This window comes from Ectopseudomonas chengduensis, from assembly GCF_900102635.1.
Classification (GTDB): domain Bacteria; phylum Pseudomonadota; class Gammaproteobacteria; order Pseudomonadales; family Pseudomonadaceae; genus Aquipseudomonas; species Aquipseudomonas chengduensis.
This window is the reverse complement of the sequence record NZ_FMZQ01000011.1, coordinates 1-56,820: the sequence shown is the minus strand read 5'-3', so window position 1 is coordinate 56,820 and position 56,820 is coordinate 1. Positions and strand designations below refer to the sequence as shown.

53 protein-coding genes are annotated in these 56,820 nt (G+C 64.2%); 34 read left to right on the top strand and 19 right to left on the bottom strand.

The features are described from left to right. Positions 1-18: 18 nt before the first annotated feature. The 14 genes from dusB (at position 19) to urtE (ending at position 20,458) form a co-directional block, all read left to right on the top strand. The gene (gene dusB / locus BLS08_RS17195) at positions 19-1,017 is read left to right on the top strand and encodes a tRNA dihydrouridine synthase DusB (RefSeq protein WP_026088754.1); all 999 of its coding nucleotides are present in this window, start codon (positions 19-21) and stop codon (positions 1,015-1,017) included. Continuing rightward, positions 1,014-1,334, top strand: a complete 321-nt coding sequence (gene fis, locus BLS08_RS17190; protein WP_026088753.1) for a DNA-binding transcriptional regulator Fis — start codon at positions 1,014-1,016, stop codon at positions 1,332-1,334. Before dusB ends, fis begins: the two co-directional genes overlap by 4 nt. A gap of 74 nt (positions 1,335-1,408) precedes the next feature. Beyond that, positions 1,409-3,016, top strand: a complete 1,608-nt coding sequence (gene purH / locus BLS08_RS17185) for a bifunctional phosphoribosylaminoimidazolecarboxamide formyltransferase/IMP cyclohydrolase (protein ID WP_017678753.1) — start codon at positions 1,409-1,411, stop codon at positions 3,014-3,016. 178 nt (positions 3,017-3,194) lie between these two features. Continuing rightward, on the top strand, positions 3,195-4,484 hold the full coding sequence (purD, locus tag BLS08_RS17180) for a phosphoribosylamine--glycine ligase (protein WP_017678752.1): 1,290 nt from the start codon (positions 3,195-3,197) through the stop codon (positions 4,482-4,484). 129 nt (positions 4,485-4,613) lie between these two features. Then, positions 4,614-7,394, top strand: a complete 2,781-nt coding sequence (locus tag BLS08_RS17175) for a hybrid sensor histidine kinase/response regulator (protein ID WP_026088752.1) — start codon at positions 4,614-4,616, stop codon at positions 7,392-7,394. A gap of 130 nt (positions 7,395-7,524) precedes the next feature. Continuing rightward, the gene (locus tag BLS08_RS17170; protein WP_017678750.1) at positions 7,525-8,118 is read left to right on the top strand and encodes a MarC family protein; all 594 of its coding nucleotides are present in this window, start codon (positions 7,525-7,527) and stop codon (positions 8,116-8,118) included. Positions 8,119-8,342: 224 nt separating this feature from the next. Further along, complete coding sequence (atzF, locus tag BLS08_RS17165) at positions 8,343-10,151, top strand: allophanate hydrolase (RefSeq protein ID WP_017678749.1); 1,809 nt, start codon at positions 8,343-8,345, stop codon at positions 10,149-10,151. A 15-nt stretch (positions 10,152-10,166) separates the two neighbouring features. Further along, positions 10,167-13,796, top strand: a complete 3,630-nt coding sequence (gene uca / locus BLS08_RS17160) for an urea carboxylase (protein ID WP_017678748.1) — start codon at positions 10,167-10,169, stop codon at positions 13,794-13,796. Position 13,797: 1 nt separating this feature from the next. Next, complete coding sequence (locus tag BLS08_RS17155) at positions 13,798-14,520, top strand: GntR family transcriptional regulator (RefSeq protein ID WP_017678747.1); 723 nt, start codon at positions 13,798-13,800, stop codon at positions 14,518-14,520. Positions 14,521-14,595: 75 nt separating this feature from the next. Then, positions 14,596-15,861, top strand: a complete 1,266-nt coding sequence (urtA, locus tag BLS08_RS17150; protein WP_017678746.1) for an urea ABC transporter substrate-binding protein — start codon at positions 14,596-14,598, stop codon at positions 15,859-15,861. Between the two features lie 175 nt (positions 15,862-16,036). Continuing rightward, complete coding sequence (urtB, locus tag BLS08_RS17145; RefSeq protein ID WP_017678745.1) at positions 16,037-17,605, top strand: urea ABC transporter permease subunit UrtB; 1,569 nt, start codon at positions 16,037-16,039, stop codon at positions 17,603-17,605. A gap of 125 nt (positions 17,606-17,730) precedes the next feature. Continuing rightward, the gene (gene urtC, locus BLS08_RS17140; RefSeq protein WP_017678744.1) at positions 17,731-18,819 is read left to right on the top strand and encodes an urea ABC transporter permease subunit UrtC; all 1,089 of its coding nucleotides are present in this window, start codon (positions 17,731-17,733) and stop codon (positions 18,817-18,819) included. After that, positions 18,816-19,658, top strand: a complete 843-nt coding sequence (gene urtD, locus BLS08_RS17135) for an urea ABC transporter ATP-binding protein UrtD (protein WP_017678743.1) — start codon at positions 18,816-18,818, stop codon at positions 19,656-19,658. The genes urtC and urtD overlap by 4 nt, the downstream gene beginning before the upstream one ends. 101 nt (positions 19,659-19,759) lie before the next feature. Beyond that, the gene (gene urtE / locus BLS08_RS17130; protein WP_017678742.1) at positions 19,760-20,458 is read left to right on the top strand and encodes an urea ABC transporter ATP-binding subunit UrtE; all 699 of its coding nucleotides are present in this window, start codon (positions 19,760-19,762) and stop codon (positions 20,456-20,458) included. Between the two features lie 126 nt (positions 20,459-20,584). Here the strand turns inward: urtE and BLS08_RS17125 are convergent, their stop codons facing one another. Continuing rightward, positions 20,585-21,370, bottom strand: a complete 786-nt coding sequence (locus BLS08_RS17125) for an aldolase (RefSeq protein WP_017678741.1) — start codon at positions 21,368-21,370, stop codon at positions 20,585-20,587. Between the two features lie 182 nt (positions 21,371-21,552). On the opposite strand from BLS08_RS17125, the gene BLS08_RS17120 reads away from it, so the two are divergent. Beyond that, entirely contained in the window at positions 21,553-22,872 is a 1,320-nt protein-coding gene (locus BLS08_RS17120; protein WP_017678740.1) for an aspartate aminotransferase family protein, read from the top strand. A gap of 74 nt (positions 22,873-22,946) precedes the next feature. Here BLS08_RS17120 and pdxR read toward each other — a convergent pair whose 3' ends face one another. Then, on the bottom strand, positions 22,947-24,440 hold the full coding sequence (gene pdxR / locus BLS08_RS17115) for a MocR-like pyridoxine biosynthesis transcription factor PdxR (protein WP_017678739.1): 1,494 nt from the start codon (positions 24,438-24,440) through the stop codon (positions 22,947-22,949). Positions 24,441-24,616: 176 nt separating this feature from the next. Between pdxR and BLS08_RS17110 the strand changes: the two genes are divergently transcribed. From BLS08_RS17110 to BLS08_RS17090, 5 genes are all read left to right on the top strand, one after another. Beyond that, a complete protein-coding gene (locus tag BLS08_RS17110) occupies positions 24,617-25,498 on the top strand; it encodes a transporter substrate-binding domain-containing protein (RefSeq protein WP_017678738.1) in 882 nt (293 codons plus the stop codon). A gap of 187 nt (positions 25,499-25,685) precedes the next feature. Beyond that, the gene (locus BLS08_RS17105) at positions 25,686-26,327 is read left to right on the top strand and encodes an amino acid ABC transporter permease (RefSeq protein WP_017678737.1); all 642 of its coding nucleotides are present in this window, start codon (positions 25,686-25,688) and stop codon (positions 26,325-26,327) included. 10 nt (positions 26,328-26,337) lie between these two features. Then, the gene (locus BLS08_RS17100) at positions 26,338-27,000 is read left to right on the top strand and encodes an amino acid ABC transporter permease (RefSeq protein WP_017678736.1); all 663 of its coding nucleotides are present in this window, start codon (positions 26,338-26,340) and stop codon (positions 26,998-27,000) included. Further along, positions 26,993-27,751: an amino acid ABC transporter ATP-binding protein gene (locus BLS08_RS17095; RefSeq protein WP_017678735.1), complete on the top strand. Its 759-nt coding sequence runs from the start codon at positions 26,993-26,995 to the stop codon at positions 27,749-27,751. The genes BLS08_RS17100 and BLS08_RS17095 overlap by 8 nt, the downstream gene beginning before the upstream one ends. 138 nt (positions 27,752-27,889) lie before the next feature. Then, complete coding sequence (locus BLS08_RS17090) at positions 27,890-28,648, top strand: SDR family NAD(P)-dependent oxidoreductase (RefSeq protein WP_017678734.1); 759 nt, start codon at positions 27,890-27,892, stop codon at positions 28,646-28,648. 74 nt (positions 28,649-28,722) lie between these two features. Here the strand turns inward: BLS08_RS17090 and BLS08_RS17085 are convergent, their stop codons facing one another. Then, positions 28,723-29,436, bottom strand: coding sequence for a sulfite exporter TauE/SafE family protein (locus tag BLS08_RS17085; RefSeq protein ID WP_017678733.1), 714 nt, complete (start codon positions 29,434-29,436; stop codon positions 28,723-28,725). A 180-nt stretch (positions 29,437-29,616) separates the two neighbouring features. Here BLS08_RS17085 and BLS08_RS17080 point away from each other — a divergent pair, with 180 nt between their 5' ends. From BLS08_RS17080 to ureC, 6 genes are all read left to right on the top strand, one after another. Beyond that, positions 29,617-30,453, top strand: coding sequence for an urease accessory protein UreD (locus BLS08_RS17080; RefSeq protein ID WP_017678732.1), 837 nt, complete (start codon positions 29,617-29,619; stop codon positions 30,451-30,453). A gap of 82 nt (positions 30,454-30,535) precedes the next feature. After that, positions 30,536-30,838 carry an urease subunit gamma gene (ureA, locus tag BLS08_RS17075; RefSeq protein ID WP_017678731.1) on the top strand — a complete coding sequence of 101 codons (303 nt, stop codon included), beginning with the start codon at positions 30,536-30,538 and terminating at the stop codon, positions 30,836-30,838. 3 nt (positions 30,839-30,841) lie between these two features. Further along, positions 30,842-31,351 carry a GNAT family N-acetyltransferase gene (locus tag BLS08_RS17070; RefSeq protein WP_017678730.1) on the top strand — a complete coding sequence of 170 codons (510 nt, stop codon included), beginning with the start codon at positions 30,842-30,844 and terminating at the stop codon, positions 31,349-31,351. Positions 31,352-31,355: 4 nt separating this feature from the next. After that, the gene (locus BLS08_RS17065) at positions 31,356-31,889 is read left to right on the top strand and encodes a GNAT family N-acetyltransferase (protein WP_017678729.1); all 534 of its coding nucleotides are present in this window, start codon (positions 31,356-31,358) and stop codon (positions 31,887-31,889) included. After that, positions 31,886-32,191 carry an urease subunit beta gene (locus tag BLS08_RS17060; RefSeq protein WP_017678728.1) on the top strand — a complete coding sequence of 102 codons (306 nt, stop codon included), beginning with the start codon at positions 31,886-31,888 and terminating at the stop codon, positions 32,189-32,191. The genes BLS08_RS17065 and BLS08_RS17060 overlap by 4 nt, the downstream gene beginning before the upstream one ends. Positions 32,192-32,268: 77 nt before the next feature. Further along, positions 32,269-33,969, top strand: a complete 1,701-nt coding sequence (gene ureC / locus BLS08_RS17055; protein ID WP_055984174.1) for an urease subunit alpha — start codon at positions 32,269-32,271, stop codon at positions 33,967-33,969. Positions 33,970-34,008: 39 nt separating this feature from the next. Here ureC and BLS08_RS17050 read toward each other — a convergent pair whose 3' ends face one another. The 7 genes from BLS08_RS17050 to BLS08_RS17020 form a co-directional block, all read right to left on the bottom strand. After that, on the bottom strand, positions 34,009-34,452 hold the full coding sequence (locus tag BLS08_RS17050) for a hemerythrin domain-containing protein (protein WP_017678727.1): 444 nt from the start codon (positions 34,450-34,452) through the stop codon (positions 34,009-34,011). Positions 34,453-34,527: 75 nt separating this feature from the next. Next, the gene (locus tag BLS08_RS17045) at positions 34,528-34,794 is read right to left on the bottom strand and encodes a DksA/TraR family C4-type zinc finger protein (protein ID WP_017678726.1); all 267 of its coding nucleotides are present in this window, start codon (positions 34,792-34,794) and stop codon (positions 34,528-34,530) included. 76 nt (positions 34,795-34,870) lie between these two features. Then, the gene (locus tag BLS08_RS17040) at positions 34,871-35,734 is read right to left on the bottom strand and encodes an isocitrate lyase/PEP mutase family protein (RefSeq protein ID WP_026088748.1); all 864 of its coding nucleotides are present in this window, start codon (positions 35,732-35,734) and stop codon (positions 34,871-34,873) included. Positions 35,735-35,871: 137 nt separating this feature from the next. After that, the gene (locus BLS08_RS17035; RefSeq protein WP_017678724.1) at positions 35,872-36,873 is read right to left on the bottom strand and encodes a type II secretion system F family protein; all 1,002 of its coding nucleotides are present in this window, start codon (positions 36,871-36,873) and stop codon (positions 35,872-35,874) included. 53 nt (positions 36,874-36,926) lie between these two features. Then, entirely contained in the window at positions 36,927-37,682 is a 756-nt protein-coding gene (locus tag BLS08_RS17030; protein ID WP_017678723.1) for a substrate-binding periplasmic protein, read from the bottom strand. A 53-nt stretch (positions 37,683-37,735) separates the two neighbouring features. After that, complete coding sequence (locus BLS08_RS17025; RefSeq protein WP_017678722.1) at positions 37,736-38,506, bottom strand: substrate-binding periplasmic protein; 771 nt, start codon at positions 38,504-38,506, stop codon at positions 37,736-37,738. Positions 38,507-38,585: 79 nt separating this feature from the next. Then, entirely contained in the window at positions 38,586-39,509 is a 924-nt protein-coding gene (locus BLS08_RS17020) for a substrate-binding domain-containing protein (protein WP_017678721.1), read from the bottom strand. A 165-nt stretch (positions 39,510-39,674) separates the two neighbouring features. Here BLS08_RS17020 and BLS08_RS17015 point away from each other — a divergent pair, with 165 nt between their 5' ends. The 7 genes from BLS08_RS17015 (at position 39,675) to BLS08_RS16985 (ending at position 44,917) form a co-directional block, all read left to right on the top strand. Next, complete coding sequence (locus tag BLS08_RS17015) at positions 39,675-40,403, top strand: VC0807 family protein (protein ID WP_017678720.1); 729 nt, start codon at positions 39,675-39,677, stop codon at positions 40,401-40,403. A gap of 34 nt (positions 40,404-40,437) precedes the next feature. Beyond that, on the top strand, positions 40,438-40,875 hold the full coding sequence (locus tag BLS08_RS17010; protein WP_017678719.1) for a YqaA family protein: 438 nt from the start codon (positions 40,438-40,440) through the stop codon (positions 40,873-40,875). A gap of 212 nt (positions 40,876-41,087) precedes the next feature. Further along, complete coding sequence (locus BLS08_RS17005; RefSeq protein ID WP_017678718.1) at positions 41,088-42,065, top strand: lysylphosphatidylglycerol synthase transmembrane domain-containing protein; 978 nt, start codon at positions 41,088-41,090, stop codon at positions 42,063-42,065. A 62-nt stretch (positions 42,066-42,127) separates the two neighbouring features. Then, positions 42,128-43,393 carry an Hsp70 family protein gene (locus BLS08_RS17000; protein ID WP_017678717.1) on the top strand — a complete coding sequence of 422 codons (1,266 nt, stop codon included), beginning with the start codon at positions 42,128-42,130 and terminating at the stop codon, positions 43,391-43,393. A gap of 94 nt (positions 43,394-43,487) precedes the next feature. Continuing rightward, complete coding sequence (locus BLS08_RS16995; RefSeq protein WP_017678716.1) at positions 43,488-43,844, top strand: DUF6152 family protein; 357 nt, start codon at positions 43,488-43,490, stop codon at positions 43,842-43,844. Beyond that, on the top strand, positions 43,845-44,327 hold the full coding sequence (locus tag BLS08_RS16990; protein WP_017678715.1) for a hypothetical protein: 483 nt from the start codon (positions 43,845-43,847) through the stop codon (positions 44,325-44,327). A gap of 56 nt (positions 44,328-44,383) precedes the next feature. Further along, positions 44,384-44,917, top strand: a complete 534-nt coding sequence (locus BLS08_RS16985; RefSeq protein ID WP_017678714.1) for a hypothetical protein — start codon at positions 44,384-44,386, stop codon at positions 44,915-44,917. A gap of 113 nt (positions 44,918-45,030) precedes the next feature. On the opposite strand, the gene BLS08_RS16980 is transcribed toward BLS08_RS16985, so the two are convergent. The 8 genes from BLS08_RS16980 to BLS08_RS16945 form a co-directional block, all read right to left on the bottom strand. Continuing rightward, a complete protein-coding gene (locus tag BLS08_RS16980; RefSeq protein ID WP_017678713.1) occupies positions 45,031-46,200 on the bottom strand; it encodes an iron-containing alcohol dehydrogenase in 1,170 nt (389 codons plus the stop codon). Positions 46,201-46,210: 10 nt separating this feature from the next. Further along, entirely contained in the window at positions 46,211-47,599 is a 1,389-nt protein-coding gene (locus BLS08_RS16975; RefSeq protein ID WP_017678712.1) for an aldehyde dehydrogenase family protein, read from the bottom strand. Between the two features lie 95 nt (positions 47,600-47,694). Beyond that, positions 47,695-49,068 carry a glutamine synthetase family protein gene (locus BLS08_RS16970; protein ID WP_017678711.1) on the bottom strand — a complete coding sequence of 458 codons (1,374 nt, stop codon included), beginning with the start codon at positions 49,066-49,068 and terminating at the stop codon, positions 47,695-47,697. A 257-nt stretch (positions 49,069-49,325) separates the two neighbouring features. Next, complete coding sequence (locus tag BLS08_RS16965; protein WP_017678710.1) at positions 49,326-50,375, bottom strand: twin-arginine translocation signal domain-containing protein; 1,050 nt, start codon at positions 50,373-50,375, stop codon at positions 49,326-49,328. 135 nt (positions 50,376-50,510) lie between these two features. Continuing rightward, positions 50,511-51,836, bottom strand: a complete 1,326-nt coding sequence (locus tag BLS08_RS16960) for a TRAP transporter large permease (protein ID WP_017678709.1) — start codon at positions 51,834-51,836, stop codon at positions 50,511-50,513. Next, positions 51,836-52,342, bottom strand: coding sequence for a TRAP transporter small permease subunit (locus tag BLS08_RS16955; RefSeq protein ID WP_021487901.1), 507 nt, complete (start codon positions 52,340-52,342; stop codon positions 51,836-51,838). Before BLS08_RS16955 ends, BLS08_RS16960 begins: the two co-directional genes overlap by 1 nt. A 157-nt stretch (positions 52,343-52,499) precedes the next feature. Beyond that, complete coding sequence (locus BLS08_RS16950) at positions 52,500-53,447, bottom strand: alpha/beta fold hydrolase (RefSeq protein WP_017678707.1); 948 nt, start codon at positions 53,445-53,447, stop codon at positions 52,500-52,502. Positions 53,448-53,539: 92 nt separating this feature from the next. Beyond that, on the bottom strand, positions 53,540-54,439 hold the full coding sequence (locus BLS08_RS16945; protein ID WP_017678706.1) for an AEC family transporter: 900 nt from the start codon (positions 54,437-54,439) through the stop codon (positions 53,540-53,542). A 273-nt stretch (positions 54,440-54,712) separates the two neighbouring features. Between BLS08_RS16945 and BLS08_RS16940 the strand changes: the two genes are divergently transcribed. Beyond that, on the top strand, positions 54,713-55,192 hold the full coding sequence (locus tag BLS08_RS16940) for a hypothetical protein (RefSeq protein WP_017678705.1): 480 nt from the start codon (positions 54,713-54,715) through the stop codon (positions 55,190-55,192). 128 nt (positions 55,193-55,320) lie between these two features. Here BLS08_RS16940 and BLS08_RS16935 read toward each other — a convergent pair whose 3' ends face one another. Then, the gene (locus BLS08_RS16935) at positions 55,321-56,742 is read right to left on the bottom strand and encodes an IS1182 family transposase (protein ID WP_055987201.1); all 1,422 of its coding nucleotides are present in this window, start codon (positions 56,740-56,742) and stop codon (positions 55,321-55,323) included. Positions 56,743-56,820 lie beyond the last annotated feature (78 nt).

The following is a 56,820-nucleotide window of genomic DNA, read 5'->3' as shown; positions in this document are numbered from 1 at the left end:
AACAAGCAGGGACGCCCCATGTCGGCCCCACGTATTGGCCCTTACACATTGCCCAATCGGTTGATCCTGGCTCCCATGGCCGGCGTCACCGATCGCCCGTTCCGCCAGCTGTGCCGCCGTCTCGGTGCCGGCCTGGTGGTCTCGGAGATGGTCACCAGCGATGTGCGCCTGTGGAATAGCCGCAAGTCCAGCCTGCGTTTGCTGCACGCCGGTGATCCCGAGCCACGCTCGGTACAGATCGCCGGTGGCGACCCGCAGATGATGGCTGACGCAGCACGCAAGAACGTCGAGTTGGGCGCGCAGATCATCGACATCAACATGGGCTGCCCAGCCAAGAAGGTCTGCAACAAGGCCGCCGGCTCCGCCCTGCTGCGTGACGAGCCGCTGGTACGGGAAATCCTCGACGCCGTGGTCGGTGCGGTGGACGTGCCGGTGACCCTGAAGATTCGTACCGGCTGGGACCGCCAGAACAAGAACGGCATTACCGTGGCGAAAATCGCCGAAGATGCCGGCATTGCCGCACTGTCCGTACACGGCCGCACCCGCGCCGACCTCTATACCGGCGAAGCCGAGTACGACACCATCGCCGCCATCAAGCAGGCGATATCGATTCCGGTGTTCGCCAACGGCGACATCGACTCTCCACAGAAGGCCAAGGCCGTGCTCGACGCCACTGGCGCCGACGCCCTGCTCATTGGTCGTGCCGCCCAAGGGCGGCCGTGGATCTTCCGTGAAATCGAGCACTACCTGCGTACCGGCGAAACCCTGCCGGCACCGAGCCTGCTCGAAGTGGAACGCATTCTGCTAGAGCACCTGGCTGCACTGCACGCCTTCTATGGCGAATTGATGGGCACGCGTATCGCCCGCAAGCATGTCGGCTGGTATCTGGCAACCCTGCCGGGCGCCAGGGAGTTTCGCGCCCAATTCAACCGTCTGGACAGTACGGACGCACAGTGCGCCCACGTTCGCGCGTTCTTCCGCGAACGGCACAACGATGGAAACGAGGTGGCCGCATGACGTTGATGACAGAGACCCTAGTGAGTGGAATTGCACCCGTGAGTGACAACACCAGCCTTAAACAGCACCTGAACACGCCGAGCGAAGAGGGCCAGACCCTGCGCGGCGCCGTGGAGAAGGCGCTGCACAATTACTTCGCCCATCTCGAGGGCGCGGACGTCACCGACGTGTACAACCTGGTGCTCACCGAAGTCGAAGCGCCGCTGCTGGAAACCGTCATGAATTACGTGAAAGGTAACCAGACCAAGGCCTCCGAACTGCTCGGTCTGAACCGCGGTACGCTGCGCAAGAAGCTCAAGCAGTACGACCTGCTGTAACCCTGAACTCCCGAAAAGGGCGGCCCGCATGAGCCGCCTTTTTTGCTGATATCCCCGCTCTGATGGATAGTGAAATGACCGACCAGACCACCCTTCTGCCCGTCCGCCGCGCGCTGATCAGCGTTTCCGACAAGACCGGTGTCCTCGAATTCGCTCGCGAACTGGCCGCCCTCGGTGTCGAGATTCTCTCCACCGGCGGTACCTACAAGCTGCTCAAGGACAACGGCGTAGCCGCAGTGGAAGTGGCTGACTACACCGGCTTCCCGGAAATGATGGACGGTCGCGTGAAGACCCTGCACCCGAAGATCCACGGCGGCATTCTCGGCCGTCGCGCCATCGACGGCGCAGTGATGGACGAGCACGGCATCAAGCCGATCGACCTGGTCGCGGTCAACCTCTATCCCTTCGAAGCCACCGTGGCCAAGCCTGATTGCGACCTGGCCGACGCCATCGAGAACATCGACATCGGCGGCCCGACCATGGTCCGCAGCGCGGCGAAGAACCACAAGGACGTCGCCATCGTGGTCAACACCGGCGACTACGCCGGCATCGTCGCCTCCCTCAAGGCCGGCGGCCTGAGCTACGCCCAGCGTTTCGACCTGGCGCTGAAGGCCTTCGAACACACCGCTGCCTACGACGGCATGATCGCCAACTACCTGGGCACCATCGACCAGGCGGCGGACACCCTGTCCACCGAAGGCCGTGGCGCCTTCCCGCGCACCTTCAACAGCCAGTTCGTCAAGGCACAGGAAATGCGCTACGGCGAGAACCCGCACCAGAGTGCGGCGTTCTATGTCGAAGCGAAGAAGGGCGAAGCCAGCGTTTCCACCGCCGTGCAGCTGCAAGGCAAGGAACTGTCGTTCAACAATGTCGCCGACACCGACGCCGCGCTGGAATGCGTGAAGAGCTTCGTCAAGCCGGCCTGCGTCATCGTCAAGCACGCCAACCCCTGCGGCGTGGCCGTGGTACCGGAAAACGAAGGCGGTATCCGCAAGGCCTACGACCTGGCCTACGCCACCGACACCGAGTCGGCATTCGGCGGCATCATCGCCTTCAACCGCGAGCTGGATGGCGAGACCGCCAAGGCCATCGTCGAGCGTCAGTTCGTCGAAGTGATCATCGCCCCGAAAATCAGCACTGCCGCCCGTGAAGTGGTGGCTGCCAAGGCCAACGTGCGCCTGCTCGAATGCGGCGATTGGCCGGCCGAGCGTGCTGCTGGCTGGGACTTCAAGCGCGTCAATGGTGGTCTGCTGGTGCAGAGCCGCGACATCGGCATGATCAAGGCAGAAGACCTGAAGATCGTCACCCAGCGCGCGCCGAGCGAGCAGGAAATCCACGACCTGATCTTCGCCTGGAAAGTGGCCAAGTTCGTCAAATCCAACGCCATCGTCTACGCCAAGAACCGTCAGACCGTGGGTGTCGGTGCCGGTCAGATGAGCCGCGTCAACTCCGCGCGTATCGCCGCGATCAAGGCCGAGCACGCTGGCCTGCAGGTGCAGGGCGCGGTCATGGCCTCGGACGCCTTCTTCCCCTTCCGCGACGGCATCGACAACGCGGCCAAGGCCGGCATCACCGCAGTGATCCAGCCCGGTGGTTCGATGCGCGACAACGAAGTGATCGCGGCGGCCGACGAAGCCGGGATTGCCATGGTGTTTACCGGCATGCGCCACTTTAGGCACTAAAATCGGCCGCACTGAAACCGGCATCTGCGTTGTTGCCCCAGGTTCCGCCAATGCTCATTGCCAGTCGGCAACTGCGCTTGTCGAAACCTGGGGCGCCTAGCATCTACCGGCTTCATCGCGACCTCGAATTTTGTAGAACGTAGCCCGGATGAAATCCGGGAACGCTCAGGAGAACCCCATGAACGTACTGATCATCGGCAGCGGCGGTCGCGAACACGCCCTGGCCTGGAAAGTGGCGCAGGACAAACGCGTCGAGAAGGTCTTCGTCGCCCCGGGCAACGCCGGCACTGCGGTGGAAGCCAAGTGTGAGAACGTCGCCATCGACGTGCTGGCCATCGAAGAGCTGGCCGATTTCGCCGAGAAGAACGTGCAACTGACCATCGTCGGCCCGGAAGCGCCGCTGGTCAAAGGCGTGGTCGATCTGTTCCGCAGCCGCAAACTGGACATCTTCGGCCCCACCGCTGCCGCAGCCCAGCTGGAAGGCTCCAAGGCCTTCACCAAGGATTTCCTGGCGCGTCACAAGATCCCGACTGCCGACTACCAGAACTTCACCGAGATCGAGCCGGCGCTGGCCTATCTGCGCGAGAAAGGTGCGCCCATCGTGATCAAGGCCGACGGCCTGGCCGCCGGCAAGGGCGTGATCGTCGCCATGACCTTGCAGGAAGCCGAAGACGCGGTACGCGACATGCTCGCTGGCAACGCCTTCGGTGAAGCCGGTTCGCGCGTGGTGATCGAGGAATTCCTCGACGGCGAAGAAGCCAGCTTCATCGTCATGGTCGACGGCGAGAACGTGCTGCCGATGGCCACCAGCCAGGACCACAAGCGCGTCGGCGACGGCGACAGCGGCCCGAATACCGGCGGCATGGGCGCCTACTCGCCAGCCCCGGTAGTCACCGCCGAAGTACACAAGCGCGTGATGGACGAGGTGATCTACCCGACCGTGCGCGGCATGGCCAGCGAAGGCAACGTCTACACCGGTTTCCTCTATGCCGGTCTGATGATCGACAAGGCTGGCAAACCCAAGGTCATCGAGTTCAACTGCCGCTTCGGCGACCCGGAAACCCAGCCGATCATGTGCCGCCTGGAAAGCTCCCTGGTGCTGCTGGTCGAGGCTGCCCTGGCCAAGGCGCTGGACAAGGTCGAAGCGACCTGGGATCCGCGTCCGACCGTAGGCGTGGTGCTGGCTGCCGGTGGCTACCCGGGCGACTACGCCAAGGGTGACGTCATCGAGGGCCTGGATGAAGCCGCCAAGCTCGACGGCAAGGTGTTCCACGCCGGTACCGCACTGAAGGACGGCCAGATCGTTACCGCTGGCGGTCGCGTTCTGTGCGCCACTGCCATCGGCGCCAGCGTTGCCGATGCCCAGCAGCAAGCCTACCGCCTGGCCGAGAAGATTCGTTGGAACGGCATGTTCCACCGTAACGACATCGGCTATCGGGCCATCGCCCGCGAGCGCGGCGAGGACTGATAAACAGGGTGCAGCCCGGTAAAAGGCGGCTTTTACCAGCAAAAAGCCTTAAAAATGCCTGGCTGCACCATGTTCCCGCGAGCAGATGCTTGGCTATAATCCGGCCACTCATTTAGAAGGATTTTGCCCGTGCGCCGGCTCAGGATTGCCATCGGACTACTCGCCAGCATGCTGTTTCTCAGCCTTGCGCTGACAGCCAGTGCGAACTCGGTCCCGCCAAGCGCGCACAGCTGGTCCTATCTGGTCGACGCCAGCGCCCGCCTGGGCCTCGAAGAAGTCCGCGCCCAGCGCCAGCAGTTCAAACCCCTCAGCAAACAGTCCTTTACTTTCCCGCCCAGTGATCACGCTGTCTGGCTGCGTGCGGAGTTCGCACCGCAGCAGCAACCCGCCTGGTTGTGGATATTCTCGCCGCGGGTGCAGTACCTCGATTACTACCTGCTGAGAGACGGTGTGCTGGAGCAGAATCTGCACACCGGCGAGGCCATGCCGCTGGATTCGCGACCGCTGCCGTCGCGCTTCTATCTGATGCCGTTGCCCAATGACGGCCAGGCCCGCGTCGCCTATGTCCGCCTGACCTCCAACCACCCGCTGATGACCTGGTTCAAAGTGATGGATCAGGCCGAACTGGTCAGCCTGGAAAAACCCGCCTATCTCTACGGCATGCTGTTCGGTGCTCTGCTGCTGCTGACCCTGTACAACCTCATCCGCTTCATCTACAGCCGCAGTGCCAGCGGCCTATGGCTGGCCGGGGTGAACATCGGCTTGGCCGTGTGCTCGTCGGCCAACCTCGGCATTTTCGCCCAGTGGCTACCCAGCCTGGGCTACAACCAGTCATTGATCGCCGACCTCTCCGCGCTGTTCGCCGCCTTCAGCGCCTTGGCCTTTGGCCTGAGCTTCATGCACGGCACCCCCGTGCAGCGCAGCCCACTCAACCGCCTGCTGCAGGGCAATGCCCTGCTGATACTGGTCTACGCCCTGTGTATCGCCGTCACCGGATTGTTCTGGTTCAGCTCGCTGGTCTACCTGCTGGTGGCCCTGAGTGCAATCAATCTACTGCTGGTGAGCAGCCGGCACTGGCGCGCCGGTTATCAGCCGGCACGCCTGATCACCATAGGCATGCTGGTGTTCAACCTGGGCTTCGGCTTCTTCGTGCCGGTGCTGCTCGGCTTCGATCAGCTCAATCCGGGCTGGCTGGTACTGGGCGTGTTCAGCGTTGCCACCCTGGCCGGCCTGATTCTCAGCGTGTCGCTGACCGAACGGCAGCGGCAGATCCAGCGCGACACCCTGCAGGAAAGCACCGCCCTGGCCGCCAGCAGCGCCGAGCTGAAGGCCAAGGCCGAGTTCCTGGCCAAGATCAGCCATGAGATCCGCACACCGATGAACGGTGTACTGGGCATGACCGAGTTGCTGCTGGGCACGCCGCTGTCGGCCAAGCAGCGTGACTACGTGCAGACCATCCACAGTTCGGGCAACGAGCTGCTCACCCTGATCAACGAAATCCTCGACATTTCCAAGCTGGAATCCGGGCAGATCGAGCTGGACGACGTGCAGTTCGATCTCGGTGCGCTGATCGAGGACTGCCTCGACATTTTCCGCGCCAAGGCCGAACAACAGCGCGTGGAGCTGATCAGCTTCATCCAGCCGCAGGTGCCGCGTGTGATCAGCGGTGACCCGACGCGCCTGCGCCAGGCCCTGCTCAGCCTGCTGGACAATGCCTTCAAGCAGACCGACGAGGGCGAGATCCTGCTGGTCGCCGCACTCGACAGCAGCGACGGCCAGCACCGCCTGCGCATCGCCGTGCAGGACAGCGGCCGACCGCTGCTGGCGGAAGAGCGCGACGCCCTGCTCAACGCCGAACTGCAGAGCCGCGACTTCCTTTCTGCCACCCGCCTGGGCGGGCGTCTCGGCCTGATCATCGCGCGCCAACTGGTACGCCTGATGGGCGGCGAGTTCGGCATCCAGGGCAGCGGCAACCAGGGCACGACCCTGTGGCTGACCCTGCCGCTGGACGCCGCCCGCCTGGAACAGCCGGAAACCGACCTGGACAGCCCGCTGCAGGGTGCACGCCTGCTGGTGGTGGACGACAACGACACCTGCCGCAAGGTGCTGATGCAGCAGTGCAATGCCTGGGGCATGCAGGTCAGCGCCGTGCCCTCCGGCAAGGAGGCCCTGGCCCTGCTGCGCACCAAGGCACACATGCGTGAATACTTCGACGCGGTGCTGCTCGACCAGGACATGCCCGGCATGACCGGCATGCAGCTGGCCGCCAAGATCAAGGAAGACCCGAGCCTCAATCACGACATTCTGATCATCATGCTCACCGGCATCAGCAACGCGCCGAGCAAGGTGATCGCACGTAACGCCGGGATCAAGCGCATCCTGGCCAAGCCGGTGGCCGGCTACACACTCAAGACCACCCTGGCCGACGAGCTGGCCCAGCGCCCCAACGACACCCCCGCCCAAGCCGCACCGACGCCGGTGAGCACACCACTGAACGTGCCGGCCGACTTCCGCATCCTGGTGGCCGAAGACAACAGCATCTCCACCAAGGTGATTCGCGGCATGCTCGGCAAGCTCAACCTCAAGCCGGACACTGCCAGCAACGGCGAGGAAGCCCTCAGCGCGATGAAGGCACAGCCCTACGACCTGGTGCTGATGGACTGCGAGATGCCGGTGCTAGACGGTTTCTCTGCCACCGAACAGCTGCGTGCCTGGGAAAAGAGCGAGAAGCGCCCGCGCACGCCGGTGGTGGCGCTGACCGCGCACATACTCAGCGAACACAAGGAACGTGCGCGTGCCGTCGGCATGGACGGGCACATGTCCAAGCCGGTGGAGCTGTCGCAACTGCGCGAGCTGATCGAGCACTGGATCGCCGAGCGCGAACTGCGTCGCCAGCGCGAGGTATCGTAGGGCGTACTCGCGAAGCAGTACGCCGCTGGATTTGCGCTGTGACGAAGAGCGGCGGACTGTTCGCTTCGCTACGAGCGGTCGGCGCTCCGATCCGCCCTACCTCAGTCCCCCCATCTCAAACGAGCGCCCCATGTCCGAGTTGTTCAGCCTGTACTTGAAGATGCTGGTGCTCTACAGCCCCTTCTTCGTCCTCTCCTGCTTTATCGGCCTCAGTCGCGGCTACACCCTCAAGGAGCGCAAGCGCCTGGCCTGGAAAGTGGCGCTGGCCACGCTGATCGCCAGCGTGCTGCTGTACCTGTTCGGCAAGCACATCTTCACCCTGTTCGGCATCACCATCGACGCCTTCCGTATCGGCGCGGGCTCGGTGCTGTTCATCTCCGCCCTCGGCATGGCCCAGGGCAAGTCGGCGGTGCAGACAGACAACGTGCAGCAGGACGTGACCATCGTACCGTTGGCCATTCCGCTGACGGTCGGCCCCGGCACCATCGGCGCCCTGCTGCTGATGGGCGCCAGCCAGCCGCACTGGGACGATAAGCTGGTGGCCGTGGCGGCGATCTTCCTCGCCAGCCTCACCGTGGGCGTGGTGCTGTACCTGTCCAACCAGTTCGAGCGCCTGCTCGGCGACCAGGGGCTGCAGATCGTCAGCCGTTTGATGGGCTTGTTCGTCTGCGCCCTGGCCGCGCAGATCATCTTCACCGGGGTGAAGAATTACCTGGTGCCCTAACGCCGCGATAAGCGTATGACCTGCCCCGGATTTCATCCGGGCTACGCCGCTGCTTCTGCACCATATGCTTGCAACAACGCTCTAGCTCGGTGCATTGCAACCAGCCCAGCCCTTTTCTCGCGCCTTATAAAACTTATAAGCAACTGAAAAATAAGGCTTTATAAGACCTGGCATCCTCATTGCTCTAGCGATTCCAACTTGGATACAAGATGGAATCTCTAAGCATGTCCAACGCACCTATCGCTTTCACCCTCGCGCAGTGGCAACAGGCTTACCGCGACGGCCAATCCCCTGCCGAACTGCTGCATGCCCTGCGCCGGGAACTGCGCACTGATGACAGCGCCTGGATCGCCCTGGCCAGCGAAGCGCAGCTCGATGCCCAGCTCGATGCCCTGGCAAGCGCGCTGGAAGGTGCAGCCGGCGATCTGAACAAGCTGCTGCTGTACGGCGTGCCCTTTGCCATCAAGGACAATATCGACGCCGCCGGCTGGCCGACCACCGCCGCCTGCCCCGAGTTCGCCTATCAGGCCCAGGCCGACGCTACCGTGGTCATGCGCCTGCGCGCCGCCGGCGCCATCCTCATTGGCAAGACCAACCTCGACCAGTTCGCCACCGGCCTGGTCGGCACCCGTTCGCCTCACGGCGCGGTGCCCAACAGCTTCAACCCGGCTTACGTCAGCGGCGGTTCCAGCTCCGGTTCAGCCAGTGTGGTCGCCCGTGGCCTGGTGCCCTTCTCGCTGGGTACCGATACCGCAGGTTCGGGCCGCGTGCCGGCGGGTTTCAACAATATCGTCGGGCTCAAGCCGACCAAGGGCTGGCTGCCCAACACCGGCCTGGTGCCGGCCTGCCGCACGGTCGACTGCATCTCGGTGTTCGCCCTGACCGTCAGCGATGCCCTGGCCGTGGCCAACATCGCTGGCGGCTATGACGCCGCCGATGCCTACAGCCGCAAGAACCCGAACAGCACCAAGGTCGGCATGCCGGCCCAGCCGCGCATGGCCGTGCCGGCCAACCCCGAGTTCTTCGGCGACAGCCAGAACCAGGCCGTCTATGAGGCGGCCCTGAGCAAACTGCGCGACCTGGGCGCCGAGCTGGTGGAGATCGATTTCGCCCCCTTCCAGCAACTGGCCGAGCAGCTTTACTACGGCCCCTGGGTCGCCGAACGCACCGTCGCGGTGGAAGGCGTGAACCCCGAACACATCAACCCGGTGGTGCGCGGCATCGTCGACAACGGCCACAAGTACAGCGCCTGCGACGCCTACAAGGCCGAGTACATTCGCGCCGAACTGAGCCGCGTGATCAACGACGCCCTGGCCGGCTTCGACGCCATGGTGGTGCCGACCTCGCCGACCATCCGCACCCTGTCCGAGATGGAGGCCGAACCGGTGCTGTTCAACAGCCAGTTCGGCACCTACACCAACTTCACCAACCTCGCCGACCTGTCTGCCCTCGCCGTGCCGGCAGGGCTGCGCGCCGACGGTCTGCCAGCCGGCATCACCCTGCTCGCCCCGGCCTGGCATGACCAGGCACTGGCAGCCTTCGGCCAGCGCTGGCAGCAGACTGTCGACCTGCCGCTGGGCGCAACCGGCAAACCGCTGCCCGCACAAGCCGCCAACGACAAGCCGGCGCCGGGCTGCATCCGTGTCGCCGTGGTCGGCGCACACCTCACCGGTATGCCGCTGAACTTCCAGCTCACCACGCGTGATGCAGTACTGGTGGAGCAGACCACCAGCACTTCCAGCTATCGCCTCTTTGCTCTGCCCGGCACTGTACCGCCGAAGCCAGGTCTGGCGCGGGTCGCCGAAGATGGCGCCGAGATCATCGTCGAGCTGTGGGACGTACCGCAGGCGCGCTTCGGCGAGTTCGTCGCCGAGATCCCGCCACCGCTCGGTATCGGCAACCTGGAGCTGGCCGACGGCCGCTGGGTCAAGGGTTTTATCTGCGAGCCCTACGCGCTGGATGGCGCCCGTGACATCACCAGCTTTGGTGGTTGGCGCGCCTATATCGCCAGCCTACACGCCGCCAAGAACTGAGGAAGGGATAGCCCAATGTTCCATACCGTACTGATCGCCAACCGTGGCGAGATCGCCGTCCGCGCCATCCGCACGCTCAAGCGCCTGGGCGTCAAAAGCGTCGCCGTTTACTCCGATGCCGACCGCAATGCCCAGCACGTACGCAACGCCGATATCGCCATCGCCCTGGGCGGCGACAAGCCGGCTGACAGCTACCTGCGTATAGACAAGATTCTCGCCGCTGCGCAAGAAACCGGCGCCCAGGCGATCTACCCCGGTTATGGCTTTCTCTCGGAAAGCGCCGAGTTCGCCGATGCCTGTGAAGCTGCCGGCATTGCCTTCGTCGGCCCGACTGGCGAGCAGATTCGTGAGTTCGGCCTCAAACACCGTGCTCGTGAACTGGCCGCCCAGGCCCAGGTGCCGATGGCGCCGGGTACCGGCCTGCTGCAAAGCCTGGAAGAAGCGCTGAGCGCCGCTGACAGCATCGGCTACCCGGTGATGCTCAAGACCACCGCAGGCGGTGGCGGCATCGGTCTGACCCGTTGCAGCGACGCCGCCGCACTGGAAAGCGCCTATGAAAGCGTCAAGCGCATGGGCGAGCAATTCTTCAGCGATGCCGGGGTGTTCCTCGAGCGTTTCGTCGATCAGGCGCGACATGTCGAGGTACAGATTTTCGGCGACGGCCATGGCCGCGTCGCCGCCCTCGGCGAGCGCGACTGCTCGCTGCAGCGGCGCAACCAAAAGGTGGTCGAGGAAACCCCGGCACCGAACCTGCCGCAGGCCACCCGCGAGCGTTTGCATGCCGCTGCCGTACAGCTTGGTGAGTCGGTCAGCTACCGCAGCGCCGGCACCGTGGAATTCATCTACGACGCCGCTCGCGACGACTTCTACTTCCTCGAAGTGAACACCCGCCTGCAGGTCGAGCACCCGGTCACCGAGATGGTCACCGGCCTGGATCTGATCGAGTGCATGCTGCGCGTGGCCGCAGGCGATGCGCTCGATTGGCCCGCGCTCGACCGCGCCCCGCAAGGCGCCGCAATCGAAGTACGGATCTACGCCGAAGACCCGCTGAAAAACTTCCAGCCCAGCCCGGGCGTGCTCACCGACGTGCACTTCCCGGACGACGTGCGCGTCGACGGCTGGGTCAGCACCGGCAGCGAGGTTTCGGCCTTCTATGACCCGATGATCGCCAAGCTGATCGTGCATGCGGGCACTCGCGCTGAGGCCATCTCCAAGCTGCAGAAAGCCCTGGGCGAAACCCGCCTGCACGGCATTGCCAGCAACCTCGATTACCTGCGCCAGGTGGTGGCCGACGAGCGTTTCGCCAAGGGTGAAGTGTGGACGCGTCTGCTCGACAGCTTCACCTTCAAGGCCAGCGTCATCGAAGTGCTGGAGCCCGGCACCTACTCCAGCGTGCAGGACTATCCGGGCCGTCTCGGCTACTGGGATATCGGCGTGCCGCCATCCGGGCCGATGGATGACTTCGCCTTCCGCCTGGCCAACCGTATCGTCGGTAACGCGGCCGAGGCCGCCGGCCTGGAATTTACCCTGCAAGGCCCGACGCTGCGCTTTCACAGCGATGCACTGATAGCCCTGACCGGCGCCGACTGCCCGGCCACCTTGGACGATGCGCCGGTGGCCTACTGGCAGCCAATCGAGGTCAAGGCTGGCCAGGTGCTCAAGCTGGGCCGCGCGCTCAGCGGCTGCCGCACTTATCTGGCCGTGCGCAATGGACTGGACGTGCCGCTGTATCTGGGCAGCCGCTCCACCTTCGCCCTTGGCCAGTTCGGCGGGCATGCCGGGCGCACCCTGCGTACCGCCGACATGTTGGCCATCTCCCAGCCCGAGTTGCCGGCCTGCACCACGCCAGCACCGGTCGCCCCGCCACAGGCGGCGCACCCGAGTCTGATCCCCAGCTACGGCACCATCTGGAACATCGGCGTGCTCTATGGCCCGCATGGCGCGCCGGACTTCTTCACCACTGAAGCCATCGAGGAATTCTTCGCCGCCGAGTGGGAGGTGCATTACAACTCCAACCGTCTCGGCGTTCGGCTTAGCGGCCCGAAACCGAGCTGGGCGCGGGCCGACGGCGGCGAAGCCGGCCTGCACCCATCCAACGTGCATGACTGCGAATACGCCATCGGTGCGATCAACTTCACCGGCGACTTCCCGGTGATCCTGACCAAGGACGGCCCCAGCCTCGGTGGTTTCGTCTGCCCGGTGACCATCGCCAAAGCCGAGCTGTGGAAGGTCGGCCAGGTCAAGCCTGGCGACAAGCTGCGCTTTCACCCCATCGGTTTTCAGCAGGCGCAGAGCCTGGAGCAGGCGCAACTGGGCAGCATCGAGGCACTGGCGGCGATCAGTGCAGTGACCCTGCCGGCGCCGTCGCTGCAACCGGACGCCACCGTTTCCGCCACCGTGCTGGCCGAGCTGCCGGCCGCTGGCAGCCGCCCTCGTGCGGTGTATCGCCAGGCTGGTGATGCCTACATCCTGCTGGAGTACGGCGACAACGTACTGGATCTGGCCCTGCGCTTGCGCGTGCATCTGCTGATGGAAGCGCTCAAGGCCGAGCCGCTGCGTGGCCTGGAAGAACTCGCCCCCGGCGTGCGTTCACTGCAACTGCGCTATGACAGCCGCGTGCTGCACCAGCGCACCCTGCTCGAACACCTGCTGCGTCTGGAGCGCCAGCTCGGTGATGTCGCCGAGCTCAAGGTACCGACCCGCATCGTCCATCTGCCCATGGCCTTCGAGGACAGCGCAACGCTGGCCGCCGTCGAGCGCTACCGCGAAACCGTGCGCAGCGAGGCGCCCTGGCTGCCGAACAACGTCGACTTCATCCAGCGCGCCAATGGCCTGGAAAGCCGCGAGGAAGTGCGCGACATCCTGTTCGACGCCAGCTACCTGATCCTCGGCCTCGGCGACGTCTACCTCGACGCGCCCTGCGCCGTGCCGCTGGACCCGCGCCATCGCCTGCTCAGCTCCAAGTACAACCCGGCGCGCACCTTCACCGCCGAGGGCACCGTGGGCATCGGCGGCATGTACATGTGCATCTACGGCATGGACTCGCCCGGCGGTTATCAACTGGTCGGTCGCACCCTGCCGATCTGGAACAAGTACGTGAAGAACGCCCAGTTCGAAAATGGCCAGCCCTGGCTGCTGCGCTTCTTCGATCAGGTACGTTTCTACCCGGTCAGCGAGGCCGAGCTGGATGAGTTCCGCGAAGCCTTCCGCGAGGGCCGCGCGCAGATTCGCATCGAGCAAAGCGAGTTCGACTTTGCCGCCCACAACCGCTTTATCGCGGACAACGCCGCTGATATCGAAGCCTTCCAGCGCCAGCAGAAAGCCGCCTTCGACGCCGAAGTCGAGCTGTGGAAGGACGATGATCCGAGCGCCGCACAGGCACTGAGCGCCATGGCTGATGACGACGCCGATGTGGACGGCCATCTGGTCGCCGCCGAGATGAGCGGCAGCGTGTGGAAGGTGCTGGTAGAGCCCGGCCAGCATGTGGAGGCCGGCACGCCGCTGCTGGTAGTCGAGGCGATGAAGATGGAACTGGCGGTGACTGCGCCGGTGGCCGGCACGGTCAAGTCGCTGCGCTGCGCCCCCGGCAAGGCAGTAACGCCGGGCGATGCTCTGCTCCTGCTGACCCCGAACGAGGCGGCCTGAGATGCAACTGGTCAGCCCAGCCAAGCGCGGCAAGGAGCGCCCGGAGAATCTCGCCGAGCGCATCTACCTGCAGCTCAAGGACGACATCTTCGAGTTTCGCCTGCTGCCCGGTGATCGCTTCAGCGAAGGCGAGATCGCCGAGCGCATGGCCGCCAGCCGCACGCCGGTGCGCCAGGCGCTGTATCGCCTGGAGCGCGAGGGCTATCTGGAGGTGTATTTCCGCAGCGGCTGGCAGGTCAAGCCGTTCGATTTCGCCCACTTCGAGGAGCTGTACGAGGTGCGCATCGTCCTCGAACTGGAGGCAGTCAAGCGCCTGTGCGAACGCCCCAATGGCGAGCTGCCGGATGCACTGGAACAGTTGCGTTGCACCTGGATGGTGCAACCCGAGCAGCGCCTGCAGGACGGCCGCGAAGTCTCGCGTCTGGATGAACGTTTTCACTGCCAGTTGGTGGAAGCCGCCGGCAATCGCGAGATGGCCCGCCTGCACGCCGAAGTCAGCGAAAAGATCCGAATTATCAGGCGCCTGGACTTCACCCAGGGGCCGCGCGTGGAGCTCACCTACGAGGAACACGCTCGCATCCTCGGCGCGATCCTGTCGCGTCGCTGCGAAGAGGCACAGCTATTGCTCAAGACCCATATAGAGGTCAGCAAAGCGGAAGTGCGCAAGATCACCCTGCACATGCTGCACAGCGCCCGGCAACGGGCACTGCCGGCGCAAGGGTGACGGTATGACCTTTGAATCACTGCCACCAATAAAAACGCTGTCCACTTAATCACGATTGTGAATGGAGATCGCACCATGCAACGTCGCAGCCTGATCAAGGCCTTTACCCTTTCCGCTTCCATCGCCGCCATGGGCCTGAGCTGGTCCATCCAGGCCGCCGAGACCATCAAGGTCGGCGTCCTGCACTCGCTGTCCGGCACCATGGCCATTTCCGAAACCTCGCTCAAAGACATGGCGCTGATGACCATCGACGAGATCAACGCCAAGGGCGGTGTACTCGGCAAGCAGCTCGAAGCGGTAGTGGTCGACCCGGCGTCGAACTGGCCGCTGTTTGCCGAGCGTGGCCGCCAGTTGCTGACCCAGGACAAGGTCGCGGTGACCTTCGGCTGCTGGACCTCGGTATCGCGCAAATCCGTGCTGCCGGTCTATGAAGAGCTCAACGGCCTGCTGTTCTACCCGGTGCAGTACGAAGGCGAAGAGATGTCGCCGAACGTCTTCTACACCGGTGCAGCGCCAAACCAGCAGGCCATCCCGGCGGTGGAATACCTGCTCAGCGAAGACGGCGGCGCCGCCAAGCGCTTCTTCCTGCTCGGCACCGACTACGTCTACCCGCGCACCACCAACAAGATCCTGCGCGCCTTCCTCAACAGCAAGGGCATCGCCGACAAGGACATCGAAGAGGTCTACACCCCCTTCGGTCATAGCGACTATCAAACCATCGTCGCCAACATCAAGAAGTTCTCAGCTGGCGGCAAGACTGCCGTGGTTTCCACTGTGAACGGCGACTCCAACGTGCCGTTCTACAAGGAACTGGCCAACCAGGGTCTGGAAGCCACCGAAGTGCCGGTTGTGGCCTTCTCCGTGGGTGAAGAAGAACTGCGCGGCATCGACACCAAGCCGCTGGTCGGCCACCTGGCGGCCTGGAACTACTTCCAGTCCGTGGAAAACCCGGTCAACGAGAAGTTCGTTGCCGACTGGAAAGCCTACGCCAAGGCCAAGAAGCTGCCGAACGCCGACACCGTGGTGACCAACGATCCGATGGAAGCTACCTACGTGGGTATCCACATGTGGGCGCAGGCCGTCGAGAAGGCTGGCACCACCGACGTCGACAAGGTGCGTGAAGCCATGGCCGGCCAGGAATTCGCAGCGCCGAGCGGCTTCACCCTGAAGATGGACGAGAAGAACCACCACCTGCACAAGCCGGTGATGATCGGCGAAATCCAGGAAGACGGTCAGTTCTCCGTGGTCTGGGAAACCGACGGCCCGGTTCGCGCCCAGCCGTGGAGCCCCTTCATCGAAGGCAACGACAAAAAAGCCGATACCCCGGTGAAGTCGAACTAAGGCAAAAGCCCCCTCTCCCGCAAGCGGCAACCACAGCTCGTCAATGGCTTGCAGTGCCGCTTGTCTCCCCTCTCCCGCTTGCGGGAGAGGGGCCGGGGGAGAGGGTCGCCGTAGCCCGGATGCAATCCGGGAAGCTCGCCCCGGACGTCATCCGGGCTACGCCAAGGACACCCTTATGCCCACTGCCCTTACCCGAATTCTCCTGAGCCTGTTGCTGTTGCTGCCACTGGCGGCGCAGGCTGGCGAGGCCGACGATTTCGTCGCTGCCAACGCCAGCAAACAGGCCAAACTGCTGCAGGACTGGGCCGCCGCGCCCAGCCCCGAGCGTATGCCGCTGTTGCAAGCCCTGCAGCAGGGCCGCGTCGGCAGCGATGCCGACAAACGCGCCTTCATCGAACAGGACGGCACCTGGCAGGCCGCCGATGGCGCAGCCGAGGCCAATGGCACGCCACGCAAACTGCGCCTGAACAACCGCCTGCGCGGCCTGATCGCCTTCGCCGTGGCCAGCCATCAGTTGCTCGATAATGATGCTGCCGTGCGCCTCGCTGCGGCCAAGCAACTGCAACGCAATACGCCGCCGGCACTGCTGCCGCTGCTGGAAAACCGCCTGAGCATGGAAGCCGACGAGAACGTGCGTGACGCCATTACCCTGGCCCTGGCCAACCTGCAGCTGGAGGCCAGCGACCCGGCCGTGCGCCTGGCTGCCGTGGAGCGTCTGGGCAAGACCGGCGACCCGCTGGCGCGCACACGCCTGCAAAGCCTGCTCGATGGCGAAGAAAGCGATGCCACCGTGCGCGCCGCTGCCGAGCAGAGCCTGGCCCAGGTGAAGAACAAACTGCTGATCGGCGAACTGCTCGGCCAGGCCTTCAGCGGCCTGTCGTTGGGTTCGATCCTGCTGCTGGCCGCACTCGGTCTAGCCATCACCTTCGGCCTGCTCGGGGTGATCAACATGGCCCACGGCGAGATGCTGATGCTCGGTGCCTACACCACCTACGTGGTGCAGCTGAGCTTCCAGCGCCTGGCCCCCGAATACCTCACGCTCTACCCGCTGGCCGCGTTGCCCATCGCCTTTCTGGTCACCGCCTGCATCGGCATGGCCCTGGAGCGCACGGTGATCCGCCATCTCTACGGCCGGCCGCTGGAAACCCTGCTGGCCACCTGGGGCATCAGCCTGATTCTGATCCAGCTGGTGCGCGTCACCTTCGGTGCGCAGAACGTCGAAGTGGCCAACCCGGCCTGGCTGTCCGGCGGCATGCAAGTGCTGCCGAACCTGGTGCTGCCGTACAACCGCATCGTCATCATCGGCTTCGCCTTGTTCGTCGTGGTCCTGACCTGGCTGCTGCTGAACAAGACGCGCCTGGGCCTGAACGTGCGCGCGGTGACGCAGAACCGCAACATGGCCGCCTGCTGCGGCGTGCCCACCGGGCGCGTGGACATGCTGGCCTTCGGCCTCGGTTCAGGCATCGCCGGCCTCGGCGGCGTGGCCCTGAGCCAGATCGGCAACGTCGGCCCCGACCTCGGTCAGAGCTACATCATCGACTCGTTCCTGGTGGTGGTACTCGGCGGAGTCGGCCAACTGGCCGGTAGCGTGCTGGCCGCCTTCGGCCTGGGCGTGGTGAACAAATTCCTCGAGCCGCAAATCGGTGCCGTACTCGGCAAGATTCTCATCCTCGCGCTGATCATTCTGTTCATCCAGAAACGCCCGCAAGGCCTCTTCGCTCTCAAAGGACGGGTGATCGACTGATGACCAGCGACCGTTATTGCGCCAACGGGCGTAGGGCGGGTGAAACCCGCCAGACAGACCGAACGCCATCACTGCAGCGGCGGGTTGCACCCGCCCTACGGGCTTAAAGGACGAGTGATCGACTGATGAATGCGATAAATCAAACGCTGCTGGCCCGCGCCAGCGCCAAGCTCGGCCCGAAGGTTTCCATCGCCGTCGGCCTGCTGGTGCTGGCCGTGCTGCTCGCCATGCCGTTGCTGCACCTGCTGCCGGCCGACCATGCCCTGCACGTCTCGGCCTATTCGCTGACGCTGGTGGGCAAGATCCTCTGCTACGCCATCGTCGCCCTGGCGCTGGATCTGGTCTGGGGCTACGCAGGCATGCTGTCGCTGGGCCACGGCCTGTTCTTCGCCCTCGGCGGCTACGCCATGGGCATGTACCTGATGCGCCAGAGCGCTGGTGACGGGCTGCCGGCCTTTATGAGCTTCCTGGCCTGGAACGAGCTGCCCTGGTACTGGTACGGCACCTCTAGCTTCCTCTGGGCGATGTGCCTGGTGGTGCTGGCGCCCGGCCTGCTGGCGCTGGTGTTCGGCTTCTTCGCCTTCCGCTCGCGGATCAAGGGCGTGTACTTCTCGATCATGACTCAGGCGCTGACCTTCGCCGGCATGCTCTTGTTCTTCCGCAACGAAACCGGCTTCGGCGGCAACAACGGCTTTACCGGTTTCACCCGCATCCTCGGCTTCGACATCACGGCGCAGGGCACCCGCGCCGTGCTGTTCTTCGCCACCGTGGTGTTGCTGGTGGGCAGCCTGTACCTGGGCTTTCGCCTGGCACGCAGCAAGTTCGGCCGGGTGCTCACCGCCCTGCGTGACGCCGAGAACCGCCTGATGTTCTGCGGCTACGACCCACGCGGTTACAAGCTGTTCATCTGGGTATTGAGCGCGGTGTTGTGCGGCCTGGCCGGCGCGCTGTACGTGCCGCAGGTGGGCATCATCAACCCCAGCGAAATGGCGCCGACGCAGTCCATCGAAGCGGCCGTGTGGGTCGCCCTGGGCGGTCGCGGCACGCTGATCGGCCCGCTGCTCGGCGCCGGTCTGGTCAACGGCATGAAGAGCTGGTTCACCGTGGCCTTCCCGGAATACTGGCTGTTCGCGCTCGGTGCGCTGTTTATCGTCGTTACCCTGTTCCTGCCGCGCGGCGTCGTCGGCCTATTGCGCAAGGAGAAGGATCAATGAAAGCCACTCCGGTCCCTGAAACCATGCTCGAAGCCGCCTTCGACCCCACCGGCCTGGCGCTGGACACCGGCAAGAACGTCGGTAAGGGCGTAAACGTCCGCCATGGCACCATCCTCACCCTGGAAGACATCAACGTCAGCTTCGATGGCTTCAAGGCGCTGACCAACCTGACGCTGTATATCGGCGTCGGTGAGCTGCGTTGCATCATCGGCCCCAACGGCGCCGGCAAGACCACCATGATGGACGTGATCACCGGCAAGACCCGGCCGGACAACGGCGTGGCCTACTTCGGCGAACAGTACGACCTCACCAGCATGAGCGAGGTGGAGATCGCCCAGGCCGGCATCGGCCGCAAGTTCCAGAAGCCCACGGTGTTCGAAGCGCTGACGGTGTTCGAGAACCTGGAACTGGCGCAGAAGACCAACAAATCGGTATGGGCCAGCCTGCGCGCCAGACTCAGCGGCGAGCAGAAGGATCGCATCGAGGAAGTGCTGACCACCATCCGCCTGGAAGCCTCGCGCAACCGTCCGGCTGGCCTGCTCTCCCATGGCCAGAAGCAGTTCCTGGAGATCGGCATGCTGCTGATGCAGGAGCCGCACCTGCTGCTGCTCGACGAGCCGGTGGCCGGCATGACCGATGCCGAGACCGAGTTCACCGCCGAGCTGTTCAAGTCGCTGGCACGCAAGCACTCGCTGATGGTGGTCGAGCACGACATGGGCTTCGTCGGCTCCATCGCCGACCACGTCACCGTGCTGCACCAGGGCAGCGTACTGGCCGAAGGCTCGCTGGAGCAGGTACAGAACGACGAGCGGGTGATCGAGGTTTATCTGGGTCGCTGAAAAGCCCCTCTCCCCCGGCCCCTCTCCCGCAAGCGGGAGAGGGGAGAAGGCTGGCGCTCCGTAGGGTGCGCCGCGCGCACCGCATGCTTAAGGACATCGATATGCTGCAAGTCCAACAACTCCACCAGTATTACGGCGGCAGCCACATCCTTCGTGGCTTGTCGTTCGACGTGAAGGTCGGCGAGGTCACCTGCCTGCTCGGCCGCAACGGCGTGGGCAAGACCACCCTGCTCAAGTGCCTGATGGGCCTGATCCCGGCCAAGGACGGCAGCGTGCAATGGGAAGGTAAGGCCATCACCGGCTTCAAACCGCACCAGCGCGTACACGCCGGCATCGCCTACGTACCCCAGGGCCGCGAGATCTTCGGTCGTCTGACCGTGGAAGAGAACCTGCTGATGGGCCTGTCGCGCTTTCCCGGCAGCCAGGCCAAGGCCGTGCCTGAATTCATCTACGAGCTGTTCCCGGTGCTGCGCGAGATGAAGCATCGCCGTGGCGGCGACCTGTCCGGCGGCCAGCAACAACAGTTGGCCATCGGCCGTGCCCTCGCCAGCCAGCCGCGCCTGTTGATCCTCGACGAGCCCACCGAAGGCATCCAGCCCTCGGTGATCAAGGAGATCGGCGCGGTGATCAAGAAGCTCGCCGCCCGAGGCGACATGGCCATCCTGCTGGTCGAACAGTTCTACGACTTCGCCGCCGAACTGGCCGACCAGTATCTGGTGATGAGCCGTGGCGAGATCGTCCAGCAGGGTCGTGGCGCGAACATGGAAGCCGAAGGCGTGCGCGGGCTGGTAGCGATCTGATGCGCAACGTAGGGCGGGTGCAACCCGCCAGAAATATCCGGGGGTGTCCATTGGTGGGCTGAAGCCCACCCTACGGCAAGCGAGCGATTTGTAGGGTGGGCGACGCCTCACCCGCCCACCAACCAGTTACTCGGCGAAATCCGCCCCCTCGCGCAGCAACTGGCGTTTCACGCTCTCAAGATGCAGGTGCGCGCTTTCGGCGTTGCCCTGCAGCATCTGCCGGCACGCCGCACTGGCAATCGCCGGTATCACCGCCTTCAACGGCCGACCGCTGGCCATGGCCTTGAGCTGCACCTCGGCAGCGCGCTCCAGGTAGTAGAGATCGTCCCAGGCTTCGGCAATGCTCGGCCCCAGCACCAGCGGGCCGTGGTTCTTCAGCATCACCACATCGGCATCACCTGCTGCCCGGGCGATGCGCTCGCCTTCGGCATAGTTCAGCGCAAGCCCCCGGTAGTCCTCATCCACTGCCAGGCGCTCATAGAACTTCAACGCGGTCTGCCCGGCCCAGACGAAGGGCTCACCCTCCAGCATGCACAGCGCCGTGGCGTTGGGCATATGGGTGTGAAAGGCTGCCGTAGCGCGTGGGTTGAGGCGGTGCAACTGGGCATGGATAAAAAACGCCGTCGCCTCCGGGCGGCCCTCGCCCAACACCACGCGCCCATCGAAATCGCAGATCAGCAGCGACGAGGCCGTGACCTCGGCAAAGGCCAGGCCATAGGGATTGACCAGAAACAGGTCACCACGCCCCGGCACCACCACGGAAAAGTGATTGCAGATGCCTTCACCCATACCGAGGCGTGCCGCCATGCGAAAGCAGGCGGCCAGGTCGATACGCGCCTGGGCGATCTCGGGGCTGTTCAGGCCCTCAGTGGACACCAGCGGAGCGGTGTTGATTTCAAATGCGTGGGCCATGGTTTCACTCCTGAAAACGGATGCCTCCAGCCTAGCCTGTGCACACAGGTCGCCTAGGGACAGTTGCCCGACGTCGGTGAGCCAGACGCGCTGACCCGGCCACTTCCGGTATCTGGCCCTACGGCCAACGGCCGCTTTGTTCCTAAGGTGCAGCCATCCGCAACGGCCAGCCCGAGGTCATCATGAGCACACCGATCAGCAACCAGTACGTCCACGATCTGGATCGCCAGCACGTCTTCCACTCCTGGTCGACCCAGGGCGCCCTCAACCCGCTGGTGATCGCCGGCGGCGAGGGCTGCACGCTGTGGGACTACGACGGCAAACGCTACCTCGATTTCAGCAGCCAACTGGTCAACACCAATATCGGCCACCAGCACCCGAAGGTCATCGCCGCCATCCAGGAACAGGCCGGCAGCCTGGTGACCATCGCCCCAGCCACCGCCAACCTGATGCGTGGCGAAGCGGCCAAGCGCATTCTCGCCCGCGCGCCGGCCGGTTTCTCCAAGGTGTTCTTCACCAACGCCGGGGCCGATGCCAACGAGAACGCCATGCGCATGGCACGCCTGTACACCGGCCGCGACAAGATTCTCTCCGCCTACCGCTCCTACCACGGCAGCACCGGCGCGGCCATCGTCGCCACCGGTGACCCGCGCCGTGTGCCCAACGAATACGCCCGCGGCCACGTGCACTTCTTCAACCCCTACCTGTACCGCAGCGAATTCAACGCCGCGAATGAGGAAGAGGAATGCGCGCGCGCCCTGCAGCACCTGCGCCGGGTCATCGAATGCGAGGGGCCGGGTGCCATCGCCGCCATCCTGCTGGAGAGCATTCCCGGCACCGCCGGCATTCTGGTGCCGCCGAAAGGCTATATGCAGGGCGTGCGCAAACTGGCCGACGAGTTCGGCATCCTATTGATCTGCGACGAAGTGATGGCCGGCTTCGGCCGCACCGGCGCCTGGCTGGCACTGGAACACTTCGGCGTGGTGCCAGACCTGATCGTCTTCGCCAAGGGCGTCAACTCCGGCTATGTGCCGGCCGGTGGAGTGATGATCTCCCAGCCGATCTGCGAGCACTTCGACAACCACTTCTTCCCCGGCGGCCTGACCTACTCCGGCCACCCGCTGGCCATGGCCGCCATCGTCGCCACGCTGGATGCGATGAGCGAGGAAGGCATGGTGGAGAATGCCCGTGATATAGGTGCCCAGGTGCTCGGCCCGGGCCTGAAGAAACTGGCCGAGCGCTACCCGATGATCGGCGAGGCGCGTGGTGCCGGCCTGTTCTGGGCACTGGAATTCGTCAGCGACGTACAGAAGAAGACGCCGATGCCGGCAGCGGTGATGCAGGAAATGAAGGCTGCGCTGACCGCGCGCGGGCTGCTCAGCTTCGTGGTGGAGAACCGCATCCATGTGGTGCCGCCGTGCATCGTCAGCGCCGCGCAGGTAAACGAGGCGCTGGCGATTTTCGATGAAGTGTTCGCCCTGTTCGCACCGCGCTTTGCCTGATAACCGTCGCGGCTAAAGCCCCTCCCACAGAGTCACGGAGCATTTGTGGGAGGGGCTTTAGCCGCGACCGCTCTTCACAACCCCGCCAACACCTCTCCCAGCTTCTGCACGCCAGGCCGAATGCGTTCGGCATCGATAGCATGGAAACCCAGACGCATGAAGTTGGTCGGCGCGGCACCCTCGCCAAGGAAGAACTGCGCCCCGGATTCGATCAACACGCTCTGCTGCGCCGCCGCCCAGGCCAGGCGCTGGGTATCGACACCGCGCGGCGCGGCCAGCCAGCAGGCGCTGGCACCCGGGCTACCCATCGGCTGGCAGTCGCTCAGGTCGCTGCGCAGCGCCTGGTAGAGCAGCTCGCGACGGCGGCAATGTTCCTCGCGAAAACGCCGCAGGTGCGCGTCGTAATGCCCCTGGGCGAGGAAGTCGGCGAGCATGCGCTGGTTGTTCAGCGGCGGATGGCGGTACATCAGCCGGCGCAGAGCGCGGAGCTCATCGATCAGCTCGGCGTCGGCGACCATGTAGCCGATCCGCAGCCCCGGCGAGAAGGCCTTGGACAGGCTGCTCAGGTAGATCACCCGGCCGCTGCTGTCGCTGGCCTTGAGCGCCGGCAGTGGGTGGTTGTCGAGGTTGAATTCGGCGTCGTAGTCGTCCTCGATCAGCACCTGGTCGTGCTCACGAATCTGCCGCAGCAACTGCTCGCGCCGTGCCGCACTCATCGCCACGCCGGTGGGCACCTGGTGCCCCGGCGTTACGTAGAGGTACTGGCAGTCATCCAGGCGCCGGTCCACCACCAGGCCCTGATCGTCGACATCCTGCAGGTGCACCTTGGCGCCGTGGATGTCGAATATGCTCGCCGCATCGCGAAAGCCAGGGTTCTCCACGCCAACGCGCACACCGCGCGCCATCAGCAGGCTGGCCAGCAGATAGAGCGCGTTCTGCGAACCGAGGGTCACCAGAATTTCGTCGGCACGCGCCCAGATACCGCGCTTGGGCAGCACGCGGGTGCGCAGTTGCTCGATCAGTTGCTCATCGTCACGGTCGAAACGGTCGCCCAGCCAGAGCTGGTCGCGCTCACCGCTGAGGTTCTTGCGTGATACCTCACGCCAGCGCTCCAGCGGGAACAGCTCGCTGATCGGCTGGCCGTAGATGAACGGGTAGGTGAAGCGGCTCCAGTTGCTCGGGCGCAACACGCCGTGCTTCAAACTGGGCTGCATACGAAAGCGCGCGGCCCAATCCGGGGCAGTGGCGGCGCTGCTGTCATCGGATGGTTCCGGCTTGCGCAGCGGCGTCATACGCAGCACGGCATCGGTCTGCCCGCAGTAATCGGGGTGCAGGTAATAGCCACTGCGCGGGCGGCTGACCAGGTAGCCGTTGTCGAGCAGGCTCTCGTATACCAACGCCACGGTATTGCGCGACACAGACAACTGCTGTGACAGCTTGCGGCACGATGGCAGCGGCTCGTCGGCCGGGAAACCGCCGCCAAGAATGGCCGACACCAGCGACTCGCGAAGCTGCTCCTGAAGGCCGCGCTGACGGTCGAAATCAAGATGGTAAAAGTGATCGATCATGGCGCCCTCCAACAGCCAAACAACCCTGTGATGTAGCAAGTAGCGCGCCACTGTCGCTGGCCAGAACAAAGGCCGGAACTGCCCCTATCGCCGGCTCGTCAGGCGTCTCTAAGGTGAAAACGAAACCGCCGCCGAGCGGCCTGGACAACCCTTGTCGACACCTCTGGAGCACGCCCATGAAGCCATCGAAAACCGATTCCAAACCCTTCGGCCTGCTGCGCAAGCTGGCCCTGGCCAGTTGCCTGGTCGGCGCCTCGCTGAGCGCCCACGCCGACCTCGACGACATCAAGTCCAAGGGCGTGATGACTGTGGCCACCGAGGATGACTACGCGCCGTTCAACTTCATCGTCGACGGCAAGCCGGAGGGTTTCCACAAGGAACTACTTGAAGACCTGAAGACCTATGCCAAGGCCCAGGGCTTCGATGTGAAGCAGGAAATCCTGCCCTGGACCGGCCTGCTCGCCTCGGTTTCGTCCGGCCAGTACGACATGGCCTTCACCGGCGCCCTGGTCACCGACGACCGCCTGCGCGTGTTCAACTTCGCCCCGCCCTTCGCCTCGGCGCAGCACTTCTACGTCAAGCGCGCAGGCGATGACAGCCTCAGCGATATCGCCAGCCTGTGCGGTAAGACCGTCGGCCTGCAGGCCGGCAGCGCTCTGCTCGCGCGCCTGCCGGAGCTGAAGAAGATGATGGCTGACAAGGGCTGCGAAATCGGCACCGTGACCGAATACCCGTCCTACCCCGAGGCTTACGCCGACCTGGCCAACGGCCGCCTGGACTACGTGATCAACGCGCTGATTTCGGTCAACGACTTGGTCAAGACCCGCGGCGACACCTTCGCCAAGGGCATCGCCGTGTCCGGTGACGGCTTCGCCGCCTGGCCGGTGCCCAAGGGCAGCCCCGAACTGCTGGAGTTCCTCACCGGCTTCATGACCGAAGTTCGCGACAGCGGCCGCCTGGCCGAGCTGCAGACCAAGTGGTTCGGCGAAGCCTTCCCGGCCATGCCCAAGGAGCCGATCACCAAGGTCGAGCAGTTCCACGAACTGGCCGGCATGTGACAGCGGGCCGAGGCCACCTCTCTGACATGGCCGCGTAGGGTGCGCCGCGCACCAGCGTCAACGTTGCCAGCGCTTCGGTGCGCACGGCGCACCCTACATGCTCATCGTCAACCCACTGCCGTCTATCAGGGCCAGCCCTGGCCCTGACCTTGCTTGGCACACCCCACCATTTTTCTAGGAGCCCGACATGAACGGACAAGCCTGGTTATTGCTGCTCGAAGGCGCCTGGACGACTCTGTGGATCTCCTCGATCGCCATCGCCCTGGGCGTGGTCATCGGCCTGGGCATCGCCCTGCTGCGCATGGCGCGCATTCCCTTCGTGGAGCAGGCGCTGGTGCTCTACGTCAGCCTGGCGCGCGCCACGCCGCTGGTCACCCTGGTGCTGTTCATCTTCCTCTCGGCGCCGACTTTCGGCCTGGCCATGGACCGCAACACGGCGGCAATCCTCGCCCTCACCCTGAATACCGCGGCCTTCAATGCCGAGGTCTGGCGCACGGCCTTCATCAGTTTCTCTCGTGAGCAGAAGGAAGCGGCGCTGGCCTGCGGCATGACCAACGGCGTGTTCTTCCGCCGCATCATGCTGCCGCAGATGATCACCAGCAGCCTGCCCGGCCTGGTCAACGAGATGTCCTTCCTGATCAAGAGCAGCCCGGCCATCGCGGTGATCGGCATCGTCGACCTGACCCGCGTGACCAATCGCATCAGCGCCGTGACCTACGAGCCGCTGCCACCGATTCTCGCCGCCGCCCTGCTGTACATGCTGATCATCGGCGTGCTGCTCAAGGTGCAAGCAATCGCCGAGAAGAAAGCCAACCGCCTGGCCATGTGAGGACGCGACCATGACCGAATGGAGCATCATCTGGGAGGCGCGCGGCGCCTTCCTCAATGGCGCACTCAACACCCTGATCCTGTTCGCCCTGTCGGTGCTGGCGGCCTTCGTCATCGGCTGCTTCAGCGTTTACCTGCTGGAGGGCCGCAACTGGTTGTCGACGCTGCTGCGCGGGGCGATCAACCTGATGCGCATGCTGCCCTTCCTGGTGCTGGCCTACCTGCTCTACTACGGCCTGCCGGCCCTGGGCATCAAGCCCAGCGCCTGGGGTGCGGGCCTGGTGGCGCTGGCCATCTATCACGCGGCGTACTTCGCCGAGATCCTGCGCGGCGCGCGCCTGGTATTGCCACTCGGTCAGGTCGAGGCGGCCAAGGCCCATGGCTTTCGTCCAGGCCGGCTGTACTGGCGGATCATCCTGCCGCAGTTGGTGATCCGCACCCGCCCGCTGCTCGGCAACCAGTTGATCTACGCGCTGAAGGACACCGCCTTTCTCACCATCATCACCGTGCAGGAACTGACCGCTGCGGCCAACTCGGTGCAAGCCACCTACTTCATCCCCACCGAGGCGTTCATCGTGGTCATCGCCCTTTACTGGATCATCAGCATCTGCCTGGAACTGGCGCTCAAATGGGCGAGCCGGTTCGGCGCTAAACGAGGTTTCGAACATGCCTGAGGCACCTGCGGTACAGATCGACAATCTTTCCAAGAGCTTCGACGGTATCGAGGTGCTGCGCGACATCTCGTTGACCGTGAACAAGGGCGAAGTGGTCAGCGTGCTGGGCTCCTCCGGTTCGGGCAAATCCACCCTGCTGCGTTGTATCAACTGGCTCGAAGAGCCGGATCGCGGCAGTATTCACATTGCCGGCCAGCGCATCGGCGTCGACGCCCAGGGCAAGCGCATGAACAACCGCGAACTGGCGGCGATTCGCGCCAAGACCGGCATGGTGTTCCAGAGCTTCAACCTGTGGCCGCACTTGAACGTGCTGCAGAACGTCATGGAAGCACCGATGCAGGTGAAAAAGATGCGCAAGGACGAGGCCCGCGCCATCGCCCAGACGCTGCTGGAAAAGGTCGGCATGGAACAGAAGGCCGAGGCCTTTCCCTACACCCTCTCCGGTGGGCAGAAGCAGCGCGTGGCAATTGCCCGCGCCCTGGCCATGAGTCCGGAGGTGATCCTGTTCGACGAGCCAACCTCGGCACTCGACCCGGAACGGGTCGGTGAAGTGCTGACGGTGATGAAGAATCTTTCCAGCGAGGGCTACACCATGATCGTGGTCACCCACGAAATGGAATTCGCTCGCGCGGTGTCGGATCAGGTGGTGTTCCTGGAAAAGGGCCTGCTAATCGAGAAATCCGCCCCGGAGAAGTTCTTCACCAATCCGGAAACCGAACGCGTGCGCAAGTTCCTCGAACTGTCCGCATGAATCCGCGGCCAACTGTGGAGCACGGCCTTTAGGCCAAGGTTTTACACTGGCGCACCGCACCAAAAGGACTGCTCGAGCTGCGCCCGATAGAGGATGCAGGAGCAGGCCATGAACCCTGATAGCAAAACGAGGTTATCCATGAGCAAGGTGGCATTCATCACAGGCGCGACATCCGGTTTCGGCCGCGCCACGGCACGACGTTTCGCCGAGGCCGGCTGGGCCCTGGTACTCAGCGGCCGACGCCTGGAGCGCCTGGAAGAACTGAAGGCCGAACTGCAGGACCAGGTGCCGGTGCATATCGCTGCGCTCGACGTACGTGATGCCGCCGCGGTGAAAGCGCTGGTCGACGGCCTGCAAGCCCCCTTCGACCGTATCGACGTGCTGGTCAATAATGCCGGTCTGGCGCTGGCCCCGGAGGCAGCGCAGAAGGTTGCCCTGGAAGACTGGCACACCATGATCGACACCAACGTCACCGGCCTGGTCAACGTCACCCACGCCGTGCTGCCCAAGCTGCTGGAAATCGGCAAGGGCACCAGCATCATCAACATCGGTTCGGTGGCCGGCGAATGGCCCTACCCAGGCGGCCACGTGTATGGCGCCACCAAGGCCTTCGTCAAACAGTTCAGCTTCAACCTGCGTTGTGACCTGGTATCTACGGGCGTGCGCGTCACCGACATCGCGCCGGGCATGGCCGAAACCGAATTCACCCTGGTGCGCACCAAGGGCAACCAGGCTGCCTCCGACGCGCTGTACGGCACCACCACTCCGCTGACCGCCGAAGATATCGCCGAGCAGATCTTCTACGTCGCCACCCTGCCGGACCATATCAACATCAACCGCCTGGAAATCATGCCGAGCCGCCAGGCCTGGTCGCCCTTCGCCATCGACCGCGATTGAAGAGCACACCTGATAAAGCTCACGTAGGGCGGGTGCAACCCGCCAGACCACCCATGTTTGATGATGCCCCTGCCCTACGCCCACAACACCCGCAACAGATTCCCCAGCGACAGCAGCACCAGCAAACCACCGACCAGCACCCGCAGCGAAAACGGCTGCCAGCGCGGGTGCAGCCATTGGCCGAGCAGGTTACCGGCCAACGCCGGCAATGCCAGTTCCAGCGCCAGCCGCCACAGCGCGCCGCTCAGCACACCCGCGACACCCAGTCCGATCAGCGCAGCGCCACTGCTGGCCAGGAAGAACAGCACTGCCGTACCGCGCAACTGGCGCGCATCGAGGCCACTGCGCAGCAGGTAGATCATCAAGGGCGGGCCGCCGGCCGAGGCCAGGGTGGTCGCCAGGCCGGATGCCAGACCCGCCAACCAGGCCATGCCCTGGCCCACCGGTGTGGCGACGGAGGGCCGCCACAACACCAACACGCCACCGCATAAACAGAGTACAGCCACCAGCGGCGCCATGATGTGCGCCGGCAGCCACAGCAGCAGCCAGGCGCCCAACGGCACCGCCTGCAGCATGCCGACCAATAGACGCCCCAGCACGCGCCCATGGACGGCGCGTAGCGCCGCCGGCCATAGCGTCACGCTGCAGGCCACGTCGAGAATCAGCGCCACCGGCACGGCTTCGGCCGGCGGCAGTCGCAGCATCAGTCCGAGCGCCATCAGCATGGCGAAACCGAAGCCGCTGTAGCCGCGCACCAACCCCGCGGCGAAGGCGATAAAGGTGAACATGGGCGCTCCACACGAATCGTACGCCCGACTCTAGAGCTGGCCAGGCGAGATAGGCAGAGCCAGATGCAGCACCGCGACTGGCCACAGGTGCAGGCAGGCGCAAAGTCGCACCGAATTGGTTCAGGGCACGCCTCTTGCTTGCCCACTCGGTCAACTATCCTGCGGAACCCCTGCCTTAACATGAATCTGCCTGCCGCCCTGTTCACGCCAAGCTGGTCTGCCGAGCTGGAGCTGGCCTACGCGCGCCACGGCGAACGCACCACGCCAGTGCAGAGACGCCACCTCGGCCCTCTTAGAGTGCAGAAGCACCTGTATGCCGAAGGCCCGGAGGTGTGCCAGCACATCATCGTCCACCCGCCCGGCGGCATTGCCGGCGGCGACGTTCTGGATATCTCGGCCCACGCTGGCGAAAACACCTGGGTGCAGCTCACCAGCCCAGGCGCGGCCAAGTGGTATCGCGCGGCCGGGGTCGCTCGGCAGGATCTGCGCCTGCGCGTCGACGCCGGCGCGACCCTTGAATGGCTGCCGCAGGAAACCATCATCTATGCCGGTGCCCAGGCCGAACTGCACACGCAGATCGACCTGCACGGCGATGCTCGTCTGTTCTACTGGGACATCGTCGCTCTCGGCCGACCCGCCGCCGACGAGCGTTTTGCCAGCGGCCACTTCCAGGCCGCGCTGGATGTCCGCCGTGACAGCAAACTGCTGTGGCACGAGCGCCAGCGCGTAAGCGGCGGCGACGGCCTGCTCGACTCGCCCATAGGCCTCGACGGCCAGCCGGTATTCGCCACCCTGCTGATCAGCGCCGATGTAGACAGTGATTTACTGGAACGCTGCCGGGAGCTGAAGATCGACGGTGTACGCGGTGACCTCAGCCAGATTTCAGGCCTGCTTGTAGCGCGCTGCCTGGCCAGTGAAGCACTCAAGGCGCGCGCCTGGTTGATCGAGCTCTGGCGCCTGCTGCGCCCAGCGTTGCTGGGGCGTGAAGCACGCCCACCCCGTATCTGGAGCACATGACGGCGGATGTAAAAAGCGACATCCGCCCTACCCCACGACGCATTCCGGCGATGCCAGGCATACGCCCCAATGGAGTAACACGATGGATCTGAGTCCACGCGAGAAAGACAAGCTGCTGATCTTCACCGCCGGCCTGGTGGCCGAGCGCCGCCTGGCGCGCGGAGTAAAGCTGAATTACCCGGAAGCCATGGCCTATATCTCTGCCGCCCTGCTCGAAGGCGCACGCGACGGTCAAACGGTCGCCGAATTGATGCACTTCGGCACCACCCTGCTGAGCCGCGATCAGGTGATGGAAGGCGTACCGGAGATGATCCCGGAGATCCAGATCGAAGCCACCTTCCCTGACGGCACCAAGCTGGTGACCGTACACCAGCCGATTGCGTAACTCATGAGTAATTCCATAGTCGACGCTGGCGAAGCCGACCTGCCCGGCATCCTCGCCATCTACAACGACGCGGTGCAGCACACCACGGCGATCTGGAACGAGACCCTGGTGGATCTCGCCAACCGCCGCGCCTGGCTGGCGGAACGCACTGCAGCGGGTTTTCCCGTGCTGGTCGCCCATGACGCCGCAGGCGAGGTAGTCGGCTACGCCAGCTACGTCACCTGGCGCACCATCGAAGGTTTTCGTCAGACCGTCGAGCACTCGGTCTACGTACGTGCCGACCAACGCGGCCAAGGCCTAGGCCCAGCGCTGATGCAGGCGCTGATAGAACGCGCCCGCGCCGCCAACCTGCACGTCATGGTCGCCGCCATCGAGTCAGAGAACGCCGCCTCGATCCGCCTGCACCAGCGCCTCGGCTTCGTTACCACCGGACAGATGCCCCAGGTAGGCCGCAAGTTCGGCCGCTGGCTGGATCTGACCTTTATGCAACTGATCCTCGGCGCCAAGGAGTGACCCCGTGGATGTGACCCTGCACCGCCTTGCCCCCACAGACTTTGCCGCTTACCAGCAAGGTCTGATCGCCCTGCTACTCGATGCGGTCGAGCACGGCGCTTCGGTGGGTTTTCTCGCCGACCTCGATGCCCAGACCGCTGCCGAGTATTTCGCTCAAGTGCAAGCTGCACTGCACGAGGGCTCGCTGCTGATCTGGGTGGCCCATGAGCACGGCCAGGTAGTGGGCAGCGTGCAACTGGGCCTGTGCCAGAAACCCAACGGCCTGAACCGCGCGGAAATCCAGAAACTGCTGGTACTGGGCGAGGCACGCCGACGCGGTATCGCCCGCCTGCTGATGCAAGCCGTCGAACAGGAAGCAGCGAGCCGCAAACGTGGCCTGCTCTACCTCGACACCGAAGCGGGCAGCGACGCGGAACAGCTCTATCGCCACCTTGGTTACCAGTGCATTGGTGGCCTACCCGATTACGCCTGCGGCCCGGACGGCACCTACCGGGCCAATGCCATCTACTACAAGACGCTTGCGAGGCCTTCACCATGATTCCCGGCCAATACCAGATTGCCGACGGCGAGATCGAGCTCAATGCCGGTCGCCGCACCCTGACCCTGTCCGTGGCCAACAGTGGCGACCGTCCGATCCAGGTCGGTTCGCACTACCACTTCTTCGAGACCAACGACGCCCTGCTGTTCGACCGTGCCAGTACTCGCGGTATGCGCCTGAATATCCCGGCCGGCACTGCTGTGCGCTTCGAGCCCGGACAGAGTCGTGACGTGGAGCTGGTTGATCTCGCCGGCGCGCGACGGGTGTTCGGCTTCGCCGGCCGGGTCATGGGTGATCTATAGCCCGTAGGGTGCGCCGTGCGCACCAGCAACGACACAGATAGCAACGGTGCGCACAGCGCACCCTACGAGGACTTCCAATGAAGATTTCCCGCCAAGCCTACGCCGACATGTTCGGCCCCACCGTCGGCGACAAGGTGCGCCTGGCCGACACCGACCTGTGGATCGAAGTGGAGAAGGACTTCACCACCTATGGCGAAGAAGTGAAATTCGGCGGCGGCAAGGTGATCCGCGACGGCATGGGCCAGGGCCAGCTGTGCGCCGCCGATGTGGTCGACACGCTGATCACCAACGCCCTGATCATCGACCACTGGGGCATCGTCAAAGCCGACGTCGGCCTCAAGGACGGCCGTATCGCTGCCATCGGCAAGGCCGGCAACCCGGATATCCAGCCGGACGTGACCATCGCCATCGGCGCGGGCACCGAGGTGATCGCCGGTGAAGGCATGATCCTCACCGCGGGCGGCATCGACACCCATATCCACTTCATCTGCCCGCAGCAGATCGAAGAAGCGTTGATGAGCGGCGTCACCACCATGATCGGCGGCGGCACCGGGCCGGCCACCGGCACCAACGCCACCACCTGCACCTCCGGGCCCTGGCACATGGCGCGCATGCTCCAGGCCGCCGACGCCTTCCCGATGAACCTGGGCTTTACCGGCAAGGGCAATGCCTCGCTGCCCGAGCCGCTGATCGAGCAGGTCAAGGCCGGCGCCATCGGCCTGAAGCTGCACGAGGACTGGGGCACCACCCCGGCCGCCATCGACAACTGCCTCTCCGTGGCCGACCAGTACGACGTGCAGGTGGCGATCCACACCGACACGCTGAACGAGTCCGGCTTCGTCGAAACCACCCTCGGCGCGTTCAAGGGCCGCACCATCCACACCTATCACACCGAGGGTGCTGGCGGCGGCCACGCCCCGGACATCATCAAGGCCTGCGGCTTCCCCAATGTGCTGCCGTCCTCGACCAACCCGACACGCCCGTTCACCCGCAACACCATTGACGAGCACCTGGACATGCTCATGGTCTGCCACCACCTCGACCCAAGCATCGCCGAGGACGTGGCCTTCGCAGAATCGCGTATCCGCCGCGAAACCATCGCCGCCGAGGACATCCTGCATGACCTCGGCGCGTTCTCCATGATCAGCTCCGACAGCCAGGCCATGGGCCGCGTCGGCGAGGTGATCACCCGTACCTGGCAGACCGCTGACAAGATGAAGCAGCAGCGCGGCCCGCTGCCCGAGGACGTACCCGGTAACGACAACTTCCGCGCCAAGCGCTACATCGCCAAGTACACCATCAACCCGGCGATCACCCACGGCATCAGCCATGAAGTGGGCTCAATCGAAGTAGGCAAGTGGGCCGATCTGGTGCTCTGGCGCCCGGCCTTCTTCGGCGTCAAACCAACGCTGATCCTCAAGGGTGGCGCCATCGCCGCCAGCCTGATGGGCGACGCCAACGCCTCGATCCCGACGCCGCAACCGGTGCACTACCGACCGATGTTCGCCAGCTATGCCGGCAGCCGCCATGCCACCAGTATCACCTTCATCAGCCAGGCGGCGTTCGAAGCGGGCGTGCCCGAACAGCTCGGCCTGCAGAAGAAAATCGGCGTGGTCAAAGGCTGCCGCGAGGTGCAGAAGACCGACCTGATCCACAATGGCTACTTGCCGAACATCGAGGTCGATCCGCAGAACTATCAGGTCAAGGCCGACGGCCAGTTGCTCTGGTGCGAGCCGGCCGAAGTGCTACCGATGGCGCAGCGGTATTTCCTGTTCTGACGAAAAAGCCGGGCGTCATGCCCGGCTTTCGTGGGTCTATCAGGACGCCTGTTTCATCTCGTCGTAGGCGTTCAGGTAATCACCAGCCAGTTGCTGCTTCTCCTTGTCGCGAAGCAGCTTGCCGGCCATCTGGAAGAAGGTGTGCTCTTCCTCCTTGAGGTGATGCTCGACCTTGTCCGCCAGCGCCTTGGCTTGCGCCAGCCAGCTGGGGCTGCTGGGGTCGGTTTCTTCCAGGTCCTCGATCATTTCGTCCATCTGGTGATGCTCGGCAATCGCGTGGCGCGACAGGTCGACGCCTGCGTCCTGCTGCATCAGGGGAATGTAGAAATGGCGTTCTTCGGCCACCGAATGCACAGCCAGTTCCTGCTTGAGCTGAGAGAACAAGGCGTGGCGCTCGGCGCTGTCGCCTTGGGTAGCGATCAGTTTCTGCGCCAGTTCGCGCTGGATGTCGTGGCTGATGCGTAAGGCTTCGAAAATCGTCATGCAAGCACCTCTTCCTGAGTCACGGTCGTAGTAGCACTAGACCAGCAGGAGGCGAATAGGTGCCGTACCGCTTGCTCAGCGCAGCTGACTGTCCTTGCTGCCACGACGGTTATAGGCGCTGAACGCCGCGCTCTCGCGGTCGTGCTCGGCCTGGCACTTCACGCACAGGCGCACACCAGGAATTGCCTGGCGACGGGCCTCGGGTATCACCGCGTCGCACTCTTCGCAATGATGCAGGCTCTCGCCTTTCGGCAGTTGACTGCGAGCACGCGCAACGGCGTCCTCGATGCTGCTGTCGATCTGTTCCTGCACTGCGTCGTCGCTTGCCCAACCACCTGCCATGTTCGACCTCCTCGCACTCTCCGAACAGATATGCGCCCGGAGAATGCGAAGTGCAAGTGCAGCCGGTCGCGACAGGCTACTCGCGCACTTCCATGAACTCCTTGGCCCAGAGGATGTAATCCTCGGGCATGGTGTACTTGTGGGTCAGCTCGGTGGCGTTGAGGTCGCACGGCTGGGCACCGCGCTGCTCACGCAGACAGTCGTAGGTGGCCTTGATCGCGGCGAAGTAGGCGGCGTGGCCGTTGACCACGATGCGCACGCCCAGGCGCGCCAGGCGTTGGTTGTCGCGCAGTTCGGGGTTGCCGTAGGTGACCAGCATCAGCGGCACCTTGAGGCCTGCGGCGATCTGCTCCAGGTGGGCGAAATCCTTGATCCCGACCAGGCAGATGCCGTCGGCGCCGGCAGCCTCATAGGCGCGAGTGCGGCGGATCACTTCGTCCACCTCCAGTACGCCGGCATGGGTACGGGCGATGATCGAGAGCTCCGGATCGACACGCGCCTCCAGCGCAGCGAGGATCTTGCCGACGCCTTCCTCGATGGAGATTAGGTCGGTGGACTTGCGACCGAACTGGGCCGGCAGCAGGGTATCTTCGATGGTCAGCGCGGCGACGCCGGCGCGTTCCAGCTCGACCACGGTGCGCATCACATTGAGCGCATTACCGTAGCCGTGGTCGGCATCGGCGATCACCGGCAAGCGCGAGACGCGGCCGATGCGCGCGGCCTGCTCGACGAATTCGCTGAGAGTGATCAGGGCGAAGTCCGGCGCACCGAGTACCTGCAGGGAGGCGACGGAGCCACCGAGGATACCGACCTCGAAGTCGAGATCGGCGGCGATGCGGGCGGACATGGGGTCGAAGACCGAAGCCGTGTGGTAGCAGCGGTCGGAAGCCAGCAGGGCACGAAAGGCACTGCGTAGCTCATGATGAGATGCACGTTGCAGGATGGGCATGGGGCGTATTCCAAAGTCGGTTGAATCGCTTTTTTCTCTTTTTAGTAATGGCGTAGACGTGACGAATGCTAGCGCAAGGCACTTGCTGCCAGCTTTCAAACGAAGCGCCGTGGTCGATAACCAGCAAATTATCGGCCAGCCAGCTCCGCGGGCAGGGCCGGGAAGAATCCGCCACCGGTCAGCAGGCCGTACGCCATCCACACGGCGACGGCCAGATAGAACAGGCGTGGTGCCCAGCTCGCCAACGCCTGCTGGCTTGCAGCCAGCTGCTGCGCCTGCAGGCGGGCGAAACGCAGCAGCGCCTCGCCTGGCCGGCCGGTCGCTTCGCCGGTATTGAGCACGCCGATGAGCATGGCTTTGCCATGAAAACTCAGCCCGTCGAAAGCGCGCACCAACGACTGTCCTGCGGCTACGCGTGGCGCCAGATTGGCGAAATCCCGCCGCAGCCGTGCATTGGTCACGGCATTGCAAGCACGCGGCAAGGCATCGAGCACCGGCATGCCCGCCTCCAGCAACAGCCCGAGACTGTCGCAGAAGTTCCGGATATCCGCCCGCCGCTGCAGGCTGCCCAATATCGGCAGGGCCAGCAGAAGATCGTCGAGTGGACCTGGCTGATCGCTTCGCCGCTGCTGCCAGCGCCGCCACAAAGCGCGCGCACCGAACAACAGCGCAGCCAGCCACAACACCGGCAGCAGAACGGCCGCCAGGTAACCTGCACCACTCAGGCTGCCAGCGACCAGAGAAGGCAAGGGCTTGACCGCCAGCGCCAGCAGCAAAACCCCGGCGGGCAGCAGAAGACGTGACTTCAATTCTGCGGCATGACGCGCCTGCTCATCGTAGCGCTGCGCCAGCTGCTCGTAGATATGCGCCAGCGCTCCGGCTTCTTGAGCGGCGCGTACCAGGCCGCTTTCCAGTGGCGTGAACACGCCACTCAACTGGCCGGAACTCGCCAGGTCGCGGCCGCCGCCGACCATCTGCCGCAAGCGCTTCACGGCGGCCTCGTGGCGCGTACCGAGATCCAGACTGGCCAGCGCTCGATCGATGGGCACACCGGCCCGCTCCATCGCACCAAGGTGAGCGAACAAGCCGGCGCGACTGCGCAGATCGAGAGTGAGATGACGACGCGACATGATCGGGCTCGGTGGATTTCAGCGCTCAGGTTAACCAGTCGTCACGCGAGGCGCTACGGCGCGATGGGGGGCATCGGCGCATGCGGCAGCCAGCGCCTGAGGATCGCTGCGAGGCTGCCGTCCTCATGCATCTGCTGCAAGGCGCGCTGCCAGCGCACCACACGCACCACCGAAGTCTGCGGGGAGAAGGCGATGTAATAGGCCGAGCGCATGAACGGCACGTGCGCGGTGACGTCCTGCGGCTTGAGATCGACAGCAGCCAGCTCGCCAGCCAGGGTCAGGTCTTCGGTAGCAATCAGGTTGACCCGGCCATGCTTGAGCATGGTCACCATCTGTTTCGAACTGGGCACGCCGTAGAGGTTGGTAAAGCCCCTCGCGCTGAGGGTCTCGAAGGTGTACCACTGCTTGGGCAGCGCCAGTGGCCCGCTGGCCGCGGCCTGCTCCAACGTGTCGATGACCAGGTCGCGCGACTTGAGCGAATAGAAGCTGGTGGTGCCGACCACGATGGGCCCGACCCACTGAAACCTGTTCTCGCGCTCAGGAGTGCGCACGGTGGAAAACAGCGCGACATCTTCCTCCTGTTGAGCCAGATGCAATGCTCGCGTCCAGGGCATCAGTTCGATCTGGCCGCTGTCGCCGGTGCGCGCCAGCAACGCTCTGACCACCTCGACGGAGAAACCGCTGGGCTCGCCCTCGCGCAAGAAGCTCATTGGCGGCGCATCCTCGGTGAGCAGACGCAACTGTGCCTCCACCGGAGCGCACAACACCACCAGCAGGACACACAGCCATCGATTAATACACTTGGCCATCACCGCCCCTCCCGCTTGCAGCCTAGCAAGACGTGGAGCGCCATGCAGCCGCTTCACTCGAGGCGCAGCAAATCGACCAACGTCCGCTCATCGGCCGCCGGAAGCCAGTGTCGATAGATCCGCTCCAGGCTGCCGTCATGACGCATCTGCTGCAGCGCCTGCTGCCATCGCGCGACACGAGCGGCATCCGTCTGCAGGGAAAAGGCGATATAGGAGTCATTGGGCATCAGGTCGAACTGCGCCTGCAGTTGCCCGGCATTCATGCCCTGTTCGGCAAGCATGCCGTCGAGGGTCAGGTTGTTGGCCAGCAGCAGCTTGACCCGGCCATGGCGAAACATGCGCAGCATGTCCTGAGGCGTCGGCACGCCATACAGGTTATCCAGCTCCTGTTCACGCAGCAGTTCGTAGCTGTACCACTGCTTGGGCACCGCAAGGGTGCCGAGCTGGCGCACGTCGTCCAGACTGGTGACTCGCAGCCCGGCATCCTTGTGCGTGTAGAAGCGCGTATAGCCTCGCGCGATCGGCCCGACCCACTGAAACTCGGCTTCGCGCTGCGCCGTGCGCACGGTGGAGAACAACGCGGTGTCGGCCTGATGACGAACCTGGTGATAGCCGCGTGTCCAGGGCACCAGTTCGATGCGCGCCCGCTCACCGGTACGGTGGATCAACTCTTCGACCACCGCCACAGCCATACCACTCGGCTTGCCATTCTCGAGATAGCTGAAGGGTCGATAGTCTTCGGTATACAGCCGCAACTCGGCAGCCGTCACGTGGACGCAGAAACTGCAGAACAACAGAGCTGCGAGCAGGTACTTCAGGTTCATTGCACGCCACCGTCTAGAGCGCGCCCTACAGCGAATTCAGGGCGGCCAGGACAAGGATCATAAACCCGCGCTCTGCCCATCACCAAGGCTGTTGCGGCGCGGTCATATCGGCCAATTCCCTGGCGGTCAGTACCCGTGGCTCGAGCAACAGTTGCAGGCGTGAAATGGCGCGTTCGCCACTCAGGGCCCGATGCACCAGGCGCACCGCATGATCGCCCATGGCCTGCGGCTGCTGAAGCAACAGGGCGTGAATCTGTCCTTGTCTCACGGCATCGAACAGCAGTTCGCCTCCGTCGAAGCCGACGAAGTCCACCGTACCGGCCTTGCCCAACTGGCGCAGGGCCGCCAGTGTCGCCCGGCTGCTGGTGCCATTGGGGCTGAACAGGCCGTCGAGCCTGGGCAACTGCTCGCTCAGGGCCTCGGCGATGCGCTGGCGGTCATCACCCAGGTAGGTGTCGAATACCACCTGCAGCCCTGACGCCTGTGCCGCCAGCAGAAAGCCGCGCTCACGCTCCTCGGTCGATTGCAGCCCGGGACGCAAACGCAACAACCCGACTCTGCCACCCTGCCCGAGACGCTCGGCCAGTTGTTGCCCGGCCAACTGACCTGCGAGGAAGTTGTCGGTCGCCACCAGCGCATAAGCGCCATCTCCCGCAACGCCGCGGTCGACATAGACGGTGGGAATACCTTCGTCACGCAAGGCCGCTATCCGGGTATCGATGGCATCGCCAGCCGGGGCGATGATCAGCGCCTTGCAGCCCTGTGCAAGCACGCGATCTATCAGTTGCAACTGCACCTCGACGCTGCCCTCCTGGGCCGGGCCGCGCGTATAGAGTTCCAATTGCAGATCGTCAGCGGTGCGTCTCGCGCCGGCTTCCAGCTCGCTCCAGAACGCCGATGTGCCGGCCGGCACCATACCGATGCAGTCCCGTGCCCAGGCCGGCACAGGCGTCAGGAAAAGAGCAGCCAGCAACAGGCAAATGAAAGGGATGATTCTTGGCATGTTCGACTCCCAGGCCCTGCCATCACTTTAGCATCGCCAGCCAGCTCTTCTCTCCTGTCGGATGGCTGTCGACTCATACTTTTTCACATTCAAAACCGACGGTCGGACTAGCCCTGGCGAGCCGGGCAGGCGATCATCGGCCTTCCTACGCAGACTCCAGCTACCATGACCGCCACTACTGACAGCCGTACCCCGACGCACAAGCCCCGCCCGCTGATCGACCTGGCCATCAGCATCCTGATTCCCTCGTTCATCCTGATGAAGCTCAGTGGCGAGCACCGCCTCGGCGCCGATGGTGCGCTGATTCTGGCCCTGGCGTTCCCGCTGGGCTGGGGTGCGTTCGAGCTGATCAAATATCGCAAATTCAACTTCATCGCCCTGCTCGGCCTGATCAGCGTAGCGCTGACCGGCGGTATCGGCCTGCTCAAGCTCGACACTCAGTGGCTGGCAGTCAAGGAAGCACTGATTCCCGGTCTGATCGGCATTGCCGTGCTGGTCTCCACCCGCACCCGCTACCCACTGATTCGCACCCTGCTGTTCAACAAGACGGTGCTCAATATCGACAAGATCCACGATCGCCTGGAGCAAGGCGGCCACGTCGAGCATTTCGAGACGCGCCTGATGCGCGCGACCTACTGGCTCAGCGGCACCTTCTTCTTCTCCTCGTTCATGAACTACGTGCTGGCCAAGTGGATCGTGGTCAGCCCGGCCGGCACTGAGGCCTTCAATGACGAACTGGGGCGCATGACCTTGCTCAGCTACCCGATGATCGCCATTCCCTCGATGGTCATGCTGATGGCCATCTTCTACTACCTGTGGAAGACCATTCACGGCCTGACCGGCCTGAGCCTGGAAGAGATCATGGCCAACAGCGGCCAGGAATCGCAGTCCTGAACCCCGCCGGCCCTGCGGCCGGCGTGCTCCTGTCATGCTGAGTCTGTCCGCCTATCCGGCACTGTTTCTCTCCGCCTTCGGCGCCGCGACGCTGCTGCCGCTGCAGTCCGAAGCCGTGCTGGTCGCCCTCCTGCTGGCCGGCCAGCATCCGCTCTGGGCCTTGCTGCTGGTGGCCACTCTGGGCAATGTGCTGGGTTCCTGGGTCAACTGGCTACTGGGCCGCTCCATCGAACACTATCGCGAGCGCCGCTGGTTTCCGGTCAGCCCGGCTCGGTTACAGCAGGCACAGGGTTGGTACGCGCGCTATGGGCGCTGGTCGCTGCTGCTGAGCTGGATGCCGGTGATCGGCGATCCACTGACCCTGGTCGCCGGCGTGATGCGTGAGCGTCTGTGGATATTCATGGCCATCGTCACCCTGGCCAAAGCGAGCCGCTACGCCGTGCTGACGGCACTGACCCTGACATGGATATGAACGTATCAGGACAACCACTGACACAACTACAAAGGGCAGTCAGTGTGCTTGGCAGTTGAGTACAGACTGCGCCTCCCTGATACTGCGCAGCGCGCCGCGCGGGCACGATCCGCCACCGGCCGTTGCACAATGGCCGGATGGCCGATGAACAGCTGCCTCCAACAGAGGCATGCGGCCCCATTAACTCGGGGCCTAGCGAGCGAGGAATTGCGGTGTCTGTCGTAGAAGCCAAACCAAAACTGAAGCGCAGCGACCTGATCTGGACGCTGATCGGACTCAGTGCCGTGGTGCTGTCTGGCTTTCTGCTGTATCGCGAGTTGCGCAATATCTCCCTCGACGAGATCAAGGGCAGCATCGAGGCGATCTCCCACATGAACTGGCTGCTCGCTGCAGCGGCCACCCTCGGCGCCTATTGGGCGCTGGCCTGGTACGACCGCATCGCCGTCGCCCACCTGGGCAAGCGCATCCCCTGGCGCTTCATCACCCTGTGCTCCTTCACCACCTACGCCCTGGCCCACAACATCGGTGCTTCGGTGTTCTCAGGCGCAGTCGTGCGTTACCGGGCCTACCGCAGCAAGGGCCTGACGCCACAGGAAATCGGCATCCTTATCGTTTTCTGTTCCTTTACCTTCGCCCTCGGCACCCTGCTCGCCAGCGGCTGCGTGCTGATCGCTCAGCCCGATCTGATTCACCGCGTTGCTGACGTCACACCTCTGGTCTCGGTGGTCATAGGCAGCGTCCTGCTGTGTCTGGTAGGCCTCTACGTGCTGGGCTCCTGGCGCCAGTTCAAACCCTGGACGCTGGGCAAGCTGCATGTGGAATATCCGCGCCTGCCCATAGTCAGCCGCCAGTTGTTGGCCGGCCCGCTGGAACTGCTCTGCGCCGCGGCGATCATCTATTTCGCCCTGCCAGCCGAAAATCACCCCGGCTATCTGGTGGTGCTCGGCGTGTTCCTCGCCTCCTTCTCTCTGGCGCTACTGTCCCATGCACCTGGCGGCCTGGGTGTACTGGAAGTGACCTTCCTCGCCGCACTGCCGGAGATTCCCGCTGCCGATGTGCTGGCCGCGCTTATCGTGTTCCGCGTGTTCTATCTGCTGCTGCCCTTCGCACTGTCACTGCTGGTAGTGCTGGGCTTCGAATGGACGCAGTGGAAGCGCAAGCGCGAAGAGAGCCTTGACCTACCGTCCTGACGGCTCGCCGTCGCCGCGCCACTGACATAGAATGCGCGGCCGTTTTTCATGGCCTGCGTTTCATGTCTTTCTCCACTCCCGCCCGCGCCTGCGGCATCGACTTCGGCACCTCCAACTCCACCGTCGGCTGGCTGCGCCCCGGCCAGGACAGTTTGCTGACACTGGAGGACGGCAAGATCACCCTGCCCTCGGTGATCTTCTTCAACACCGAGGAGCGCCGTCCGGTCTACGGCCGCCTGGCCCTGCACGAGTATCTGGAAGGCTACGAGGGGCGCCTGATGCGCTCACTCAAGAGCCTGCTGGGCTCCAAGCTGCTGAAAAGCGAAACCACGGTGCTGGGCAGCGCCCTGCCGTTCAAGGACCTGCTCGGCTTCTTTATCGGCGAGCTGAAAAAGCGCGCCGAGGCTCAGGCCGAGCGCGCCTTCGAGGAAGTGGTGCTGGGCCGCCCGGTATTCTTCGTCGATGACGACCCAGCGGCCGATCAGGAGGCGCAGAACACCCTGGTGGCCGTGGCGCACAAGCTCGGCTTCAAGGACGTGTCGTTCCAGTACGAGCCCATCGCCGCGGCCTTCGACTACGAGTCGAGCCTGGACCGCGAGGAGCTGGTGCTGATCGTCGATATCGGCGGCGGCACCTCGGACTTCTCCTTGGTGCGTCTGGCCCCTGAGCGCCACCATTTGGCCGAGCGCCAGGACGACATCCTTGCCACTGGCGGCGTGCATATCGGCGGGACCGACTTCGACAAGCAGCTGTCGCTGGCCGGGGTGATGCCGCTGTTCGGCTACGGTAGCCGGATGAAGAGCGACGCCTTCATGCCCACCAGCTACCACCTCAACCTTGCCACCTGGCACACCATCAACGCGCTGTACGCGCAGAAGACTCAGTTGGCCCTGCAGAACATGCGCTACGACATTGTCGACGCCACCGGCATCGACCGCCTCTTCGGCCTGATCGAACAGCGCGCCGGGCATTGGCTGGCGATGCAGGTGGAAGAGAGCAAGATCGCCCTGAGCGAACAGGAGGCGCGGCCCATCGACCTGTCGCGCGTGGAGCCGGGCCTGGTCGCCGAGCTGACCCGCCCGCTGTTCGAGAATGCCATCGAGCCGCTGCTCGAACGCATCCGCGCCAGCCTCACGCAATTGCTCGCCGATGCCGGAGTCAGCGCCGATCAGGTCGACACACTGTTCTTCACCGGGGGCTCCAGCGGCGTGCCGGCGCTGCGTCAGAGCGTGGCCGCCATGCTGCCCAACGCGCGCAGTGTGGAAGGCAATACCTTCGGTAGCATCGGCAGTGGCCTGGCCATCGAAGCGAAGAAACGCTACGGCTGAGCCGATTCTGTTTCCAAATGCTGCCCGTACGCCGCAGCATCGGTTACAGGGTCTAGGTTTACCCGGTGTTCCATCAGACCACCGGGTTATCGCCATGCTGAAGAAACTGCTGCTCCTCACCACCACACTTGGCCTGCTGCTGGCTGGTGCCATTGCCCAGGCCCACCATGGCTGGAGTTCCTACGACGCCGATCAGCTCCTGACCCTGGAAGTGCCGCTGCAGACCGTCAACTACCGCAACCCGCACGCCGACGTGAGCATCGAGCACGACGGGCGCACCTGGCAGGTGATCCTCGCCCCGATCAGCCGCCTGCAGGCCCGCGGCCTGCCGGAATCCGACCTGACCGCGGGCAAGACCGTGACCATAGTCGGCTACCCACGCAAGGACGGCACCGCGGAGATCCGCGCCGAACGCATCATCGTCGACGGGCGCACCATCGAACTACGCTAGATGGACAGCCTGATCGCCTGGGCCGCCTGGCTCGAAGCCACGGCGCTGGGCGAGCAGATGCGCAGCTCGGCACTGCTCTACCCGGCGGTCAACCTGCTGCATCTGCTTGGCCTGGTGTTGCTGCTTGGGCCCATGCTGCTGCTCGATGCGCGTTTGCTCGGCGCCGGCCGCAGTTTTCCGCTGGCAGCGGTGTCGCGCACATTGACGCCACTGGCGGTGGCCGGCCTGTTGCTCCTGCTGGGCAGCGGCGTCTGTCTGTTCGCCGCCGACGCCGGGCCGCTGGCAGTCGACCGTCTGTTGCAGCTCAAGCTGCTACTGATCGCCCTGGGTATTGGCAACGCTCTGTTGTTTCGTCGCCTGTGGAATGCCCGGCTGGGCGACTGGGATACGTACGCGCCGCTGTTCGGTCGAATGCAGGCGGCATTGTCGCTGCTGATCTGGCTGCTGGTAATGAGCCTCGGCCGCCTGCTGGCCTACTTCTAGCGCAGCGTGCTTTGCCTTATCCTGCGCGCCTTTGCCCCCCGAACAGGAATGCTCCAATGAAAGCCCAGCTGGAAGAACTGATCGCCAAGATAAGCTCCGGCTGCCTGGCCGAGGACGAGATCGCCCGTATCGCCGACGAGGCCACCCAGGCTTATGCCGACCCGGCCGCCTTCCTTGCCGCCAACCCGGACGTCAATTACGACGACGACTTCCCCATCCCGCTGGGCGAATGGGTGGTGGTCGGCAGCCTGCCGGAGACCGTGTTGTTCCAGGCCGACAGCTATGAAGAGCTGTTCCAGCGCATCACCGAGTCCTTCGGCCCGCAGGTGCAGTTCGTGCTCAAGGCCAAGCAACTGGCCAAGACCGAGCCGCTCAAGGCGCTCAACCGCATTCAGGTGCAGCTTTCGGCCCTGTCGCCAGAAACCGGCGGCTACGTACTGGTGGATTTCAGCGAACCATTGGACGACGAACTGCAGGCGGTGCTGGTGTACGCCAGCGACCTGCCGCGGGTGATGGAACTGGCGGTGGAAGTGGGCATCTATGCCGCGCCGGCGCTGAAAGCCTTGCAGGCAGAACAGGTTGGGGAATAAGCCCGCATAACCTGTAGGAGCCCGCTTGCGGGCGATTCGCAATGATCGCCGGCAAGCCGGCTCCTACAAGATCTACGGCAAAGCAGACCAACCACTCCCGGATTGCATCCGGGCTACAAGGCCCCGCGCAGCGCTTTCTCGAACAACGCGCTGTACTGCGCGGCGCTGAAGGCGATGGGGTTGGTGCCCGCCGAGGGATCGACTTCGGCCATGCGGCCGACCTGCTCGATGCGTGCATCGTCGATGCCGATTTCGCCCAGGCTGTGGGCGATGCCCACCTCGCTGCGTAGCGCCAGCACCCACTCCAGCACCGCATCGAAGCCGCCGCCCGGCAGCGCCAGGTAGCGCGCCATCTTCTCCATCTGCGGCTCAATGGCAGCGCGATTGGCCACCAACACGTAAGGCATCAGCACCGCGTTGAGCAGGCCGTGATGGGCGTCGTACAGCGCCCCCAGCGGATGGGCCAGCGCGTGCATCGCACCGAGGCCACGCTGGAAGGCGGTAGCGCCCATGCTAGAGGCCACCAGCATCTGCAGGCGTGCCTCGACATCCGTGCCCTGACTGACCGCACGCGGCAGGTACTGCTGCACCAGGCGCATGCCTTCCAGGGCGATACCCTCGGCCATGGGATGAAACAGCGGCGAGCAGAACGCCTCCAGGCTGTGCGACAGGGCGTCCATGCCGGTGGCGGCGGTGATCTTGGCCGGCAGTCCGACGGTCAGCTCGGGGTCGAGGATCACCAGAGCAGGCAGCATACGCGCATGGAAGATAATGCGTTTGATATGCGCCGTATCGTCGGTGATCACCGAGGCGCGGCCAACTTCCGAGCCGGTGCCGGCGGTGGTCGGCACCGCCACCACCGGCGCCATGCCGGCGACGTTGACGCGACTGGCGTTGTCGCCGATGTCCTCGAAATCCCACAGCGGCCGATCCTGGCCTACCATCAGGGCGATGGCCTTGCCGGCATCCAGCGCCGAGCCGCCGCCGAAGGCGATCACCCCATCGTGACCGCCGGCCTTGAACGCGGCCACACCGTCCATCACGTTGGCGCCGGTAGGGTTGCCCTTGATCGCCGAGAACAGCCCTGCCTTCAGCCCGGCGTCGCGGCACTGGCGCAGCGCCGCGTCGATCATCGGCAACGCCGCCAGGCCTGGGTCGGTACACAACAGTGGCGCGTGCATGCCGAGCAGGCGGCAGGCCTCGGCCAGCTCGGCAATGCGGCCAACGCCCACACGCATCGAGGTCGGGTAGTTCCAGTTCATGCGGTACTGATTCAGGTCCATGGCGTGCGCCTCACAGCTGAGTCTTGAAGTGGAAGGATTTTGGCCGGGTCAGTTGCTCGTAGCCGACCCGCGACAGGGTGCAGCCGCGCCCGGAGTGCTTAACCCCGGTCCAGGCCAGACCAGGGTCGAGGTAGTCGCAGCGGTTGAGAAACACCGTGCCGGCCTCGACCCGATCAGCCAAAGCCATGGCAGCGTCGGCGTCGCGACTGAAGATGGCTGCGGTCAGGCCGAACTCGCTGTCGTTCATCAGCGCCAGCGCTTCCTCGTCGCTGGCGACCTTCTGAATGCCCACCACCGGGCCGAAGGATTCCTCGGTCATCACGCGCATTTCATGGGTGACGTTGGTCAGCACCTGTGGTGCCAGGTAGGGGGTGCCTGGCGCATCCAATGGAAACTCGCCCGGATCGATATGCGCCTTGGCGCCCTGCTCGATCGCTTCGGCAATTTGCGCGCGGACGAAATCGGCAGCCTCGGCACGCACCAGCGGGCCCAGGGTGGTCTCAGGATCGTCCGAACGCCCCAGCTTGTACTGGCGCACCAGCGCCACGGCACGCTCTACGAATTCCTCGTACAGCGACTCATGCACGTAGATGCGCTCGATCCCGCAGCAGGACTGCCCGGAGTTGAAAAAGGCGCCGTCGATGGCAGTTTCCACCGCGTGCTGCAGATCGGCGTCGGCGCGGACGTAGGCCGGGTCCTTGCCACCCAGTTCCAACCCTACACTGATGAAGCGCCCGGCAGCAGCACGCTCGACCATGGCTCCGCCGGGCACCGAACCGGTGAAGGCAACGTGGTCGATACTGGGTGAGCGAATCAAGGCTTCGGTCTCGCCGTGGCTCAGGTGCAGGTACTGGAATACGCCTTCGGGCAGGCCAGCTTCGGCGAAGGCTTCGACCATGCGTTCGGCGCACAGCGGCGTCTGCGCCGAGTGCTTGAGCAACACCACATTGCCCGCCAACAGCGCAGGCATCACCGCGTTGACGGCGGTCAGGTAGGGGTAGTTCCAGGGCGCGATGATCAACGCCAGGCCCAATGGCTCACGGCGAATGAAACGGGTGAAGCCGGCCTTTTCCGGCAGGCGGATGTCGGCCAGCGAGCCCTCGGCGATATCCGCCATATGGCTGGCACGCTCGACGAAGCCACGTATCTCGCCAGCGGCGTAACGGATTGGCCGGCCCATCATCCAGCACAGCTCTTCGGCCAGTTGCGCCTCACGCGCAGCGAAGGCTTCGATGGCGCGCCGGCCGATAGCGATACGCTCGCGCAGCGGCGTCTGCTTCCAGGCCTGTTGCGCCAGCTCGGCCTTGGCCAGCGCTACCAGCACCTCGGGATTGGACGCCAGATGACGCTCGACGTAGACCGAGCCGTCGATGGGGGAAATGCATTGCAGCTTGCTCATAAGGTGCTCCAGAAACCTTGCCCATGTAGCCCGGATGCAATCCGGGACACTCGACGAAACCGCCCCGGATTACATCCGGGCTACGGACGGTGGAATCAGATGATTTCGAAGTAGCGATCCAGCTCCCAATCGCTGACATGGCGACGGTACTCACGCTCTTCCCATTCGCGGCTGGCGGCGAAGTGCTCGACGAAGGCATCGCCGAACAGCTCGCGGGCGGCCTGCGAGCCCTTCAGGCGCTGCGCAGCGTCCCACAGCGTGCGCGGCAACGCCAGCTCCTCGGGGTGCTTGACCGCATAGGCGTTGCCGCTGACCGGCGCGGTCGGCTCCCACTGCTGCATGATTCCGTACAGGCCCGAGCCGATGGCCACCGACAAGGCCAGAAAGGGATTGCCGTCGGCAGCGCCGAGGCGGTACTCCTGGCGCTGCGACTTGTCGCTGCCGGGGATCACCCGCAGCGCCGCGGTGCGGTTCTCCACACCCCAGGTGGCGTCGGTGGGTGCCCAGAAACCGGGGATCAGGCGCCGATAGCTGTTCAGGGTCGGCGCCACCATGCACAGGAATTCCGGCATCAGACGCTGCTGCCCCGCGAGAAAATGCCGCTGCAGCTTGCTCATGTTGTGCGCCTGATCGGGGTCGTAGAAGGCCGACTTGTCGCTTGCACGGTCGCGCAGCGAAACATGGATGTGCCCGCTCTGCCCCGGGTACTTGCCCGACCACTTGGCCATGAACGTAGCCATCAGCCCGTTGCGCTGGGCCAGTACCTTCATGAAGGTCTTGAACAGCGCGCCCTTGTCCGCCGCCGCCTCGGCGCGGTCATAGGCGATGGCCGCCTCGAGCACGCCCGGCCCGGTCTCGGTGTGCAGACCCTCGATGGGGAAGTCCATCGCCTCACCCATTTCGAGAATCTGGTGATAGAGCTCGGCATGCACCGAGTTGCGGATCATCGAGTAGCCGAACCAGTCCGGCGTGAATGGCTTTAGATCGCGAAAACCCTTGGCCCGTGCCGAGTCCGGGGTTTCATCGAACATGAAGAATTCGTACTCCAGCGCGGCATAGGGCTCGAACCCCATGTCCTGGCAGCGCTGGATCACCCGCCGCAACGTACCGCGCGGGCACACCGCCTCGGCCTGCTGATCGAACTCGGCGAGAAACAGCAGCATGCCGTTCTCGAAGGGAATCTCGCGGCAGGTATGCGGCAGGATGCGCACCGGTGCGTCCGGGTAGCCACTGTGCCAGCCGGTGTACTGGGCGTTGTCGTAGAGCTGATCCTTGACGTCCCAGCCGAGCACCACATCGCAGAAGGCGAAGCCGTGCTCAAGGGCGGAGAAGAACTTGCTGCGGCTCATGTACTTGCCGCGCATCACCCCATCGTTGTCGAACAGACCGACCTTGACGTGGCTCAGGCCACGCTCCTCGACGATGCGCCGGGCATCGCCCAGGGTCTTTACATCCCGTGGTTTGAACATGCTAACCCCTGTGTCTTGTTGTTATCGCGGGCGGGTTCAGCGAAGGGCTGGGCATCCATGACCGGCCAGGCAAGGCCGACGACGCACGAGCGCAGCACGACGCGTGTGACAGCGTCCGTTTCAGGCTCATAGAGTGTGGTACAGGATTGCCGGGATGGCAGGGAAGCGGCGGGAAAAATCTGGCTGGCGCGATGCTGTGCGGGATAGAACCGCGCCCGTACCGCTCGGTACGGGCGCTCTGGCTCACTCAAATGACATCAACGATAAGGCGCCCCGGCCTTGGCCATCAGTGCGTTGTACTTCTTGAAGATATCCACCACCTTGGCGCAGCGCGGGCTGGTCTTGGCGATTTCGTCCCAGAACTTCAGCGCCTCGGCTTCCACCGTGGCCCATTCCTCTGCAGGGATGGAAGTCAGCTCAAGCTTGCCGCCCTCGACCCGCAGCTGCGCCTCGCCGCCCCAGTACCAGTGCTGGCGGTAGTAGTTGGAGCTATCCATGCACAGCTTGAACAGGGTCTTGAGGTGCTCCGGCACTTCCGCCCACTTGTCCGAGTTGGCGAAGTAGGAACCGCACCAGGCACCGGAGATGTTGTTGGTGAGGAAGTACTTGGTGACGTTGGCCCAGCCGACGGTGTAGTCCTCGGTGATGCCGGACCAGGCGATGCCGTCCAGCTCTCCAGTCTGGATCGCCACCTCGACGTCTTCCCAGGGCAGGGTCACCGGAATCACGCCGAAGCGGGCGAGGAACTTGCCGGCTGTGGGGAAGGTGAAGATGCGCTTGCCCTTGAGGTGTTCGAGCTTGGTGATCGGCTGCACCGTAGCGAAGTGGCAGGGGTCCCAGGCGCCGGCGCCGAGCCAGGTGACGCCCTTGACCTCGCCGTAGGCCTCGGCCCAGATCTCGTTGAGGCCGTACTGCTCGAACAGCACCGGCACGTCGAGGCTGTAGCGGGTGGCGAAGGGGAAGTAGCCACCGAACACCGAGACGTCCACAGGCGCGGCGATGGAGTCGTCGTCGCTCTGCACTGCGTCGATGGTGCCGCGCTGCATGGCGCGGAACAGCTCGCCGGTGGGCACCAACTGGTCGGCGAAGTACAGCTGGATCTCCATCTGGCCGTTGGCGGCCTTGTTGAAGGCGTCGATCGACGGTTTGATCACGTGCTCGGCCAGCGCCGGGCCGGCGTAGGTCTGCAGGCGCCAGGTGATCTTCTTCGGCTCGGCGGCATAGATGTGCGACGAACCGAGGCTAGCGGTGCCAACGGCACCGGTGGTGACCGCGGCGGTCTTGAGGAAATCGCGTCTCGTACTCATGCTGGTCTCTCCAATAGTGTCGATGCAGATGCAATACAACCGCTTATTGCCGCCGCGTGCACCGCGGCGGCCTCACCAGTGACCGGCAGGCGCCGGCTCGACTGCTGGCGCGCGGGGCGCGCCGATTTCCGAAAATCAGCCACCGTAGTGCAGCTGCGGTAGCCACAGCGCCAGCTGCGGGAAGATCATCACCAGGATCAGGGTCAGGATCATCACCAGCACGAAGGGGGTGACCGAGACATAGATGTCGCGCAGGCTCACCTCGGGCGGGGCCATGGCGCGCATGAGGAACAGGTTGTAGCCGAACGGCGGGGTCATGTAGGCGATCTGGCAGGTGATGGTGTAGAGCACGCCGTACCACACCAGGTCGAAGCCCAGCGCGCCGACCAGCGGGATGTAGAGCGGCGCGACGATGACCAGCATGGCGGTGTCGTCGAGGAACATGCCCATGATGATGAACGACAGCTGCATCATGATGAGGATCTGCCAGGGCCCCAGGTGCAGGCTGTCGACGAAGAAGCCCTCGATCGCACGCACCGCGCCGAGTCCGTCGAACACCGCGCCGAAGCACAGCGCGGCGAGGATGATCCACATGAACATGCAACTGATGGCCAGGGTCTTGCGCAGCGTCTCCTCCATCACCTGGCGGTTCAACCGGCGCTTGACCAGCGCCATCAGCATGGCGGCGGCGGCGCCGACCGCGGAGCTTTCCACCAGGCTGGTGTAGCCCAGCAGGAACAACCCGGTCATGGCGAAGAAGATGAACAGGGGCGCCAGCCCGGCGCGCAGCAGCAACAGCTTTTCCCGGCGGCTGACCTGCAACCGCTCGGCCTCGGCCAGGGGCGGGCCGAGCTGCGGCTGCAGGCGGCAGCGCACGACGATGTAGAGGGCGAACAGGCTCGCCATCAGCAGCCCGGGAATGGCCCCGGCCAGCCACAGCTGGCCGACCGGCTGACGGGCGATCATGCCGTACAGCACCAGCACCACGCTGGGCGGGATGAGGATGCCCAGCGAGCTGCCGGCCTGAATCACCCCGGTGACCATGATCTTGTCGTAGCCGCGGCGTAGCAGCTCGGGCAGGGCGATGCTGGCGCCGATGGCCATGCCGGCCACGCTCAGCCCGTTCATCGCCGAGATCACCACCATCAGGCCGATGGTGCCGATGGCCAGCCCGCCCGGCAGCGGCCCCATCCACACGTGGAACATCTTGTACAGGTCTTCGGCCAGGCCGGACTCGGAGAGCATGTAGCCCATGAACACGAACATCGGCAGGGTCAGCAGCGGGTACCACTTCATCAGTTTCATCGCCGCGCTGAAGGCCATCTCCGAGCCGCCGTCGCCCCACAGCAGCAGCGCCGCGGCGGCGGCGACGAAGCCGATGGCGCCGAACACGCGCTTGCCGGTGAGCAGCAGCAGCATCATCGAGGAGAACATCAACAGTGCGATCAGCTCGTAGCTCATCAGAGCGTCTCCCCACGGGCTGCGTACAAATCCTTGAAGAAGGTGGCGATGGCCTGCAGCAACATCAGCAAGATGCCGAAGCACATCACCAGTTTGATCGGCGCCATATAGGGCGACCAGGCCGAGTAGCTGGTTTCCTGGTATTCCAGGGCGTATTCGGTGGAGGAGACGCCGCCGATCAGCAGCATCACCAGGTAGAAGATCAGCATCACCACGGTGATCGCGTCGACCACAGCGCGGGTGCGCGGCGACCAGTGGCTGTAGGCCAGGTCCATGCGCACGTGGGCATCGAGCTGCATCGAGTAGGCGCCGCCGAGCAGGAAGTAAGCGACCATGAGGAACTGCGCGCTTTCCAGGGTCCAGATCGATGGCGTGAAGAAGGTCTTGCTGATGGAGGAGTACAGGAGCACCGCCAGCATGGCGAAGATCAGGTACATGGCGAAACGCCCGACCCTCCGGTTGAATGCGTCCACGACCCGGACGAAAGCTCTAATGCCCTTGCGCATGCAGTTTCCTGCTTTTTTGTTCGTTATCTCGTCAGCCTAGACGAAGATTCGCCAAAGCCAACCGCCCCGCCTGGCCATAGCAGGAAACGCGCCAGCCATTAACCGCCAGCGCTTCCACGAACAAAATCAAAGGCTTGGAAAGTACCGCGCTAGAGCCTCAGCGCTGCAGAAAGGCAACGAGCACCGCAACGGTGCGCTGCGGCTCCTCTTCCTGGGGCACATGGCCGAGGTCGTCGAACAGCACCAACTGGCTGTCGGCGATGTCAGCGGCGAAACGTTCGGCATTGCCCGGCGGAATCAGGCGATCACGCCTGCCCCAGATGATCAGCGTCGGCAATTGCAGTTCGCCGATGCGCTCGTGCAGCTCGCCACCGGGGGCCTGGGCGAAGCGCTGACGCAAGGCCTGACGATTGCCGGCACGCAGAGTCAGCTGGTAGTAACGCTCGACCAGTTCGTCATCGACTTTGTCTGGATCGCCATAAACATTGCGCACGCTCGACTCGATCATGCTGCGTGGCAACAGCCGGCTCATCACTGGCGCCAAGGCCGGAATGCCGACCAGACGAAAGCCTATCGGCACCGACTCGGCGTTGCGCGGATAGCCGGCGGCGTCCACCAGCACCAGACGCGCGCTGCGTTCAGGATGGGCCAGGGCAAAGCGCCAGGCCAACTGGCCGCCGAAACTGTTGCCGACCAGCACTACACGGCTCACCTGCAGATGATCGAGCAGACTGCGGAGAAAGCCTGTGTAGTGCTCGACGCGGTAATCGCCATCGGGAAATGGCCCAGTCAGGCCGAAACCGGGTAAGTCCAGGCTGATCACGCGACGCTGCTTGGCCAGCTCCTTTACCCAACCTTCCCAGGTGTGCAGGCTGGCGGAGGTGCCGTGCAACAGCAGGATGGGCTCGGGATCATCGCGCCGTCCCTGGTCACGCAGGTGCACCGACATTCCATTGATGTCGACGAACTGCGAAGGCGGTGGCGCCCAGCGCGTCTTGAGTTCGTCCAGCGAGCGATCCGGAGCCCAGTTGAGCGCGATGAAGGCGGCAAGGGTCAACCCGAACACCAACAGCAGGCCGAGCAGCACATGGGCGAGGCGTTTCATCTGGGCAGTCCTGAATGGATCGGAAGCGCGATGCTAGCCGGCCACCGCGAACACGCCTATCGCCCGGAAGAGGGAATCGCCTGGCGCAGCACTCAGAACCCCACCAGCAGCATCCACGCCGGCAGGGAAACCGCCGCCAGCAGCGTGGACAGCGAGATCGCCGCGCTGACGCTGCGGCTGTCTTCGGCGCTACGAGCAAAGGCCATCACGTTGACCCCGCTGGGACAGGCTGCGAGCAGCACCAGCACGCTGCGCGCCGTGTCGTTCAGGCCCGGCAGCTGGCCGCTGAGCCACCAGACCAGCGCCGGGAACAGCAGCAGCTTGGCCAACGCCACGCCCCAGGCCTCGCCGGTCGGGCGCAGGCGGTAACGCGACAGGCTGGCGCCGAGGACGATCAGCGCGCAAGGTAGTGCGGCCTGGCCGAGCCAGGTAATCGCCCGCCACAGGCTTTCCGGCACCTGCAGCCCGGACAGATTGAGCAACGCGCCCAATCCCAGGCCGATGATCATCGGGTTGGCCAGGTTCTTCAGCAACGCGCGCGTATCGACCCGCTCCTGGCTGCCAAAGGCGGCGTAGAAGCTGTGCAGGGAAAACAGCGTGAGGCTGTGGAACACCAGGATGGCGAAGACATAGAGCAGGCCGTCGTTGCCCATCAGGCTGGCGATCAGCGGGATGCCCACCAGCACGTTGTTGGAGAACGCCGCCACCAATCCCAGCGGCGTTGCCGTACCACGACGCCAGTGCGCCAACGCGTTGACCGTGACGAACACCAGCAGTACCGGCAGGTAATAGGCCAACAGCAACATTGGCGACAGACCTTCGGCCAGCGATGCCTTGGCGATGCCGGCGAACAGCAGCGTCGGCATGAACAACTTGAAGGTGATGTTGGCCAGACCGGCCGCCGACTCGTTGGTGAGCCACTGGCGCCAGCCGAGCAGATAGCCGAGAACGATCAGAGCGAAGATCGGCAAAATTGCCTGAGCCGCGAGCATTGCTGAGCCTGCCTCCAGGGAACTGCAAAAGAGGACGGATCGAGCACGACCCGCAAGGGTCGCCAAGCATACGCGCGCGCGGCATTCAGCGCGATGCTTGGCTAAACATTCGTCGCGACGCGTGACGACCGCCCACAAGCCCCGAAATAGAGCCTTCCGATCGAGTATTGAGGAGGTCGATGTTCACTATCAGGCCAGTCAAGTTCTTATCTGCGCTCATGTCCTCAAGAATTCACTCCGACGCCACTTATTACTCCCCAAGGAGACATCGACATGAAAGCTCAACTGACCCTCGCCACTCTGGCCCTTAGTCTGATCACTACCCACGTATTCGCCGCATCGAGCAGCGCGCCCTTCCCTCTGGTGGGCGAAGCCAAGGACAGCCAGGTACAACAGCAACCCATCGCACCGCTCGCCGAAGACGGCTCCGACCGCACGCCGGGCGCTCAACGCATCCAACTGACCGAGGGTGGCTATGAGCGCACCCCTGGTGCCCAGCGCATCCAACTGGTAGAGGGCGGCTATGAGCGTACTCCGGGTGCTCAGCGCGTTCAGCTGGCCGAAGGCGGTTATGATCGCACTCCCGGCGCGCAACGCCTGCAGCTGGCTGAAGACGGCTCCGACCGTACCCCGGGCGCCCAGCGCATCCAGTTGGCAGAAGGTGGCTACGAGCGCACCCCTGGTGCCCAGCGCATTCAACTGGCCGAGGGCGGTTCCGATCGCCTGATCAAGCAGCGTGGCCACACTGCCTGAGCCTTGGCGTCACCCCCCAAAGCCCGGCGCATCAGAGCGTGTGAAAACGCACTGACGCCAGAAAAATCCAACGCCCCGACTGGTTCGGGGCGTTGGTGTTTTTGATGCTTGGAAATGGAAAGCGGGATTTACCCCAACAGCTCGATCAACCGACGGGCACCCATCACATTGATGGCACGCTTCAGGTTGTAGGCGTTGACCGCCAGGGCCATTTCCGTCCGAGCGCCCTGCAGTTGTCGGAGCAGGAAGCGACCATTACCCAAAATCCATTGCTTCAGGTTGCCGAAGGGATGTTCGACGATGGAGCGGCGCCTGACCATCATCTCTGGATGCACCTGCATCCGCTGATGCATGCGCTCGAATGCGGCCTCATGGACATGCCGAGTCACGTGTCGACGTTTAGCCTTGGTGCAGCGTGATTTCAATGGACAAGCCGTACAGTCGCCGCGTACAGCATAAATGCGCTGTAGGCCGTTTACCTGCTTGAGCGGTAACCATTGGCCTGCAGGGCATTGGTACTGGTCGTTTTCTACGTCGTAGCTGAAGGCGCTGCGATCGAATAGCGGCGTGTCGTCGCCCTTGTTATTTATGCCCCGATTCTCCGGCACATAGGCCGCAATCCCAGCATCATCACACGCTTGAAACTGCTCACCATTGGAGTAGCCCGCATCGGCTGTAACCGTCAGCTCTTCCTGCGCCAGGATCGCCTGGGCAGCCTTGGCCATAGGTTCCAGTTGTTGGTTATCGCTGCCGTCCTGAGTGACAGCATGATGCACGATCAGCCCATGCTCGCCATCCACCGCGTTTTGCACGTTATAAGCCACGCGAGCCCCCTGGTGGGTACGCATCATGCGCGCCTCGCTCTCACCCACGACGAACTGCTCCAGCCCCTGTACCTCCATCAACGCCTGGGCTGTCAGGTTATCGGCATGTCGGCTCTCCAGCTGCTGCAGCGCAGCCTTGACCGCACTGCGATCAACCACTTCAGCCGCCTCACTGCGGTCAGCCTCGTCCAGTTCCGCCAGATAACGGGCGATCTGCGCCTCCAGCTTGGCTTGTTGGCGCTTGAGCTTCGTCAGGCTCAGATGCTTGCGTTGCGACGCTACCGCCTGAAACTTGCTGCCATCGATGGCCACGAGTTGCCCGCTGATCAGCCCCACCTGGCGACAGAACTGGACGAAGGTGCGGCAGGTCGCCTGAAAAGCAGCGCTGTTGTCCTTGCGAAAATCAGCAATGGTCTTGAAATCCGGTGCCAATCGGCCCAGCAGCCACATCACCTCGACATTGCGTTGGCACTCGGCTTCCAGGCGCCGGGAGGAGCGGATGCGCTGGAGGTAACCGTACAGATAAAGCTTGAGTAGATCCGCTGGATCATAGCCAGGACGTCCAGTCTTGAGTGGTTCGGCCTTGCTGAAACCCAGAGCCTGCAGATCCAGGCGGGCGACATAGGCCTCGATCACCCGTACCAGGTGATCCTCCGGCACCAGCTCCTCCAATGTGGGAGGAAACAGGCTGCTTTGCTGACGACCTTCGCCCTGGATGTAGCCCATAAACGACAATGCCCCCATCGACTGATGGAGGCATTGTCTTCAGCTTGCTCTCAGACTGCTAGGTTTTCACACAGTCTG

What these genes read in the sequence shown, in the direction of transcription:
- BLS08_RS16970 (WP_017678711.1), bottom strand. Translation starts at nt 49,068, where the DNA reads ATGTTCAAACCACGGGATGTAAAGACCCTGGGCGATGCCCGGCGCATC.
- BLS08_RS17030 (WP_017678723.1), bottom strand. Translation starts at nt 37,682, where the DNA reads ATGGCCAAGTGTATTAATCGATGGCTGTGTGTCCTGCTGGTGGTGTTG.
- BLS08_RS17120 (WP_017678740.1), top strand. Translation starts at nt 21,553, where the DNA reads ATGAGCACACCGATCAGCAACCAGTACGTCCACGATCTGGATCGCCAG.
- pdxR (WP_017678739.1), bottom strand. Translation starts at nt 24,440, where the DNA reads ATGATCGATCACTTTTACCATCTTGATTTCGACCGTCAGCGCGGCCTT.
- purD (WP_017678752.1), top strand. Translation starts at nt 3,195, where the DNA reads ATGAACGTACTGATCATCGGCAGCGGCGGTCGCGAACACGCCCTGGCC.
- urtB (WP_017678745.1), top strand. Translation starts at nt 16,037, where the DNA reads ATGCCCACTGCCCTTACCCGAATTCTCCTGAGCCTGTTGCTGTTGCTG.
- BLS08_RS17100 (WP_017678736.1), top strand. Translation starts at nt 26,338, where the DNA reads ATGACCGAATGGAGCATCATCTGGGAGGCGCGCGGCGCCTTCCTCAAT.
- ureA (WP_017678731.1), top strand. Translation starts at nt 30,536, where the DNA reads ATGGATCTGAGTCCACGCGAGAAAGACAAGCTGCTGATCTTCACCGCC.
- BLS08_RS17090 (WP_017678734.1), top strand. Translation starts at nt 27,890, where the DNA reads ATGAGCAAGGTGGCATTCATCACAGGCGCGACATCCGGTTTCGGCCGC.
- atzF (WP_017678749.1), top strand. Translation starts at nt 8,343, where the DNA reads ATGTCCAACGCACCTATCGCTTTCACCCTCGCGCAGTGGCAACAGGCT.
- BLS08_RS16960 (WP_017678709.1), bottom strand. Translation starts at nt 51,836, where the DNA reads ATGAGCTACGAGCTGATCGCACTGTTGATGTTCTCCTCGATGATGCTG.
- BLS08_RS17070 (WP_017678730.1), top strand. Translation starts at nt 30,842, where the DNA reads ATGAGTAATTCCATAGTCGACGCTGGCGAAGCCGACCTGCCCGGCATC.
- BLS08_RS17170 (WP_017678750.1), top strand. Translation starts at nt 7,525, where the DNA reads ATGTCCGAGTTGTTCAGCCTGTACTTGAAGATGCTGGTGCTCTACAGC.
- BLS08_RS16980 (WP_017678713.1), bottom strand. Translation starts at nt 46,200, where the DNA reads ATGGACCTGAATCAGTACCGCATGAACTGGAACTACCCGACCTCGATG.
- BLS08_RS16945 (WP_017678706.1), bottom strand. Translation starts at nt 54,439, where the DNA reads ATGCTCGCGGCTCAGGCAATTTTGCCGATCTTCGCTCTGATCGTTCTC.
- uca (WP_017678748.1), top strand. Translation starts at nt 10,167, where the DNA reads ATGTTCCATACCGTACTGATCGCCAACCGTGGCGAGATCGCCGTCCGC.
- BLS08_RS16990 (WP_017678715.1), top strand. Translation starts at nt 43,845, where the DNA reads ATGGACAGCCTGATCGCCTGGGCCGCCTGGCTCGAAGCCACGGCGCTG.
- BLS08_RS16955 (WP_021487901.1), bottom strand. Translation starts at nt 52,342, where the DNA reads ATGCGCAAGGGCATTAGAGCTTTCGTCCGGGTCGTGGACGCATTCAAC.
- BLS08_RS16940 (WP_017678705.1), top strand. Translation starts at nt 54,713, where the DNA reads ATGAAAGCTCAACTGACCCTCGCCACTCTGGCCCTTAGTCTGATCACT.
- BLS08_RS17045 (WP_017678726.1), bottom strand. Translation starts at nt 34,794, where the DNA reads ATGGCAGGTGGTTGGGCAAGCGACGACGCAGTGCAGGAACAGATCGAC.
- BLS08_RS17110 (WP_017678738.1), top strand. Translation starts at nt 24,617, where the DNA reads ATGAAGCCATCGAAAACCGATTCCAAACCCTTCGGCCTGCTGCGCAAG.
- BLS08_RS16975 (WP_017678712.1), bottom strand. Translation starts at nt 47,599, where the DNA reads ATGAGCAAGCTGCAATGCATTTCCCCCATCGACGGCTCGGTCTACGTC.
- fis (WP_026088753.1), top strand. Translation starts at nt 1,014, where the DNA reads ATGACGTTGATGACAGAGACCCTAGTGAGTGGAATTGCACCCGTGAGT.
- BLS08_RS16985 (WP_017678714.1), top strand. Translation starts at nt 44,384, where the DNA reads ATGAAAGCCCAGCTGGAAGAACTGATCGCCAAGATAAGCTCCGGCTGC.
- dusB (WP_026088754.1), top strand. Translation starts at nt 19, where the DNA reads ATGTCGGCCCCACGTATTGGCCCTTACACATTGCCCAATCGGTTGATC.
- BLS08_RS17085 (WP_017678733.1), bottom strand. Translation starts at nt 29,436, where the DNA reads ATGTTCACCTTTATCGCCTTCGCCGCGGGGTTGGTGCGCGGCTACAGC.
- BLS08_RS17010 (WP_017678719.1), top strand. Translation starts at nt 40,438, where the DNA reads ATGCTGAGTCTGTCCGCCTATCCGGCACTGTTTCTCTCCGCCTTCGGC.
- BLS08_RS17050 (WP_017678727.1), bottom strand. Translation starts at nt 34,452, where the DNA reads ATGACGATTTTCGAAGCCTTACGCATCAGCCACGACATCCAGCGCGAA.
- BLS08_RS17035 (WP_017678724.1), bottom strand. Translation starts at nt 36,873, where the DNA reads ATGTCGCGTCGTCATCTCACTCTCGATCTGCGCAGTCGCGCCGGCTTG.
- BLS08_RS17025 (WP_017678722.1), bottom strand. Translation starts at nt 38,506, where the DNA reads ATGAACCTGAAGTACCTGCTCGCAGCTCTGTTGTTCTGCAGTTTCTGC.
- urtC (WP_017678744.1), top strand. Translation starts at nt 17,731, where the DNA reads ATGAATGCGATAAATCAAACGCTGCTGGCCCGCGCCAGCGCCAAGCTC.
- urtE (WP_017678742.1), top strand. Translation starts at nt 19,760, where the DNA reads ATGCTGCAAGTCCAACAACTCCACCAGTATTACGGCGGCAGCCACATC.
- purH (WP_017678753.1), top strand. Translation starts at nt 1,409, where the DNA reads ATGACCGACCAGACCACCCTTCTGCCCGTCCGCCGCGCGCTGATCAGC.
- urtD (WP_017678743.1), top strand. Translation starts at nt 18,816, where the DNA reads ATGAAAGCCACTCCGGTCCCTGAAACCATGCTCGAAGCCGCCTTCGAC.
- BLS08_RS17000 (WP_017678717.1), top strand. Translation starts at nt 42,128, where the DNA reads ATGTCTTTCTCCACTCCCGCCCGCGCCTGCGGCATCGACTTCGGCACC.
- BLS08_RS17020 (WP_017678721.1), bottom strand. Translation starts at nt 39,509, where the DNA reads ATGCCAAGAATCATCCCTTTCATTTGCCTGTTGCTGGCTGCTCTTTTC.
- BLS08_RS16935 (WP_055987201.1), bottom strand. Translation starts at nt 56,742, where the DNA reads ATGGGCTACATCCAGGGCGAAGGTCGTCAGCAAAGCAGCCTGTTTCCT.
- urtA (WP_017678746.1), top strand. Translation starts at nt 14,596, where the DNA reads ATGCAACGTCGCAGCCTGATCAAGGCCTTTACCCTTTCCGCTTCCATC.
- BLS08_RS17015 (WP_017678720.1), top strand. Translation starts at nt 39,675, where the DNA reads ATGACCGCCACTACTGACAGCCGTACCCCGACGCACAAGCCCCGCCCG.
- BLS08_RS17155 (WP_017678747.1), top strand. Translation starts at nt 13,798, where the DNA reads ATGCAACTGGTCAGCCCAGCCAAGCGCGGCAAGGAGCGCCCGGAGAAT.
- BLS08_RS16965 (WP_017678710.1), bottom strand. Translation starts at nt 50,375, where the DNA reads ATGAGTACGAGACGCGATTTCCTCAAGACCGCCGCGGTCACCACCGGT.
- BLS08_RS16995 (WP_017678716.1), top strand. Translation starts at nt 43,488, where the DNA reads ATGCTGAAGAAACTGCTGCTCCTCACCACCACACTTGGCCTGCTGCTG.
- BLS08_RS17060 (WP_017678728.1), top strand. Translation starts at nt 31,886, where the DNA reads ATGATTCCCGGCCAATACCAGATTGCCGACGGCGAGATCGAGCTCAAT.
- BLS08_RS17080 (WP_017678732.1), top strand. Translation starts at nt 29,617, where the DNA reads ATGAATCTGCCTGCCGCCCTGTTCACGCCAAGCTGGTCTGCCGAGCTG.
- BLS08_RS17125 (WP_017678741.1), bottom strand. Translation starts at nt 21,370, where the DNA reads ATGGCCCACGCATTTGAAATCAACACCGCTCCGCTGGTGTCCACTGAG.
- BLS08_RS17095 (WP_017678735.1), top strand. Translation starts at nt 26,993, where the DNA reads ATGCCTGAGGCACCTGCGGTACAGATCGACAATCTTTCCAAGAGCTTC.
- BLS08_RS16950 (WP_017678707.1), bottom strand. Translation starts at nt 53,447, where the DNA reads ATGAAACGCCTCGCCCATGTGCTGCTCGGCCTGCTGTTGGTGTTCGGG.
- ureC (WP_055984174.1), top strand. Translation starts at nt 32,269, where the DNA reads ATGAAGATTTCCCGCCAAGCCTACGCCGACATGTTCGGCCCCACCGTC.
- BLS08_RS17105 (WP_017678737.1), top strand. Translation starts at nt 25,686, where the DNA reads ATGAACGGACAAGCCTGGTTATTGCTGCTCGAAGGCGCCTGGACGACT.